Here is a 57,671-nt window from a genome sequence, read left to right as displayed (position 1 = left end):
CTGAAGCATGAAAGCAAAGGCAAGTGCATATTCACTAAGAGAGTTAAGAAGGAGCAAGTCATCCACATTCCAATTGCTCACGGAGAAGGCCGGTTTATGTTTGAGAGAAGCAAGCAAAATGAAAAACTAAATGAACTCATCGAAAATGACCAACTGGTTTTCCAATATTGCACCGAAGATGGCGAGACCGCCCAAGGCAGATTCCCAATAAACCCAAACGGCTCCTTCCACGATATAGCAGCGATATGCGACCAAACAGGCACAATATTCGGCTTAATGCCTCATCCAGAACGAGCCTACTTCACTTGGCAGCAACCAGACCGCACCAGATACGGCAGACTTAGCAAGTATGCTGATGGGAGACTTGTCTTCGAGTCAGTTGTCGACTACTTGGTCAAGAAGCTTTAGAAGCACCTGAGATCAGAGGCTCGCGGCAGTCCTGTTCGGGCGCCCACTTTAGCTATGCATTTTGAAGCTACAAAGTTTCCGAGTCGTCCACATGCGTACAAATCCTTGTTCTTGATTAGTCCGTAGAGGAAGCCTGCGCAAAAGGCATCTCCAGCACCCGTTGTGTCGACAACCTTGGTCTTGAACGGCGGAATCAAGTGGCTTTCGCTGCCGTTTGTGACGTAGCATCCCTTCTCGCCCAGTTTGACGGCCACTATTTTGGCGCCTTCTTTGAGCAGCGCCGCAGCGCCGTTTTTGAAGTCTTTTTCAGCTAGCATTCTCAACTCATTTTCGCTCGGCATAACAACTAAACTTCGTTTTATGATAGGTCTGAGTTTGGTCAACCCCTTTTTTGCGTAGATTTCCCCGGGGTCGAAGCTTACTTTCACGTTTAGTAGTTCTTCGACGAGTTTTTTCTGGGCTTGAAAGGGTTTGTTATCCATTGATGTTAGGTGCAAGAACTCAGTTTGTTCAGCGTACTTCAGATCTACGTCTTTGAATTCCAGTGTGTCGTTGACGCTGGGATGCACATAAAGCGCTCTTTCGCCTTTCTTGTCAACGAATGCTTCAACAGTGCCACTGCGTCCATGTTCAGCAATTACTACGCCCTCAACGTTGACGCCCTCGCTTCTAAAGTCGTGAAGAAGCAGCTCGCCTTCATGGTCGCTGGCGATTTTCCCAATGAATCCAGTTTTCGCGCCTAGTCTTGCCAAGCCAACAATAGTGTTAGCAGCTGAGCCGCCTGGCGCCTCGCTAATGCGCAGGATAAAGCTTTCTTCGCCTCCTCTGGCAATCTTGTTGACATGATAGAGTTTGTCCACGTTTAACGCGCCAAAACCGACTGCGTCGAACTTCATTTACAGCAGCTCATGAAGGTATATTTTGTATTTGCCTAGCTTGCCGTCATAGTTGCCCGCCGAGATTTTGACAACGCCCTGAATATCCTTAACCGCGTCTATCGCGGCTTTCATAGCCTCTTTGACGGCGTAGAGCGACACGCCATTGATCACGATCTCCGGAATGGAGTTCACGCCTTCGGGCACCTTTGAGTCGGAAATCTTCTCTCTCAGCGAAGGGGCATAGAGATGATTGGTTGTCGGTCCAATCTCCGGATACTTGGTTTCAGGCTTGGAACCCGCCGCGCACACATCAAACGGCGTAATTACCCCTTCTATTACATGCACAGCTTCGAGCGCTTTATCCCCCGCCTTCAGGGCCAAGTCTTCGTTTTGGCACATAAGCCAAAGATTGCCGCCGGACACGCCAACACCGTAGCCTAAGTAGCGTTCAATGCGGAAAGTGGGCATCATAATCGGAACATTGATGACTCGGCGTTCAGCATACACTTCTTCCCATTCAAAACCGTCGCCACAATGGCCCACGGTGTCCATGACATCGAATTTAGTTTGTGAGTCTGACGCGTCGAGAACGCAAGTAGTGGGCTCAACTAAGATTTCCTGACGGATTCGGTACGAAACCTCTCTTATGAACTTCTTAAGCGAAGCTTCAATTGGTTTGGACTCGTCGATGCCGCCCCAAAACTGAACTATCACGCCGACGCGTCCATCAGGAGTTTCGGCAGGTTTCAGCAATCTTTCCACGCCGCCCTCTGTTCTGCCGATTACAACCATTGGTAAAGCTGTTGACCCAAAAGCTGCTTTTTCGAGGCGAGTCTTATCCCTAGCCGTGATCAAAATGCGACAGAACAATCCATCGAACGCCTCTGCATAAGTATTCTCAACTTCCGCCAATTTCATCGCCACGCAATGGTTTCTATCCTAGTTTCCCCACCGCTTCGCCTCTCACTTTCTTGCGGAACAGTGTGCTCTCCTGCATCAATTTCGCCACGTTTCGTCCAGTTATTAACTTAATCGTTGGGAATTCGTCGCTACAGGTCTTGGTGAAGCATTCATTCAAAGGCTCATATAAACCGGCTTTTTCCATTGTTGATGGCTTCCATTCTCTAATGAATGTCACAAGTCGAGCTTTTCCAAAACGGCTGAAAATGCTTGCCAACACTGCTGTCACGATAGCGTTTCTTGAAAGCACCGCAACTTCCGCCTCCCTTACTGCAAAGTTATTTCCATTGAAGGAAACCGCTAAGCCTCCAGCGCCACGCACCAGTTGAAAAGCTGACGCATCTGTTATGCTGTCACCAACATACATCACGTTCTCAAGGCCCCTGTTTAGCTTGGTTACGATGTCTTTCACTTCAGCAGCTTTTTCTGACCCACCAACCGGGTTGACTTCGGCTACTAATCTGCCTATCTTCATGCTAGGGATTTCCTCCCAGAAGATTTCGTCCAGTCTCTGCACAGTGTCCTGCATTCTCTTAGGAAGATCCGCTAGAGACCCAGCGCCTCTGGGAATCTTTAGCATAGGAAGCCTGACTATCCTTTCTGCAAGGCGTTTAACTTCTGCTTCCTCACGGCTGACGACAACATAATTGTCTAAATCCACGCGTGTACAACGTACGTTCTCAAAAGGAAACTCTACTGCGACACACAGAGCGTGCATATACTGCGCATAGCTGGTGCTGACAATGTAAGATGGCATGAAACCGCGAACGAACTTAAGCATTTCCTTTGCGCCGGGCATCAGAATCAAGTTTTGCGATGAAAAGTCACGCATCTTCTCATCAGACGCGCCGTAGGCTTTCAAGAACGGTAGAATAAGCTTTAGTGTGTCTCCTGCCTTGTAGCCTACACGCTTCACAATGTCGGCGAGTATGTCGTCATATCGACTTATCAGAGTGAATAGACGATCGCCTTTTGGAATGAAATGGCTTGCGAGTTCGAAGGCATTGTCGTTCTTTGAAATTGGTCCTTCACAATCAGAGATGAAGATTTTCTGCGACGCCGATGTGCGGGCCGAAGTCATGCCCTTTGAAGCCTCAGGCGTTTCATATGTTCTACGCTTCTGGCAATGTGTTCCCTTGAGGCTATGTCGTTTCGATGCCAAAGCGCCCCACCCGTGATCGCCTTAACACCCTTCAGCGAGATCTCTCTCGCTTCCTCTATCGTACCACCAGTGCCAACCACGCATACAGCTCTGGACGTCAATGCGTAAGTTTTGCCATCCTCCCTTGTTTCCATTGATCCAGGATAAACGTGCATATCACCCTCATGTTTCATGCACAGCTTTTCGACTTCAGTCAGGTCGACCGGAGTGTTCACCTCGTTTTCGCTCATGTGGTTTGGAAACGTGGTTGAGTATCCACCATAGTTCGGTGGCGCCTTGTAGATTACTACTGTTGCTTTGCTTTCTATGTTGACTTTGGTTAGGTTGCCCTCTAGGATTCTGTAGCAGATGTCGACGAAATCGTCTTTCAGAAGCGGTAGTAGGCACTGAATTTCGGGGTCGCCGGGTCTGCTGTTATTCTCCAGAACTTTGGGTCCTCCCGCAGTGTGCATGAAGGCCTCGTAGAACGGTATGCCCCGCAGGTCCGTGCTGCTTGCTTTCTTCCGCAGTTCCCTGAAAAGCTTGTAAACCAATTCGATTTCTTTTTCTCTGTCTTCCGCTTCCATAAAAGGCAAAATGTTGCCTACGCTTTTGTAAGAGCCCATTCCACCTGTGTTCGGTCCTTCGTCACCGTCGAAGGCTCTCTTGTAGTCTCGGGTTTCAGGCAAGGGTACAATGTGTTTTCCGTCGCAAAAAGCTTGGAAACTGGACTCTTCGCCTTCAACCTTCTCTTCTATTACCACGGCGCCATGTTGATAGTTAGCCACCACATGGTCAAATAGTTCCTCGCGAGTGTTAAAATGATCACCCCACACACCTACACCTTTTCCAGCCGCGGGTCTGTCCGGCTTCACCACCGCCTCGTTCTTCAATGTCTCCAACCACGCATAGACATCCTTTCTCAGCGCCGCAGTACTCCCCTGGTCTTTAGGATTGAAGATCTTGAACTTCGGGTTTGCCTCGGGGGCAACTCTGTCCAGTAGCAAGCGTTGCGCAACCTTGCTTGCTTCGATGGCAAATTCCCTGGTCGGACAGATGATGGGTACATGGGTTTTGCCTTCGACCAGATCACGAACGCCTTCAACTATGGGTTTTTCTGGGCCAACAATTCCAAAGTCTATTTTGTCTTTGCGTTTCCTTACGAACTCGGTTATTGCCTCTATGTTGAGGTCTGATATCACGTTGTGTTCCTTGGCTTTCCTAATATTGTACGGGTTCCTCTGCTTGTCAATGATGTATAGTTCAGTCTTGTAGTTTGTACTTCGAGCGAAGGCGTCTACAAAGGCGGCTTCTCTCGAGCCGTATGAAATAACTAAGATGCCGACTTTTTCCATCAGATCACGCTTGCCACTTCGTAGACCCGCCCGGTCTCCTCGTGGCCTTTTTCAACATTCGCCTTCATTTCGTCTGCCATCTTCTGCGCAAGCGGAGTTGGATACTTGCCTGTTACGCAAGCCATGCAGAGTTCTTCCTCGCTCATTCCAATCGATTTGACAAATCCTTCTACTGACTGATAGTTGACCGAGTCGGCGCCTATTATGGTCGCGATTTCGTCTGGGGCGTGGCGGAAACCGATAAGCTCGCTGTAAGTCGCCATGTCGATTCCGTAGAAGCATGGACCGATTATGCGTGGGTAGGTAATAAATAAATGAATTTTCTTAGCTCCGAGCCGGCGGAGTTTTTCAACAACAACCTTGGTCGTGTCGCCTCGTACTATGCTGTCCTCCGTGACTAGGACTTTTTTGCCATCGATTTTTTGCGGGAGCACGTTTATTTTTCGGTCAATTGTGGCGTGGCGCTCATCAGCCAGCAGAATGAACGCTCTTTCTGTAACGTACCTATGTCTTCGTATTGATCGTTCCCATCTCAGACCTGTCGTCTCGTGCATGCCGTAAGCTACGTCATCGCCTGTTTCAGGCATGGAAACAATCAAGTCGGCATCCTTGGTCACTTCAGGATACTCCCGAGTAAGGTTTCTGCCGAACTCTTCGCGGACCTCATACACGTAACGGTTGCCAAGTCTTGAGTCAGGTCTTGCGAAATAGGCGAATTCGAAGGCGCACAAAGCCTTTCTTCGACGGGGCATAATTTGCGTGCGTGTAAAACCGTCTTTTGTAGCTACGACTAGTTCGCCCGGATTTACTTCGAAATCAAATTGGAAGCCATTAATGTCCAAGCCTACTGTTTCGGATGACAAAGCCCACACGCTCTTGGTGGGGTGACGACCGCAACAGAGAGGCTTTATACCGTATGGGTCTTTGAACCCGAATAATTCGCCCTCTTGGGTCACTCCCACAACTGAGAAGGCGCCCTCTACGTCCGTCATGCAGTCTCTAACGGCTGTGGACAAGTCCTTGTTTTCCAACAGGCTCATTAGTAGTTTGTTGCCCAAAAGCTCAACATCGCAATCATAACTGAAATCAAGAACTTTGTTCCTAATCTCCCATCTGAGTTGCACGGTGTTGACTATGTTGCCGTTGAACGCTATAGCCATTCCAATGTGATTGGTTTTCAAGAAAAAGGGTTGTGTGCCTTTGACAAGCGACTGTTCATCAGTTCCACCTGAGGTTGTGTAGCGCACATTGCCAATACCGACATGCCCGGGCAGATTGTCTAACAGTGATTGGAGTTCGCTTTTTTTCAGTTTTGGAACGAGGTCTAGCCCTTTGTAAGCGTGAAAACTACCGTCATAAGTGAGTATGCCGTGTGACTGGTGACCCCGATGGTTTTGCCCACGTAGTCCCCAGTAAACATATTGAAAAACCGAGTCACCTTTGAAATCTTTGGCAGCAAAGACTCCGCACTCTTCTTTTATGGCGTCTTCCATTGCTTCGACTTCCCGCATCACAAGAGACATCATACACGTATATATCAATTTTTATGACATAAACGAGTCAATTTAGACGCCAACATGTTTATATCATGGCATGGGCATCGGCGTTTTCCAAGAGAGCATCCTTTCTGTCGGCTGATACAGCAACGTTGGCTGCGTACTTGTGTCCGTCAGCGATGCCGAAGCCTTGCGAGGCTCGAACTACAAGGTCGACAGCATTACGCATTTTCCCCTTGTCTATTAGATCATGGAGAGCTTTCGGAACACGAACCGACACCTTGACCAAGGGGCCTGCCAGTTTTCCTTCCCATCCGGGCACCTCAGGCTGAACATTCATGAAACCAAAAATGTACTTGTCTGGCTTTATGAGGCGTGTCCGATACGAGAGGTAGGAGCAGAACTGTCCAATTACTTTGGTTCCCATACCCTTGTACATGTTGCCTGCGTCAAACCATTGAAGATGTCTCATCTCCTTCAGCCTTTCCCTATAGAGCCATCCAATTAGGCGTTTGTTCACATTCTTCCTTTTCTCTTCCCACTCGTCAACCTTCGCCTTGACTTCTGCAGTGATTCCATTAAGACAAGCTTGAATGCCCAGTTCAGGTCCACCCTCATAGTAGCCGACCGCGCCCAAGATTTGGAGTTTGGCGAAGATGTTGTCGACACTTGCACCTAGCTTAACTACTTTGATTCTCTTTCCATCAACCTTGACTAACTGTTTCTCAACAGCTTCGTCAAGAACCATTTTATTCAAGCCGACGATATCTCCCGGGATTTCGCGGCTAGCAACTAATGCCAAGTAGGAAAGGTTGATGTTCTCCCTGTCTAGGAGCCTAGCGAAAAGATAGTTGCACGTGGCGCCTGAAAACTCGGTGTCGCCCTCGAAACCGAACCGTTCTAGATTCAAGTCAAAAACCAATGCGTCCGTTGCTTCCGGTGGGTCATGATGATGATCAAGAATGATTGTGAGGTTTCTGCCTGAATTAGCCTTCGATATGAAGTCGACATGAGCTGAGCCAATGTCTGAATAAATTATTATCTTGTTGCTGCCCTTGTGCAAATCATCGACAACTTCCCCGTAGACCTTCTCTAGACAGAAGGCTCTAACTTTGAAACCCTCGCGCTCCATAGTTGCTTTCATAATAGCAGCCGAGCAAAGACCATCCGCGTCATCGTGATGTACAATTAGGATCTCTTTAGCTCCTGGTTTTCGAAGCTCCGCAATAGCCTCAGCTGCTTTCTTCTCAAATTCCCTAAAACCCATACAGCAGCCTCTCGACAATGCTAGGCTGCTAGTGACAAAAGAGCTTTTTGGGCTGGTCTTCATTTTAGCCCGAACGACCTCAATTCCAAAATGTTAAAGCGATTCCGCTATCACCCATAGTAAAGACATGACTAGCGTGAGAGAGCTTCACCAATGGTTGCTTTAGTTGCAGCGCTAAGCAGATGTGACGCGGATGTTGTTCCTTCAGTCATCACAATGCTCAAAGCTTTGTCTCATCGGGGAACTGGCACCTGCGAACTAGTCACCCCAACAGTGACAGTTTCGGCAAGATCTCACGAAGAGTTGAGAGAGCATGTAAATGAGCCCTCTAATGTGGCGATAGGGCATCATGGACCCAACGCGATCTTGAGCCGATGCGGCTTGTCTCGTTTGACGAACGACTGCGCCACTGTTGTTTTAGGGCAAGTCTTGCCTCGATCTTCGGCGAGCCGGCATGACAAAGATTTGACTGATGAAAAAGATAAGTGCGAAGGAGCGGCGGAGAGGCTGCTCACGAACTTCGAAGGAGCTTTTACCTTTGCTGTTGCTTCTCCTAGGCAGATGCTGATCGGAAGAGATCAACTTGGAGTAATGCCGCTTTACTATGGCTCGGACATGAAGATATGTGCTGTTGCCACTGAGCGCAAGGCGTTATGGAAAGTCGGGGTAGAACAGGCTTATTCATTTCCGCCTGGCAATTTAGCGAAAGCAAACCGAAGGGGATTCACTTTTGAAATAGCCAGCGCTATCACAAAGCCACCCCAAGAAAAGATAGAACTGAATGCTGCTGCAAGACGCTTGCAGAAGCTTCTTGAAGAATCAACATTGAAAAGAGTGTGCGATGTTACGAGAGTCGGAGTGGCTTTTTCAGGCGGCTTAGACAGCAGCGTAGTCGCTTGCTTGGCAAAGAAATGTGATGTTTCAGTCGATTTGATTTCCGTTGGGTTGGAGGGACAACCTGAGCTTGCACATGCTGAGAAAGCTGCTGAAGCGCTCGGCTTGCCGATCAAGCTTCACGCATTTGGGATTCGTGAGGTTGACGAGGCGCTTTCAAGAGTTCTTTGGTTAATTGAAGAACCTGATGTTATGAAGATAAGCGTGGCTATTCCGTTCTTCTGGACAGCTAAAATAGCTTCAAAACTAGGATGCCATGTTTTGTTGGCCGGTCAGGGCGCCGATGAGCTGTTTGGTGGCTACCGCAGATACTTAACGGTTTATGAAAGGAATGGTGCCGAAAAAGTGGCGGAAACGTTGTATCATGACATGATTTTTTCCTATGAGACAAATTTCCAAAGAGATGGGCCCGTCTGCGCCTTCCACAAGGTTGATCTGCGCCTGCCGTTCGTTGACACTGATGTGGTGCGTTTCGCTTTAAGTCTGCCAGTTGATCTGAGAATAGCGTCCGCGACCGACGGCTTGAGGAAGAGAGTCTTGCGTCAAGTCGCATATAACTTAGGCATCCCTGCGTTTATTGCGGAGAAGCCCAAGAAGGCGGTTCAGTTTGCCACTGGCGTGGACAAGGCGCTCAGAAGTGGAGCTAGAGACAAAGGTTTAACGGCGCGTGAGTATGTTGAAGAAGCCTTCAGAAGCGTTTACCCCAACTGGGGACGAAGCGAGTGAACACAGCAATATACTATAGTCCAAGATTCCTCGAGCACGACCCTGGGACTGATCATCCCGAAACGCCTCGCCGTTTGAGAGTTATTGTTGAGGAACTAAGCCGAAGCGGTTTATTGCAGTCTGAAAGATGCGCTTACATTGAGCCTAAGCGTTCGAGGCGTGAAGATGTTGAACTTGTCCATGAGGCAGAGTATGTTGAGCTTGTGGAGAAGACGTGTGCTGCAGGCGGCGGAGTCCTCGACTTGGGTGATACGGTTGTCAGTTCCAAGAGTTGTCAGGTAGCTATGCTTGCGGTTGGGGCTGTTGTGGACGCTGTGAACATGGTGTTTGAGTGCAGAGCAAACAACGCGTTTGCGTTGGTTCGTCCGCCCGGGCATCATGCCGGTCCTTACTACGCCTTGGGCTTCTGTCTTTTCAATAATGTCGCCGTGGCTGCTTCCTATCTGCTTAGTCACATGGGTCTGAATCGTGTTCTTATTCTTGATGTCGATACGCATCATGGAAATGGAACTCAGGAGATTTTCTATGGCACAGACAAAGTGCTCTACATAAGTCTGCATGAGGATTCAATCGGTTTCCCTGGCACAGGCTTCGTGGACGAACTTGGCGAAGGTGAAGGACTAGGCTTCACCGTTAACGTGCCCTTACCCTTTAAAATAGGCGATGCAGATTATCAACGAGCTTTTGACGAAATCGTTGTGCCCATTGCCCACCAGTATGAGCCTGAGTTTATTCTGGTTTCGGCGGGCTTCGATGGACACTACACCGATCCGGTGGGCGATCTCTCTTTATCTATGAAAGGTTATGAAGAAACTTTTGCCAAAATCGTGAACCTAGCGGCTAAAGTTTGCGCTGGGAAACTCGTAGCTTCGCTTGAGGGGGGTTACAGCCTCAATTTCTTGGGAAAAATGGTTACATCAGCCATATCGAAAATGGCAAAATCCTCTTACAGGGTTAGTGACAGTCGCCCAACTGGACATCCCCGAGTGCAGAGAAAGGCCGAACAAATCATAACTGACGTGAAGCGCGTTCAATCAGCTTTTTGGGAACTGTGATGCGTCTCGCGCTTACTCTATTATTTGGATGCATTGGTTCGGGCATTGAACTTCGCATGCTCGACAGGCGAGGCAGTCCTTGACATTGACTACTTGCGATTTTCCGTCAACTATCTCGAAAACGCTGACAGGGCACGTGTCTTTGCACGTGGCGCAACCGTCGCATTTGTCGAGATCTATCTTGACTTCAACCATCCTCAGCTCGTCCCTTTTTGAAGAATCCTTCACAGTAAAGATTGACAGATAAAAGCATTTACCTCTCTTCGAAAAAGCATCAATCAGTCTTAACGCACATATGCGCTAACTGATCTCTTCTCTCAGCCTCAGAAGGACGCCGTCAACAGTTGTCTGAGTCTTTTCTCTTCGTCTATAGGCAGTTTCAAGGACATTATGATATGCCTGGGCTGAAAGGTCTCCACGACGGTATCGAATCTCTGCCCTGTTGATCTCCGTTTCTGCTCCAGTCAACTCAGTCTCAGCCACTTCGAGCTGGCGCATCAGTTCAGCGTATCTTGGACTAGCCATGCGTAGCTTGTTCCTGGATGCCGACAAATCGCGGGAGACCGAGGCCATGCGACCATCTATTGTCGTTTTTCGAACTTTGTACTGCCTGCGAGGTATCTTGCCTTTGCGTGCCGCTGCCTCCAAAGATCCGCTTTCCTTGAGGAGTCGTAGCTTCTCATCGTAGAGGCTAACAAAGGACCTAAGGTCTTCGGCGCGGACACTGACGACGGCTGTTGGCAGTGGTGCCGAAGGTTGTGGTTGATAAACGTGCCACGCACCGACTAACGCGCCTGCGATCAAGACAAAGGTGCCCATCCAGACTGTGGGACGAAAAGAACTCCAGAAGATCGGTCGTTGATAGGTAAAATCAAGTGCAAAATCATGGAATGCAGTGGCGTTCTGAAAGATGAAAGTAAATTGACTCGAAAAGGCAGCGCTCTGAAGATCATGCAGGCTCCCTGAGTTTAGTGGAGAGCTCAGAGTTGCACCTTCGGGAAGCGCAACTCCCACCGTTAGCTTTCGTATTGCCAAATCAGGTTTCTCAAAGAGGAGCAGCGAGACGCGAAACTCGCCAAAGCTGCTCTGCGTGACGTGGTTCTTCCAAGGCAGGCTGTATCGGACAAGGAGATGAATCTCCTCGCCCTCTGCGTGTGGAAGCGTGAACGTTATCGTTGTATTTGTATATGTGCTTGCCTGTTGCGTCTTCACATTACTCTCTGAAACCAGTCCAAACTCGTCGAAAGCAGATATCTCAAATGCCTCTGCCGGCAGCTTAAGTTGAAATCCCGCGAGCTCCCCAGCCTTATTCGATGCTGTGTAGGAATCCGATACAACTATTCGATCATTGCCAAAGATGTCAATTTTGCGTTCAACTTCGTCAACGTCCAAGAATTGTGTGGTTCCGCCTGTTCTGGAAGCATAGAACCATGCAGGGTCTCGTGAAAACTCAGTCAAATCGATCTTAACATAGCTGAAGACGCTATTAAGACCCTCGGCGGTCCTAGTAAAGTTTATGCCTGCTTTTTCGTAGGAGCTCCTTGTATAGTTGAGTGTAGCAGGCATGATTATTCGAAGATCTACTTCTTTTGCAGCGTTAGGCAGGCTTGGATAAGCTGGAAAACTGACGTTATAGAATACCACCGTTGCCTCCTCAAGTGGGAAAACACTGAGCGCAATGCTGTTTGAAAACACGAAAACCACGGTGAACTTGTAAGAGCCACCGTTGCTTATGTCAATGGACATGGGGAAGTTCACTCTAACTGCGTAGAAGCCAGTTCTGCCAATCCCAGCATTCATGTCAACGGACAATTGTTTTGCTTGGCTTAGCGTTTCGTAAGCGAATACATAGGCCAAATCAGAGTGGTAGTCAAAGGGAAAGCCTATCACGTAATTTTGAAGTGGTTCAACGCTGTCGCCTGCACTAGTTGACAACGTCACTGTGTCGTTGATCACAAGCAGTCCGCTCTCTCGAATGTCAACAACATGCTCAGCCTTCACGTCGAACGAGGCTGAAGGAGAAGCCTTAACCGTGAATGGCGACGCCATCGTTATGAGTGAGACAACGAATAGTAGGCAGAGGGCAATTGCAGGCAACAGTTTCTTCAATGCATACACCACATGTCATTGTTGCGGGTTTTTCCATTTCGCTTTGCGGTATATTCTGCAGATTATGCTTATTTACTTTCCTTTAGAGAACGAACCGACAAGTGAGACTTACAGAACACCAATCGTATGGCCAGTTTGCTATTCAGCGCGAGAATAGTAGTCATCCTGCTTCTTCGGTCCGAAACTTCTGACGCCCTTCGTCTTGAGCTGCCTCCGCAGCTTCTGCGCGTGTTCAACTGTGATTTCGTGTCTCTTTTCAAGGTAGTCTATGATTTCCTCGGCTTGCTTTTGGTCGTCGCATCGGCGGATGTAATCTACTGCGTCTGGAATGAAGTTGTCGAATCTCTTTGCCGTGGCGCGTTCGGCAATACCGACATCGGAGCGGACCGATGAAATCTTCACGCGGTTTTCATCTGTCTCCATTTCGTCAGCTAAACTTGAAAACATTTTCCTGAACCGCTTTTTGTCGAACTCCATGTTTCCCATCTCTTTTAGATTCAGCTCTTCTCGCTTGAGTGACGGTGCCTTAGCCATCTATTTTTCTACAAGAAACATCCCGTATTTAACCTATTTGCACTATTTGTTCAACAAAACACCAAAGAACCAGAGAGGACAGATCTGCTTTTTTTCACTGGTCACCCATGTCAACCAACGCTTTATGGAAAGAACACTGGCTCTGCAGACTCAGTAAGTCTTGTCCTTGGAGATATGAAAAGGCAAAGATGAACACCCAATGCTCGCGCCACTTGTTGAAGTAACACGGGAAACGCCTGATCTAGCCACAAGGTGTGTTTGTAGCTACGTGGGCACGAACTTTTGCGTAGGGTTGATTAAAAGGATTCTTCGAAGTTGATGGATTCTTAGTCCTTTTATGGGATCCCCATAGGTCTCGCACATGTCAACCTCATCGATCTTTTCAGGATCACGGACAACTAGTTCAACTTCGTATTTGGGCGGCAAGGCTAGGTAAATGTGGAATGCTTTTTCGTTTTCGTTGCCTTTGGTGACTGATTGTAACTCCGCCTTTCGAACCAGAAAGCTGTTTTGTTTGAGTCTTCCAAGCACTTTTGCGTGCTCGGTTGTGAAAACTTCGATGTCTATGTCACTGTTCTTATGCGACGTGCCTCTCCACACGCTGCCAACTAGCCTAGGATGAAACTCGCCGAGCATGACCATTATTGACAGCGCACTCTTTCTCATCTGAGCAAGTCGTTCTTTCCTCGCCGGACCTTCCATGTCATCTGCTATTTTGTCTAGTTCTTGGGCTATATCTTTGTTGCTTGGCAGCATCCTAGATGCTAGTGTTTTGGCTGCTCGCCGCTTCGCTTGTTTGAACTCCTTCTCCTGTTGGGTGTAGAGCAGAAGAGCGGCTTCCATGGCAACTTTATCCTTGATAAAGTCCGAGGGTTTGCGATGCAAAACTCTGCCTTCGGCACCTATCCTGCTACGCTGGGCTGAACAACTTGCCCCGGTTGCGCAATTAGTTTGGACTTGCGTATGCCTACGTGGCGCATGGGTGCAACTTTCTTTGCTTCGTTGTAAATGTCTGAAGCTATTTTCCCGAGCACTACTTCCTGCACAAATTGGTCGAATGTGAGGGCTTTTCCCTTTTCATTCACAGTGTTCTTCATTATGGCTCGAATAGCTTGTTCTTGAGTGGTTCGTATGCGTGTAAGCGTGAAGGCACAGACAGCTAGGCGTAGTTGGTAGCCATCTTGTGTGGCTACATTCTGAAGCATGTCTATCCTCGTTGTCTTCCTTCTCACAAGACTGCGTAAGTAATCACGACTGTATTCGTGTCCTTTAAAGACTGTACGGGCTATTTTTCCGTCAATGTCAGACACTTGAAAATACATTTTCAAATACTGATGGGCGAAGTCATTGGTCAAATCGTACAACGTAGCGTCGACGACCCTTCCAACGAGCTTGGACGATTCATCAGCTGGAACTGAGCCAAGCTCGGTTGCGCCAAAGTATTGAGGCGCCACAACCGAGAACCAATCCTTGGTACGCCACTTGTCACGGACGCGCTTTTTTGCAGACACTTTTTTGCCCTCGTTGCGACTGAAAATGGTTGCGTGAAGTATTAAAACCTTTATTATTCGTTTATGCCTTCGTTATCTTCTCGGTTTCATTCATGTACGGTCTCAATGCCTTGGGTATGACAACTGAGTCGTCTTTTTGCTGGTATTGCTCCAATATTGCCATCATCGTTCGACTCGTTGCTAAGGCTGTGTTGTTTAGCGTGTGCACAAAGCCTGCTGGTGCCATCCCCTTTTTCTCTCGGTATCGGATATTGAGTCGCCTGGCTTGGTAATCAGTGCAGTTGGAGTTGGAGCCTATTTCCCGGTAAACGCCATCAGCCATCCACACCTCTATGTCGTATTTCTTGGCCGCCAAGTTTCCAATGTCGCCAGTGCAAACATTTGTCGTTCTGAAATGAAGCCCTAAACCCGCGTACAAGTCTTCGGCGTTCTTCTGGAGTTCCTCATGGAGTATCCAGGAGTCTTGTGGCAGACAAAAGATAAACTGCTCAACTTTATTGAACTGATGCATGCGGAATAAGCCTTTGGTGTACTTGCCGTGAGCTCCCACCTCCTTTCGGAAATTGGTGCTGAATCCAACGAGTTTTACGGGCAAGGCGCTCTGTTCGATTACGTCGTCCATGAAATACGCGGCTAACGGGTGTTCAGCTGTGGCTATCATGTACAGCTCTTCGCCTTCAATCTTGTAAAGCTGTTCTTCAAAGAATTCAAGGTCAGTGGCGCCCAGGTATGCTCTCTTACGGAGCATGGAAGGCGGTTCAACAAGCTGGTATCCTCGTTTTACCAAGAAATCCACGGCGTACCGCAGTATTGCCAAGTCCAAGAGCGCAAGCGCTCCTTTGAGGTAGTAGAACCCGTGCCCAGCGATCTTTGCCGCTCTTTCAGCGTCAACCAAGTCGAGATTCTGCGCGATTTCCATATGATTCTTTGGTGGAAAATCGAACTCGAGCGGCTTGCCTACGAGACGCACTATTTCGTTAGCCCCTTCGTTTTTGCCAAATGGAACGGAGTCGTGCAACAGGTTGGGCAAACGATAAAGCAGGTTGTTGACTTTTTCCCTGCGATTCTCAACTTCTTTCTCAAGTTTTTCGATTTGTTCTGGTATGCTTTTGGCTTCTCTCAGCTTTTGGGCAGCGTCCTCTCCCTCTTTCTTGAGCTTGGCAACCTCTTCTGTTACTATTCTTCTCTTGTGTCTTAGTTCGTTGACTTGGGTCAGGAGTTGCCTCCATTCCGCGTCGGACCGAATCAGGTCGTTCAACTGTTTCTGCAAGTCAGGGTCGCCTCGCTTCTCTAAGTTCTTTCGCACCATTTCCGGATTTTCACGTATCAGCTTAATGTCCAACATCTCTATGAATCACCGACCTTATCTGGGACTCGACAATCTGCGAATGTTCACTACTTATTTTCAGCTTTATAGTTAAGCTTTCGATAATGAGGTTGTTGACAATGAGGGAAGAGACGGCACGCGTTGAAGTAAATTGCGCCCGTTTTCAGTTGGTCTTTCCTTGCATTCGGTGACTATTTCTGCATGCTTCGATCAGGAGACTAGCTCACCGCTTCTTTACAGCTGAAACAGATCTTTCAGCCACAGAAACGGCGCTCAATAAATCATCCATTGTGGAAATGAAGGTTAGCATGGTTGCTCTGCATTTTAGAATCGTAAGGACTCTTGTTCCTTGTCTTGTGGTTCTGATGCTCAAGTCCTTGGGAACCCTTGCGTTGTCAGGAGACACAGCCCTAGCGACTGCTTCAGCTTCTCTGCTGGTCTTGTACGAAAGCGAGATTTCAGCTTCCAAGTTTTGAAGCTTCCAACTGATCTTTGACGAGTGCATTGACCGATTTGATGAACGAATCCAATTCATTGATGGGCACTTGCGCTCCAGCTGCAATGTTATGTCCTCCGCCTTTGCCCGCACTTTTTTCAGCTGCAACTCTTAGGATTTCACCGAGGTTTAGTCCCTTAGCGACAATCGTGTCTATAGCTCGAGCTGATATCTTTGCCAGATTCTCTTTGGGAACGGTCGCGTAGGCAATGATGGGTTTTTCAGGCTTGGCTAGATTGGTAGACAGGATGGAGGATATTGTGCCTATGATTTTATCGTCAATTACACCTTCGCCGCGCACCACGTAAATGCTGCCCAGCTCTTCAATGCGGTCCATATTGGGCTCCATAAGCCAGTTCAAATACTTCGTGATGGTTCGTCTGTAATCCTCAAGCACGGCGTTTGCTTCTTCTAACGCAGCCCCGCGATCTCCCATGCAAATAGCGATGCCCAAACTCGGCCTGTCCATACGCCCCGTCGCGTTCAACAGGACTGAAAACTCTCTGGCATCGCGTAACGGAGTCCAAGGCTCTTCATGAACCAGTGTGTAGACACTTCCCCGAAGGCTAAGCGCCGCGTCCCCGGGCAGACCGCGCGACACCATATAATCCGCTAATGCGTTGAAGAGTTTTTTCTTTTCATCTTCAGACAAATCTCGTAAAGCCCGCCATTTCTCGCCTTTCTTCGGCGCGATGCCGAGATTAGCCAGGAAAGCTAGACTCTTGTCTTCTTCGCCGCTCAGACCAGCGATGAAAGGCGTTGTGGTACAAGCCAAAGCCCTGTGAATTGGACGGGTTTCTCTGCCGAAAAACATCAGGTCAGTCTCAGTTCTGAGGCAGCCAACTTTTTGGGCGTCTTCCACAATAAGCGCGTTTGGTCCGCCCAACTTGCGCTGTTCATACTTATCTTGCATATCGCCAAGGGCGCCTACAATGGCTGTGCCCGACAAATCCGTGTTTCGAGGGTCTAGAGCTTTTGCTACGAAATACGTGATTCCTGCTGAACTCAGGTCTCGCGAACCATCGATTCCATGCAAATGGGGATTCACGTGAGCGAAAGCAGGGTCTGCGCTGCTCACTGGCTGATGATGGTCGAGGATTACAGTTTGTCTGTCTTTCAGTTTGGTATTTAAGAAGTCGAGGTCGCCGCTGCCGAAATCGCAGAAAACTATGAGCGTATGTTTGTCGGTAGCGATGCGTTCAATGACTTTTTCGTCCAGCCACCGTTCAATCCTTATGCGAAATGTGGCGTCAAATCTTGCCAGCGCTGCTCCGATTATGCCCGCTGCTGCCAGTCCATCTGCATCTAAGTGAGAAACGACGTGGATAAAGCCGCCATCGTTGATACATTTTTTCGCGACGTCTGCTGCTTGAGCCGCCGCACTAAAAAAAGACTCAAATTGACCGTTTTTTTCCAGAGCCAATGCACCTAAACCAAACTGGCGGTTTTCGCCTCATATTTCCAGTCGGCTGGCAAGAGACCTTCACGTTTGTAGTATCTGGCGAGCTTGTGAATCTTCGCCTCTATGTTCTGTCGCGCCCGCACATTGTACTTGTCTTTCTTGTTTCTCTCCAGATGAACCGATAGTCGGGAAACCTTCTTTAACAAGACCTCCATGTCCTCAGGAATGGATGGAACCAACCCCGACTGTTTCATTATATCCGTAACGGATTTCCCAGCAATTGGTTTGGTCAGAGGTATGCCGTACTGATCGCGCAAGACTATGCCTATCTTGCTGGAGCTTTGTCCATCTCTAGCCAGTTTGATAACGAGAGACTCGACCTCTTCGGGCGTGTATTTAGCCCAAGCTGGCGGTCGCTTCCCAACTGGTCGAGTGGACTGGGCTTTGCCTCGTTCGGTTTTTGGCATATCATTTCCACCGTGAACTCTAAGACAGCGATTCCATCGATATATTTAAGACTTCCCCAACAAGCATGGAGATTACCAGCTTCTCGTGAATGTTACGCCGTGAACATCCGATTTTCTTTGGTCAACCAAATCTGAAGCCTGAATCATTACGCTTGGTTCATAACCATTTAAAGGGCGACGAAGCCTACGGCTAGATGTTGATAGAGGATGGTTCACCCACAATACAACCCCACAGTGATCTTGCTGTGCATAAGCTGTCAGAAGCAGACGGCTCACTTGTTGGTAGATTTTTCCAATAATCCCCTATCCGCCTTGACGTTGGTCTACGAGTGCCAAGTATGTGGGCATTCTAAGAAGACGTACGATTTGAACACACTGCCTGAACTGAAAGCGGCGAGAGCACTCGCGTCGGAACCCATGGAAACTGGCAACGTGGCAACCACATCCGCCATCCCAGTAGAACGTGGACCGCAGATCGAACGTTAGCCGCCGTGTGCAACTGGAATAAATGTCACTTCGTCACCGTCGCTGACTTCTGTCTCCAAGCCATTGAGGGCACTGATCTCTCGCCCATTTACAAGGATGAGTGTGTTTGGGCGTGGGTCGTTTAGCTCGGGGTCGATTAGTAGTCTTCTAGCCTCAAGCGACATTGACTCAGCTAGGGCCTGAACAACGTCTCTGATGGTTGCTTTGCTAAGCTTCATTGCTATCTGGTCCTTTTCAATCAATTGTCGAAACACTCCTAGCGGTCTGATCTTAATATTCACTGTCACGATTTCATTCCTCGAAGACATACAGTTCTTCTTCGTATCTTCTACCGTCGACAACGCTTCCCGCAGGCAACCGTCGTAGTTTCCTTTCCTTCAGTAGGTGTCTCAGACCGTCGTTAACTTGGGATAAGGATTTATTTCTGTCTCTCAAGAGGATAAGAGGCGCATTCACGCTCAAGGGTCGGGCTGGAATGACGTGCCTTGTGGCTTTCCACGCGAAAATGCGCTTAGACAGGGCTGATTTGATGATTTCCTCCTTGCTAATCGTAGGAGTGCAGAGCACCGCGGAAGCTAATTTTCGCCTTAGGTTCTCAAGTGCATCCTGCTGAGCTTCGTACCTTACCTTGAACCCGGCACCCGTTAGCCGTTCTTCAATGCGTCCAATTACGTCGTAGGCTTCTTGCAGGTGTCTGAAAGGATGGTTAACAAGAAAGGTTTGGCTTCGAAACAGAAGCGCGGCAACCGTGGGAGAAACACCGATCAAATGTTCAGGTTTTTCTTCGGTACTTTCTAAGGTGCAGTCTGTTTTCTTAATTTGCCCGAGGATTTTGTCGGCATTTGAGGAGTTTGTTATGGTTCTGTACCAGCTCAGCACTTGAATCGCTGAGTTGCCGTAGTCGACAAGACACGCCGGGACCCGCCTGACTCCGATTTTGCCCAATGCCGCGACTCGATGAACTCCATCTAGGACCACCAGCGACTTTTGGTCCACGATGATCGGATGTTTGATGTATGCGTCAGCATTGATGGCGCGCGCTAGGTAGTTCATCAGTTCCGGAATAGTTTCCTCGTGCAGATGGAGCATGCTTATATCGAGTATTGCGATACTCAGGTCTAGTCTTCTGTCAGCGACAATGTAGGCAACTGGCGTGGGCAAAATAGCCGTCACCAAATATAGCATGATAGTCTTGTTAATCTGATTTTTCGCCAGTGAGCAGCTGTACAATGTCCGAGGCGACCTTGACGATATCATCTGCATGCTTCATTGCTTTCTCCATTTCAGACTCAGGTATCTGGGCTACCTCCTGCACTGTTCTCTCAATCTCAACCAAGGTGTGCAGGACAGGTTCTTTTACAAGCTGTTTCTTGAAGACAGCCTCTCTTACAATGGCTTCTATCGACGGTGGATCACCCAGACTGTAGTAGATAGCCGCCTGAGCCTTCCGTATGGCTTCCAGAATCAATCCAGGCGCCATGTAAGGTGTTTTCTGAGCTGCGGACAACTCAGCTTTGGCTTCGCGCAGGTATCGTAGCGCCCAGCCTTTTTGATAGTTGTTGATCAATGGCATCTTAAGTTGCCTCGCTTTTCACGAGCCAATGTGGTTTACGTCTGTGCAGCAGAATAAGTAATGCGAGTATTATAAACAGTATTATGAGGCTTGCTGCGCCAGTAAAGACATACATGATGAAAGACGTGCTTGTCGGAATGTCGATCTGCAATGGAAGAGATACTTGCATTACGTTCCACACGCTGTGAAGAGATATGGACGCCAGAATGTTGCCCGTGATTGCGTAAAGGTAGCCAGCTACCACGCCGAAGATTGCGGCGCCTGTAACATTGAACACAGTTGTCATTGCGCTGGAGTGATAGATGTAGAGATTTATGGGAACGTGGCCGACACCAAACAAAACTGCGGAAACTGCTATGCCTCCTCTTATGCTTGTTGCTCGCGAAAACACAGATTGCAGATACGCCCTGCTTTCGATTTCCTCGCCTATGCTGTTCAGTGTCAGGAGGTGGAAGAACTGGAAAAGCCAAGCAGGTGACTGCACGTATGTCCAGCCTCTGATTGTGATGACGTCGAAGCCGAAAATAGATAGCAAAGCTAGGTAGTTGAGGAAAAGCCACAGCAGGGCTGTGGAAGCCCCAATCGCCAAATGCTTGAAAGGCGTTTTGCCCGCTGCAATGCCAAATCGGTTCAGAGGTTCCCGGTGAATTAGCTTGATGAAAAGAATAGGAATCAAAACAAGACTGAGCTTGAGTGCAACTTCAACAATCGCGTCGATAGCTCCAACAGCCTCTGTTTGTGGCGTTTGGGTCGAGGATAGGTAGAGGCGAGCGCTGAAAGTTATGAGGAATCCTATGGTGAATATCACTAAGCCCGTCAATGAATATTGGGCTCTGGATAGACTCCTATAACCTAGCTTTTGCATGAGAAGTCTTCAACATCCAGGGGCGTTTCCAAGAATGAACCATGATAGGAAGTTAGTCTGTTTCTTCCTCAGAGCCTTCAGTTTCTTCTTCTGATTCGCCGGCTTCCGCTGCCTTTGCGATTACGAGAAGTCTTGTTACATAGCCGGCTATCAGGTTTCTGAGTTTAGTCGAGTAAATGGTCGCTTTTGATGCGAGCACTTTCTTATTGCTCTCGAAGTCTGTCGTGAATTGGCCTGGGAAACGTTTCACCAGTTCCCTAGCGACTTTCTTGACTTTCTCTGGACGAACCTTACCCAAATACCGGCTCAACCTCATTGTGTTGGCGAACTGTTGTGTTCTTGGCACCTTTTATGGCTTACTTAGTCATAAGCGTTTAGCTTTCACCAAACAACTTGACAGCCTTTTCTAAGAGTGGTTCGTTGATCGACAAGACTCTGTAGTTTTCCTTGATCTGAAGTTTTGCGCAACGGATTTCTGTGACATTTCGACTATCCCTTTGCTTTTCATTGCTGGTTTGTGGCTTTGCAACATTGGCACCCGCAATTCAAAGCTATTCAGAGGGCTATATTGAATAGATCTGTGAAGTTGCTCAGAATCTGCTCGATGACCTTTCTCTCTTCCACTTCCTTGACGCGCGCCATTGCCCTTATGACTTCTGGAATGAACGCCGGCGTGGTTGGCTTGTGCTCAAAGGGACCATAGTACCGAACTGGTCCATCAGTTTCCGTTAGAAGACGTTCCAATGGGACAGTTCGAACAATTTCTTGTATTCTTTCCGAAAATGCGGCTGGTGGTCCTTCGGAGACATAGTCTCCGCGTTCAACGATTTTTGGCAAGAGCTCGACTGGACCGCTGAACCAGTGCCACAGGACACCTTTTATTGTGTAAGAAGGCAGTGTGTCGAGAATTTTCTGGGCGCTCCATCTTGAGTGAACGATGACGGGAAGCTCTAGTCTTTCAGCGGCCTTTAGCATTTCGTGGAAGACTGTTGCCTGTGCATTCTTCTGCTCTCTTCGTTTGGCGTATTGGGGGTCTAAGCCTATCTCTCCTATTGCGGTTACTTTTTCTTTGTTTTGTTGAATGAGGTTTATGGTTTGTTCAAGTTCGTTTGGTGCTAGTTGGTTGGCGTTCCGCGGGTGAATGCCTAGAGCTGCGTTGACCATGCTTGGGTGTTCTTGGGCTAGTCTGAGGCTGGTTTTGCTGGTTTCTAAGTTCATGCTGTTTGAGACTAGGGCTACGATGCCTGTTTGTTTGGCGTCTTCGATAATCGCTGGGATTTTTCCGTTGTATTCTGGATCTGAGAGGTGGATGTGTGCGTCGACGAATTTCATGGTTGTTCTTCGCCCTTTTTAGAAAATGAAAATGGATTTTTGGTTAATAAAGGCTATACAAGGAGAGTGAGACATCAGTTTTCGTTGCAGTTCCATGGAGTCAAGAGGTTGAGGCTGCGTTTTCCGCCTGCGCTTGCGCTTTTCTTGTTGTCGCCAGCTATCGGTGAACTTCTTTCGGGTTCAGCACCGCCTGCCGAGTTTTTCACTCCCTTTGGCTTTCTAATGATTGTTTGTTTGTACGGCAGTGGCGCCGTGATTATTCGCGAGTTGACGGTGCGGTGGAAGAAAGGCGTTGGCTCAACTCTACTGCTGGGTGCAGCCTACGGTGTGCTTGAAGAGGGGTTGCTGGTTACGAGCTGGTTCAGCCCGTTCTGGGTTGATTTGGGTCCGATGGCTGTATACGGACGGTGGTTAGGCGTCAACTGGGTTTGGGCTGAAATGTTGACGATTTACCACGCTGTCTTCAGCATAACCATTCCGATTCTCTTGGTTGACTTGGCTTGTCCTCAGCGTCGTGATGAGAGCTGGGTTGGGAAAAAGGTGTTCGGTGCACTTCTCATAGTGTTGACTGCGGTTACCGTGTTCGGGGTGTTTCTCTTCTCGACTATGATGAATTATTGGACGCCGCTGCCTCAATACCTGTTCGGAATAGCCATAATGCTTGTATTTGTTTACCTAGCTAGAAGGCTTCCTGCCGATTGGGGAATGCACGGTCAGAAGGCTTTACCAAAGACCATTGTGCTTTGGATTGTGGCTGCTGTGGCTGGCTTTGCTTTCTTTCTCGGTTTCTATTCTTCGCCTTATCTTGTTCCTTGGCCTGTTGCAATGCTGTATGGTCCACTTCTCATCTTCTTGATGTTCATTTTTCTCAAACGTTTCAACTGGGGTGAAAAGGCAAGTGACATGCATGTTTTCGCCTTGTGCAGTGGAGCGTTAACGTTTTTCCTTGTGTTTGCTCCGTTGCAGGAGCTTGACAAGAGCCGAAAGGACGTCACGGCGGGCATGAGCCTCGTAGCCCTAGCCTTCGCAATCGGACTCATCTGGCTAGGACTAAAAATAAAACAACGAAACAAAGATACTCCTGACAAATGGACCACTGTTTGAAAATCCCGGCCAGGGCGCCATTTTTCGTGGAATCAGACTCCTGACGAGAAGTTGGAGCCGAAATGAGAATTGAAGCAAGTCTTCAGGTTTCTTGAATGGTTTGAAACATGGGACAAACCTTTTCAGAGAGTTCGTGGCTTTTTCTAATGGGTTATGGCATGTCTAGACTCCCTGCTGAGCCAGCACTGGTCGGTAGGGATCATGAAATTGAGCAACTTACGCAGCATCTTTATTCTGCTTTGAATGGAAAAGGAACTACGGTGTTTATTTCTGGAGAGGCTGGGGTCGGAAAGACTAGACTTGCCAACGAGTTTCTGACTCTTGCGAAGAAGAAGGGAACAGGGATTTTTGCAGGTTGGTGCTTAAGCGAGGCAAACATCCCTTATTTTCCTTTCAGAGAGGCCTTCAACAGTTACATATCCGCCATAAGCGATGGAAAAACGAAATCCGTTATATCGAAGCAGTTGAGAACCACTGGATGGTTTGAGGATTCGGAATTTGCGCAGGAACCTAAGAAACATGAACCATATTTGACTCCTCAAATCGAGAGAGATAGAACCTTTGAAGCAGCCGCAAGAGTTCTTCTTCAGCTATCTGCCCAAGAGCCTCTGATTTTGTTCTTGGATGATTTGCATTGGGCAGATCCATTAAGCCTAGCTTTGCTTCACTACTTGTCAAGAGAATGCAGAAACTCTCGGCTTCTCATCATTGGAACATACAGGCTGGAAGAACTTGCTCATGCTGAGGGAGAGAGACCTCATCCCCTAGAAGAAACTATGTTCTCAATGAGCCGAGAAGACCTTCTGACCGAAATGGAGTTGACCCGTTTAAGGCGAAATGATTTCCCGGAGCTTTTAAAGTCGATTTTTCGCTCATCGTTGAATGAGAAATTCGAGGAAAAGCTTTTTGAAGAAACCGAAGGCAACCCCTTGTTCGCAATTGAAATACTCAACATGCTTGCAGATGAAGGTCACCTTTCAAAGATAGATGAACGCTGGACACTCACTGGTTCAATGGAAAAAATGGGGATACCTTCCAAGGTCCACGAAGTTATCACTCGAAGATTTGTAAGACTAGATCGCGAAAAAAGGAAGCTTTTGGACGTCGCTGCCGTTTGTGGCCATTCTTTCACCCCCGACATTTTGAGTAGAGCATTGACAGTAGATGTAGCCGATGTTTTGCGAATGCTGGTTGAACTTGAGCAGAAACATCGATTAATACATTCAATCGATTCTGAATTTGAGTTCACGCATCACAAAATTAGAGAAGTCATCTACGGAAGTCTGCCCACCGAACTTAGGAGGATTTACCATCTCAAAATTGCGCATTGTATTGAACAAGCCCTCACTAAACAAATCACGGACGGTTACATGGCAGACATGGTTCTTCACTCTATCGAAGGGGGTGTTTCCGAAAAAGCGTTTGAATACCTCCTTAAACTTGGTGAAAAAGCTGCAAATATTCATGCAAATGCACAAGCGATAGATTATCTAAATGAAGCATTAGAGACCGCTCAAAAAACCCCAAGCCTTGGCACAAGCGAAAACCTTGCTAAAATCTACAAAAACAGAGGCATAGCTTGGCTGAACCAAGATGAAAAGACGAAAGCCAGATGCGATTTCAATTCCATGCTGCAAAATGCAACAAACGTCAAGGACGAATCAATGATCGCAGAAGCACACTATTGGTTAGGTAGCTCTTATGAGACATATTTCGGAGAAATGGAAGAAGCTATGCGGCATCTTACAACAGCGCTTGAAACGGCTAGAAGAACAGGCAACAAACCTCTAGAAGCTAGAAGTCTAGGAGCGATTGGCTATGCACTTGTGTGGGGGCTGGATACAATAGATGAAGCCCGCGTGCGGCTTGAAGAGTCTTCTAGGATATGCAAAGAAGTTGGTGACAGAATCACCGAGGCCGGCAATCTCCAGACGCTCGGATTCTACTATAACTGGAAAGGCGAATTCAATCAAGCTGAGGAAAACCTCAACAAAGCACTTGCGTTAGCAGAAGAAGTCGGTAGCATCCCTTTAACAATGTACAAATTATGGTTCTTGAGCATGGTTCTTGCGGGTAGAGGAGAATACAATGAAGCCATCTCAACTGGGCGGAGGTCTCTTCAACTCGCCCGGGATTATGGTGATGTGTCTCTATTTTGCATGATCCTCAACACTCTCGGTTGGATTTATCATGACTTATCAAACGTCGAACTTGCCTTGAAATACAATAACGAAGCAATAGAGAATGCTAGAGGACACCAAAAAAGCAGGGCAAGTGGTGCAGTGCCTATGTCCTTGTTAAACTTAGGAATGGATTATTTGTACAAGAATGACTACGAGAACGCAGAAAAATACTTCAGAGAAGTAATCACCCAGTATCAACAACATCGAGTGGGCTGGTGGCGCATCGAAACTCGCATACTCCTCGGTCGCGGAGTGATTGCACTGGCAAGAGGCGATTGCCATCAAGCACTAGAATTTGCCGAAGGTTCCCTAGCCATATCTAAGAAGGCTGGCGCAAAGAAGTACGTAGCCCAGGGCCTTAGGTTAAAGGCTGAAGTGCTCGCGAAAATGGGCAACATAGAGGAAGCAGTCAAGTTGATAGAGGAGGCTTTGAATTTGGCGCAGCAGATGGGCAGCCCAACCCAGCTCTGGCAAATCCATTATTTTTTTGGTCTCTTGGAGGAGAAACACGGGAACGCACGAAAAGCCAACGAGCATTATGTCAAGGCAATAGCTCTTATAGAAGCGGTAGCGTCACAACTCAACGACCCAGTCGTCAAGAGCACTCTATTGACATCTCAAGAGACAAGAGCCGTACGTGACGCGATCAATCGATCGACGCCGGATTTGACAGGGAGGGCGGCAGGGTTGAATGGTTTTGAGTCTGTAAATATAAGGGCTAGTTTTTCTGTTCCAAAGGAATTTGTCCCGAGTGAAGAGTTTGAGGTCAAGCTTGACTTGGTCAACGTTGGCAAAAGACCCGGCTTGTTAGTTAGGATAGACGATCTTGTGCCTCCTAGATGTAAAGTTCTGAGGGTGCCTTCTTATTGCGCATTGGAGGGTGCTTCGTTGAACATGAGGGGTAAAAGACTGGATCCTCTTTCTGTGGAGTCGGTTAGCATCTGGGTTCAGATCGCAGACATCGTCGGCGTCAGCTTGTCCCCTCAAGTGGTTTACGTTGATGAACTGGGAAATTTCAAGACGATTACAGTTGAAGAGGCTAAGATTCTTCCCGTTGTTAAGTTTGAGTCTAAGGTGTCTCAGGTTGTTTTCAACTATCTTGTTGACGCCTTTGTCGAGGATTGTGTGAAGCAGAGATTAAGCGTTGAGAAGTCTGGTTGGAGGAGTTTTCCTCAGATCATTAAGGGAGCTGGGGTGTCTAAGAGGAGTTTGTACGGAGCTGGTGGTCGTTTGGGTCATGGTTTGTCTGAGTTGCAGAGGAAGGGGCTGGTGGACTTGGAGACTTTTCTTGGGGAGAGGGGCAGAGGGGGACATATTTTGAGGGCTAGAATTCATTACGAGAAAGAGTTGGTTAGAAGGTATGTTAAAGAAAAGGCGCCAGATCTTCTGACATAGCTGAGATTCCTTCTTTTTCTGTAAAAGAAATACTGTTCGGCAACGAAATGGTAAATTCCCGTGTTTTTCTATGTCTTATGGTCGTTTTTCCCCTCGTGGGAAAAATGCTTAGGTATTTTTCCACAGCCTAGTTTCCCAGTGCAATCCTTATGGTTGGATTGCGCTTTCAGAACCTCTTGGGCAGCCGGTGCTTCCTGGGAGGCGCTGATATAAAATTGAAAGGAGAAATGGAAAAATGCATTTGAAAAAGCTGTTGAAGAGAACGTTTGTCTTAGCGCAGTTGGTGAGAAATTGAAAGATTTCAAAAATTTCGAAGTGTCAGCGGAAGCTATCGATTCATCTGTTTCAGGACTTCAGAATGGTTTCTTGGGCATAACACTGGCTCTTTCTTCGTTTGCTGTGTTGGGCAGCTTTGCCCTGCAGGCTTTCGTTGCTCAACCGTGTGTTTTCTGTTGGATTCTGAGAGGTCTCGCAGTGACCGTTCTGATCGCTTCGTTGGTCGGCTTGAAGCTTAAGATGAAGGGCACGGTGATCAAGGCGGTTGCCGCGTTTTCGATGCTTGGAGTACTGGTCTCTGGCTACCTGATCTACATTGAATCTTTCGCCTCTGACTCTCTGCTGTGCGCTGCAACAAGCGCAACGTGCAGTGGACCGCCAACGATTCTCGGTTTCACGCCATCTGTATATGCTCTCGGCATGTTCGCAGTGATTCTTGGTTCGTCAATGCTTGGCTCGATGTCCAGTAAGCTTGCTGGAATGAAGCGCATGGCTAGAGTTAAGTGGTGGACAACGGTACTGGTTGTTGTTTCGCTTGGTCTGCTGGTTGCCTATGTTGTGTTTCACTCTACTGTGCCTACGATGCGGTTTGTGAGTTCTGAAGGCCCTTACATGTCCAGCGTGTATTCTTTGAGTCCAAAGATTGATCCAGTGTTGAATTCGGGCAAGATGGCGTTTGTGTATTTCTACACAGACTGGTGTCATTACTGTGCCAAACAGACGCCGATTGTCAACGAGTTCGAGACTTTGTACAAGGATGAAGTTGTTTTCATTCGCGTCAACGGTGACGAGAACACACAGGTGTTAGGAGAGTTTGGCGTAAACGGATTTCCAACGATGCTCTTGATTTTTGAAAAGAGTGCAAAAGGGTATTTGTATCGTGATTTCAGAGGCTTCAACACTGAGTCAACGTTGAAAGCGAGCATTGACAAAGTGCTTGCAGCTCCATTGCAGAGCGTCGAATCGGTTCCAGTCATCGCAGAAAGGAGATATCCTGTTGAGTTGACTTTGGCTTTCTCTGGTCTCGCTGCTACCATTGTTTGCGCGAAGAAAAGGTCAGGCGTGCGAGGATTCTTGCCGATGCGTAGACTCGTCAATCAAGGGTCGGTGGTGGTTCTTGCCATTGTTCTCGCAGCGTCCTTTCTGTCGGTCTTTTCGTTCAGGATTGAACCTGTGAAAGCTCAGCTTTCCAGGCCGAGCAACTTCTATGAGCGTTGTGAGCCGCTCATAGACTGGTGGGAGAAGTACATTACAGAGATGCCGTGGGGTGACACATGGATGCCCGTGTATGACGGTGACAACATGCCAAAGCAGGCAACTGGCGAGGTTAGATATGCTAGGGTGTCCTCGATGGACCATCCTTTCAACCACGAGTCTCAAGACTTTGTCTTCAACGTAAGGCTTGACCCCGAATATTACCATCTGCTATCAGGTGTAAGCCCAGACTACGGGCAAGTAGAAAATCTGGGTGACCATGAAATGCACATGGAGTGGGAAACAGACTACTTCCACCAGTTCGCTTGGCCAAGCGTAGGTGATCGAGTTTGGCTTACGGGACTGTGGATTTGGGATTGCGGACACGAACCCAAGACCGAGTTCCATCCTGTAGTCGGCATTGCAACCCAGCGGCAAGTGCCTATGCGATGGTCCTCAGACAGCAGCCTATGGGGAACATACACTCCCGGAGTACGAACTGACATCTGGTTCAATACGCGAGGCGGAGGAGCCACGCACGAATATCTGTGCAACGATATTCATCATCCTGGACATGGAGACGCTTGTATCACGGCAGAAGATGCACAATACCAGCCGTGGTCCAACTTGATGGGCAGCGTTGAGGTTTGGCAAGACTGGGAGTTTGATGTTCAAATGCCTCCACGTCCTCCTGAAATCTATCCAGGGTATTATCCAGAGATTCAATATCGCATACTTTCTGGCCCTGTCGGCGGAGGACATAATCCAATAGTCACTCCCTTGCCAAATGAAAGCAAAATTCACGTCAAATTGCCCTTGGACACCTACGTTGGCCAGACTTATTCGCGCTCTATTGAGGCTCGCTGGGACTACGTGCCTTTACAACCAGCTCGGGAATTCTACATTGAATTTGATAGCATCAGTATAAGGGACAAACTAGAAGGCTGGGGCGATCAGGGAGAATATCGTCTGGCAGCAAACGTTAATGATAAATGGTTTTGGCTATCTCTTCCAGGCGATGTGACAGACGACAGATACTACCTGGATCAGTCCCAATATGTTGCCGTATTTCCATCCGACAACATTCACTTGTGGGTCTCAGGATATGAAGATGACAAGGATTTAGTTCACGGTTACGTGGACGATAACCCTGGAGTAGCCGAACAGAGGTATTACTCGTGGCACGACTTCGGGGTGATCTCAGAGAGCACATCAGGCGAATACTGGATGGAAGCACCTTATCGTTGGGACGAATCATGGCATTCCCACGATCCTCAGCTTTATGACCGAGTGAAAAAGGAAGGCGACGGACCGTGGTATCACAACCTATTCGCAAGGGAAGGATACAGTAATGAGGGGAATCACGATGGTTGCTACGAAGACTGGAAAGCACCCCAAGGAAGCTGTTTCTCTCTTAGATACCGCATATACGAAGTTGGTCATCCATATGTCACGCCGTCGAGTCGTCTAACCTTTGGAAGCCCTAGTTACATCTCAAGTGATGGAAAAGCGGTCATCACATCTGACACGTCTTTGACATTGACTGCCAGTGGACTCGACTACAACCGCCTACAATATCGTTACTGGAAGGTAGGCGATCCCATGCCTTCATGGAGCCGAGGCAGGTTCGAAGCAAACTCCGCCACAGTCTCAATTAAGCTTGAGGGTGTCGAATGCCACTTTACAGATGACATGCTAATATGCTCGCCTTTTCCTATTCCTCTTGAGGATGGGGTATACATTCTCGAATACGCTGCACAAGGCTACCAAACCCAGGAACCGTACGGCGACGGAACAGAACAGAGACACGTACAGATCTTGCACCTAAACAACGGCCCACCACAGACAACACTGGAGGTCGACGAACCTCGATTCACTGACGCGTTGGGAAACACCTACGTGACGTCGGACACAGTCATGGAATTCAACGTGGACGACGTTTCGGGCGCACCTGAAACCTACTACAAGGTCGACGACGGCGAGTGGAAAAACTACATGAGTCCAAGACCAGCAATGAGATGCTTTAGGCATCCCACATTGGACCTGTTATGCACGGGAGAGCCAATAGTACTAGGCGACGAATTCAACCCTCTCACAAGGGCGTACAGTGACGGCCCGCACAACATAAGCTACTACAGCATCGATAGACTAGGACACGTAGAAACAACAAAACAGACCACGCTAATCCTAGACAACGCGCTACAATACATTACACTCAACGCGAACCCGCGTGTCACTATCTCTCCGCCGGAAAAGCGCAGTCAATACGGTGAGCCAGGGCAGACAGTAAGATGGAGAGTGGCAATCTACAACCCTAACGCTGTCACGGAAACTTACAGGATAACAACCAACTGGTACGTAAAATTACACGGTCTGGATTTTGAGTTCGACAACCCTTACGAAAAGCTGTCCAAACTTCCAGTTACGTTGGGACCAGGCGGAGCTACGAACAGAACGTTGAGTGTTTCCCTGCCGCTTGTGGATCCCCCCTTTTGGGACCTGGTCAAACCTCCAATATGGACATACTTCAGAGTGAATGTTGAAAGCGTAAGCAATCCCGAGCTTTCCAGTTTTGCCCGCGGGAGACTTGCAATAGTGGACGATGACGACACAGATGCGCCAGCAGGATCAGCTCTCAATCCGCCTGACGGACAAATATACACACATGAATATCCATCAGACATTCGACTATCAGTGCGATGGACAGACGACAGTGATATTTCTTGGGTGTACTTCTACTACAGATACGAATCCCCCGACGGGTTTTCACACTGGAATTGGATGCTCCCACAAGGCTCTTCCCAAGGAGTTTACTGGTACGACATATTAAGGAGCGAATGGACCGCGCACCTCAACCAAAGAATTCAATGGTTTTCAACAGCTTTTGACAACGACACCGACAGATCTGACGACAGCCTAATGGGAGTTTTCCCAACCACGCCAGCAACCATCTCAGTTGTTATTCCAAGTTATGGAGTTGACATCTCGATTGACCCGCAAGTAGCGGGCAACGAACTCAAAACCACAAAATACACCGTAAGTATCCACAACACTGGAAACGTGCCCGACACCTACGACCCAACTTTGCAGGGACTAGACCCGACATGGTTCTACTTCTCTCAGGCATCGATCACAGTCAACCCAAGCGAAACAGCCACAGTAGACTTGTTCGTCACGCCACCGTCGGAAACTGCCTTCATACTAAAAGACTACAACTTCAGGGTGACCGCAGCCTCACAAAACTCACCGAGCGCAACAGACAGCGCAGACGCTACACTAACACTTGACTTCACACCCATGTTGCCAACCACGCCAGAGGGCAGCTTGACCGTTGCCGTCATACCAGAAGCCTCGACCCTGACGATGCCAGCCATGACCACACAGACGCAGTTCCCTGTTGACCTCAACGTTGAAGTCTACAACAACGAAAACTTCGACGACGCAATAACAATAGCGCTGACCAACACCGGAATACCGCTCCAAAATCAAGCCCACCTACAATGGTTTTCATGGACGACACAAAAAGTCTTCATCCCAGAAGGAGGCTCCATCACCATCCCGGTGACAGCAACCATCCCAAGATACGCGACACCTGGCTTCAAATACTTCAACGCAAGCGCCACATCAGTTGGATGGGCGCAGTCAAAAGCGACAACACAAGCAAGCATATTCGTATTAGACTACCACCTGACAAACGCACTTGAGAGAATCAGAATTCTGCGAGAACACGTGTCAACTCTCTATGAAGACAGAAACATTGATCAGTACAAGCACGACCGGATAATAGGCGACCTTGCAAGAACAGAAACCGACATCACAAACGCAATAAACTATCTTGACACAGTCAAACACGGCTTCGACGACAAACCAGAAGGCTTGATCGCCCTCAAATTCGCAGTAAGCAGACTTGAATACCTGAAGAACGACCTGAAGAACTGGGTCAAATACGGCTACATGCCAAGCAACACCGCAGACCAAATCATCCAGCAGCTCGATGCAATAAACACGGTGATGTCAAGCAAAGCCAAGTTCGAGGCACAATCAGAAAGAGCCCTATCCGTCGACGCAGTTGAAGACTCAGAATCGCGACTGGGCTACAGTCGAGCTTGGCTCTGGAACGAAATCACCTACGCAGACAACTCCATCGTCCAAGGCGACTACTGGCTTGCCCAAGGATGGCTCTCAAAAGCCGTCGACTACTACAAAACCGCTTTCGGATACTCCCAACGCACAATCAAAAACGCCTACTCATGGTCATGGAGCATTCCTGCCGAAGACTGGATAGACCAACTCGAACAAAACCTGTAGACTCCTTTAAACCCAAACCTCCCCCTCTTTTTTCTGACTCACTCAACTTAGCTGTGGCTCACTCGGCAAGAAGAAAGTTAAATCCTCTCTTTTTTCCTGTGTCTTATCGTTGTTTTTCCCTTCTCGGGAAAAAAGCCTATGTATTTTCCCCATAGCGTAGTTTTCTAGACAATCCTTATGGTTGAATTGTGCTTTCGGAGCCTCTCGGGTAGCCGGTTCTTCCTGAGGCGCTGTTGAATAATTGAAAAAAGAATGGAAAAATGCGATGAAAGAAAATGAATGGAGAAAGGAGGTGAAAGAGAAATGAGAAAGATGCTATTAACGCCCCTCATGCTGTGTTTCGTTGCGCTTCTGTCCGCGCTGTCGATGCCCGCAGTTTCAGCACAGCCCAACGAGCCTCTTAGATGCGACGTGTCTTTTCAGCTCAATTGGGATTGGGTTGGCTTTGGGGGCTCGTCGCCATACACGTGGATTGGAACCATTTCAGGAGACATCGAAGGAACTGTCACACTCAGCCTGATCAGTGCTAGTTTTCCCGGCATCACAGAACATTATTCCGAAACATGGATCATCACGACAACCTACGGATCAATCACAATGTATCAAGAAGGCGTATGGAGCTTCAAGAGCTTTGAATTCAAGTCAAACGGCTGGATAACCGCTGCCACAGGAGCATGGGCATACCTGCTTGAAAGCGACGCCCACGTCCGCGGCGTGACAACGCCATTCCCAGTTCCTCCACCCACCCCAGTAACTGCCGCAGGCATAATGTGGATAGGTGGATTCGGTCCAGAGTGAAAAGATCAAGTCTCTCCACACGATTCCCTCTTTTTTGTCCATTTTTGTAGATCTGTCATAACTAGATTACAAGGAGCGATGCAAACAAGAAGGGATCAACTGGCACGCGCTCATAATTAATCAACTTAGTAGTGTTCAAGCATTCGATTATCCAACATGGCAGCCAACAAGAAATGAGGATTTAGCAGGAGACATCGCCAGCCGAATGACAGTGCAAGCTAAACTACGATCCCATAGCCCACGACTCAAATGTCACAGTTCAAAGCTGTGGGATAAGTCGTTCTCAGCTTCCCAAAAAGAGCTACAGCCTTCAACTACACGCAAGCCGAATGTTGAACCATCCAAAACAGACAGCAAACCATTATTCATTCAACCTAAACAGTGATGAAACTCGTCACAAGACAGCAGCAAATAAGCCAGAAACATCACCCTGAAACCAAAACAGACCGCAAGAAACAACGCCATGACTCGTTGATGTCACTAGGAACAACTTGACGACGACACTCACACAGCCTTCAACTCGCATCGCAGCACCAGCATAGAAGTAGTAGTCCATCAAACACGCGGCGCATACTACTACTTCTGAAGCCACTTGCCTAGACATCCAAAGAGTTGTTGTGGCAAACCCTTCAACGTCAACAACAACTTCACACAGCCACACGCGCACACACGCACAGAACCTCGGTATTATTACGGTTTCTAAGCCGAAGGTAACGACACATGAAAAACTCAGACCCCACACAAACAGCCTACGCCTGCATGTTCAACTACAACTGTCCAAGCAGTCCCAACACTACATGATAGAAGAAGGTATAAGGGGCATAGCGCCTTCTTCTTCTGAAATTTCTCTTTCCGCAGAGCCTCGGCAACATACCTAAACACCACGCAAACCAACATTAAACGTCACGCATGCCAACATAGAACGTCACGCTAGAACACCGGTCATCAGCGCCCAAAACACCATACAGAAACAACAACAGAACCCAAGACGCAAACTGAAAAGCTCAACTTTCACCCTGAAAAAATTTTTCCAAACTCATACTAACCATACTAAGCCCACTGCTCACAAGTCTTAAATACTGCCTAAAATAGAAAAAGAAGCCTACGGGATGGTTAAAATGGCAGGTCCAGAACTAGCCGTGGCTCCTATGCACAGAATATGCAAAAAAGCAGGCGCAGACAGAGTAAGCGAAAGCGCAGCAAAAACCCTAGCCAAAGTCCTCGACGAAATCGGCGTAAAAATCGCACGCGAAGCAATGGACTACGCCATGCACGCCGGACGAAAAACAATAAAATCCGAAGACATAGAAATAGCATCCAGAAAAGTCATGAGCAAATAGACGCTTCTCGCTCATCCTCCAGTTTTGAAACAAGCTAACAAACCTCCAAAACTCTCCAGGCAAGAACATAACCAGAGACTTTCCTTCTCCAAGCTAGTCACCGAGAAGAGAGTTAAGTTTATATTTCCGAGAAAAATGCAGTAGTGAGAGGTTTAAAAGAAAACTAGGTAAATCGGAGGAAATTAGAAACATGGCTTACCTAACAACACAGGGCGGACAACCTGTGCTCATACTGAAAGAAGGAACAGCGCGGAGAAGAGGCAAAGAAGCGCAGCGAAACAACATCATGGCAGCGCGCGTGATCTCAGAGGTTCTGCGAACTACTCTAGGACCTCGCGGTATGGACAAAATGCTGATCGACAGCCTCGGTGACATAACAATCACAAACGACGGAGCAGCAATCCTCGACGAAGTGGAAGTTGAACATCCAGCGGCCAAAATGATTGTCGAAGTAGCCAAGACGCAGGACGACATGGTCGGCGACGGCACCACAACAGCCGTTGTGCTGGCGGGGGAACTCCTACGAAGAGCTGAGGAACTACTCGATCAAAACATTCATCCAACGGTGATTGTCAGCGGCTACCGCAAAGCAACTCAAATGGCCGTTGAAACATTGGACAAACTCGGCACCAAAGTTGACATCAATGACAGAGAAACCCTCAAGAAAGTGGCTTTAACGTCAATGGCAAGTAAGGCTGTTGGAGCGGCAAAAGAGCATTTCGCGGAAATTGCCATTGATGCAGTCAAACAGATCGCCGAGCAACGCGGAGACAGAATGATCGCCGACATCGATCAAATTCAAATCGTGAAGAAGGAAGGCAAAAGCCTATTCGACTCACAGCTAGTGAAGGGCATCATAGTCGACAAAGAAGTGGTCCACCCCGGCATGCCAAAACGCGTCGAAAACGCAAAAATAGCTCTCCTAGACGTGGCTCTAGAAGTGGAAAAAACAGAATTCAGCGCCGAAATCAGGATCCGAGACCCAACTCAAATCAAGGCATTTTTGGACCAAGAAACACGCATGCTAAAAGAGATGGTGGACAAGATCAAAGCCTCAAACGCAGACGTCGTCTTCTGCCAAAAAGGCATCGATGACATGGCGCAACACTTTCTGGCCAAAGAGGGCATTCTAGCGGCGCGCCGAGTGAAACAGTCAGACATGGAAAAACTTGCAAGAGCCACAGGAGGCAAAATGGCCAGCAATCTCAAAGACCTCAAGGCACAAGACTTGGGCAAAGCAGGGCTTGTTGAAGAACGCAAGGTCGGAGAAGACAAGATGGTGTTTGTCGAAAACTGCAAACATCCCAAATCAGTGGCAATCCTCATCCGAGCTGGACTTGAACGAATGGTGGACGAAGCAGAACGGGCCATGAAAGATGCCTTATCAGTCGTCTCTGATGTCATCGAGTACAACAAAATCGTACCTGGCGGAGGAGCCATCGAATCTGCGGTTGCCAGAAAACTCAGAGGCTATGCCACTGAAGTCGGTGGAAGAGAACAGCTAGCCATTGAAGCGTTTGCTGAATCCATGGAAGTAATACCCAAGACCTTAGCTGAAAACGCAGGGTTAGAACCCATAGACATCTTGGTTGGGTTGAGGTCAGCCCATGAGAAAGCTCGCGGCGAAGCCAAAGGCGTCAATGTTTTCACAGGCAAGATCATGGACATGCATGGCGAAGGCGTAATCGAACCTTCGAGAGTCAAGGAACAGGCCATCAAATCGGCTGGAGAGGCTGCATGCATGATACTGCGCATCGACGACGTGATTGCTGCCACAAGGCCCAAGGAAGAGAAAGGTCCAGGCAGACCAGGCGAAGGCATGGACGAAGAGTATTAGCCTCTTCCCAACCACTTTTTCTCACTTTATCTGATTTTTCCGTCCAAGTAGATTACGTCACTCTTTCAGTCTCTAGTTCATAAGCAGTAATCTAAATCATGAGTTCATAATGGATTTATTCAATGTAACGCAGATGTCTCTAGACTCACGAGACTCCATTCCGAGGAAAACCCATTGTACCAACGCGACTTCGAAAAGCTACTGCTAGAAGCGGTTGACGAGCAATTGAATTCGCTGGGGGAATCCTCGAAACAAGCCCTTTACTTCCACCTTGAAAGAGGTTTCAACATCAAAAGGCAGGAAATTCCTTACAAAACTGAGGCTTTTGTGACGGCAATGGAGAAAATCTTCGGGTTGGGTGCACAATACTTAGAAATATTGATTATGAAAAGTCTTCATGAAAAAATCGATTACCGCGTCAATCTGAACGCACCAAATTTGACTTTCGTAAAGTACGTTGAAGCAGCAAAGCAAGGCTATTGTCAGAGGAAGGCGAGCAAAAAGGAGGAGCTAAGTCAGTGCCATCGAATCAAAGCGAAGTGCTAGTTGAGTCCATTGCGTCTCAAGGCAAGACGCTGGCAGAACGGCTTTCGGCTTTGAACTATTATGGGGGAAAGCTAAACTCTGCGAGCGACCTCTTACAAGTTTACGAGCTCACTTTAGATGCTATGCAGCAAATATTGGGCTTCGAGCAAGCAGCGTTTTTGATAAAGAACAAAGGTTACATCCGGGTTGCATGCCAACGAGGCTATTCTAATCCTCTGGATTTCCAGCTGCCTTTGGACGGCAGCAAGAAAGGCATCACCGTGATGGCTGCCAACAATCGTAAGCCTGTTATCGTGTACGACGTGACTGAAGCACCTGATTACGTGCTAGGTTCACTCGACATCAAGTCAGAGCTGGCAGTTCCAGTCGAAATCGAAGGCAGAGTTGTAGGCGTCATAAACGTGGAGAGCAAACGGCTGGGAGCATTCGACGAAAAGGACGCAACGTTGCTTCAAATTCTAGCTTCACACGCTGCGACCGCAATCAGCAATCTTGAGAAGCGCGAAGAGATTGAGAAACGCTCCAACCAACTCACCTCACTAATGAAGAGTTCGGCTGAACTGATTCGCTCAACGGATCTACGCCAAAGGCTGCAAAAAATAGCTGAGGCAATCACCGAACTCGGATGGCGAAGAGTGGTCATCTCTGTAAGAAACGAGGACCTAGAAATCGAACGCCCTGACGACTTGGTCACCGTTGGGTTGACAGACGAGGAAAAGCAGTTCCTATGGGATAAAAGGCCCCCTGGACATGTCTGGCGCGAACGATTCGGACAAGAATTCCAACGCTTCAAACTAGGTGAATTCTACCACCTCCCATGGAATGATCCCTGGGTCAAAGAAAGATTCTCCAACACAACCATTGACAGCCACCTTTCACCTGAGGAAATGGTTGACTGGGACCCTCAGGACCTGCTCTACGCACCACTCAGATTAGCAGAGGGACGCATAGTCGGCGTGTTGAGCATAGACGATCCATTAGATGGCAGGCGCCCGACTAAGGAGTCTCTTGCACCACTGGAACTCTTCATCCATCAAGCTGCTGTTGCCATTGAGAATGCTAAACTATTCCACCAGCTTGACGACGCAAAAAACCAGATCAAAGAATACGCTGAACACTTGGAGGAGAAAGTGAAAGAAAGAACACGTGACCTAAAGGAAAGCGAAGAGAGACTGAAGAGCATACTAGCGGCATCGCCAGATGCCATCACAGTCACTGATCTGGAAGCAAACGTCACGATGTGCACGGAACAATCTTGGAAAATGTATGGTGGCTCGTCAGAGGATGACTTGATCGGAAGGAGAGCAATTGAACTCATTGCCGAGAAAGATCGCCAAAAAGCATTGGAAAATATGAAGGAAACGTTTGAGAAAGGTTTAGTGAGAAATGTGGAGCTCACTCTGCTGACCAAAGAGGGTCGCGAGTATCCGGCTGAGCTTTCAACGAGTGTTGTTCGTGATGCTTCCGAAAAGCCCGTTGGCTTTGTCGCAGTTACGAAGGATATCTCTGAACGTAGACGAATGCAGCAGCAACTTCTGAAAGCGGAGAGATTCGCAGCGATCGGCGAAGTAGCCGCCATGGTAGGACACGACTTGCGCAATCCTTTGACTGGCATTGCAGGCGCTGCCTACTATCTGAAATCAAAACTTGGTGCAAACCCCAACAAAAAGTCAAAGGAGATGCTTGAGCTTATTGAGAATGACATTCGGTACTCCGATAAAATCATAACTGATCTCCTGGATTATTCGAGAGAGATCAGACTGGAACTCGGAGATAGCACACCTAAGGAGATGCTTCGAAAAGCTCTGGTCCTTTCAAAGGTCCCCGATAACGTCTACTTGCAGGACAGGACATCCAGCAGACCACGGGTGAGGGTCGATGTTGAAGCGTTAGAAAGAGCCTTCGTTAACATCATCAAGAACGCGATCGATGCAATGCCTCAAGGCGGTACACTCACCATCTCAAGCAAGCTGTTGGATGGCAACTTGGAAATTGTGTTCAGCGACACTGGCACGGGCATGTCAGACGATGTGTCCTCCAAAATATGGACGCCCTTCTTTACGACGAAGGCCAAGGGAATGGGCCTGGGTTTGTCCATCTGCAGGCGAATCGTGGAAGCTCACAACGGAAGAATTTCCATGAAAAGCACCGAGGGCAAAGGAACCACATTCACAGTGACTCTTCCACTTGAACGTGAAGCCTTCGGAGGTGAGCGGCTTGGATGAAAGGGCACGGATTCTTGTCGTCGACGACGATGAAAGCATAAGAAAAGCCTTGTCAGCGGTTCTAGAAGAAAAAGGGTACTATGTTGACACGGCTGAGAGCGGAAATGAAGCCATACAGAAATCTAACGCCAATTTCTACAACCTTGCGTTGATAGACATCCGACTACCTGATATGGAAGGCACGATGCTGCTAAAGGCTATGAAAGACAGTATTCCACCAATGGTCAAGATCATTGTCACGGGTTACCCTTCGTTGGGAAATGCTATGGAAGCAGTGAACAAAGGAGCCGACGCGTACCTACTGAAGCCGGTTGTTATGGAGAATGTTCTGAAAACTATCAGAGAGTACTTGAAAAAGCAGGAAGAAGCTAGAAAATACAGTGAGGACAAAGTCGCCGAGTTCATCGAGACCCGAGCAAGAGAGCTAGAAACAGAAACAAACATCACTCAAGGATCGCGGTAAATTCGCATTTTCTATAACTCAAATTTTCCCGTGTTCTCATTATATTCTGCACACGGTTCAGGGTGCACTTTTCGGGTTAATAGTTTCGCTTTTCTCCCTCTGCAATCCTGCTTTCTGTCCTGACGCTATGGTTTAAGAAGCTCTCAGAGTCATTGGCTTCATTTCCACTTAATCGCGAAATTGTTGGAATGCGGGAAAGGTTTGGTGGAATTGAAAAAAGGTTTTTTCACTCTTAACATGCTACGTGGATGGATACTTGACGTATACCCTTCAGCTTTTGGCGAAGTTACTGTTTGGATCATTACTGAAGGTGGAGAGCGTGTTAAGTTCGTTGACGCATTTCAGCCCAAGATCTACGTATCGGGCAGCGTCGCTGATTTATCTAAACTAATCATCGAGTTGAGGAGTAACGAATCTGTTGCCAAGTGGCGTTTTACAGAAAAATTTGCAGATTTGATGCATGATAAGAAAGCCAAAGTATTGGAAATTACATTAGTGGATTGCCGCGTAAGACCTCATTTTGCACGTAAAATCCTGAGGTTAGGCAGGCATGAGAAGTATAAACTTTACAATGTTGATGTGCCTGATGTTCAGGCGTATTTGTATGAGAAGAGCATTTTTCCACTGGCTTACGTTGGAGTTGCTGTTCAGGGCAAGCGTCTGGCTTATCATTTAATGGACTCAGTTGAAAGCGTTGATTACAGGCTACAGCCACTTCGCCTACTCAACTTGCGGGTTCAAATTGCAAAGAAGAAAGCTTTTCCATCTCTAGGTGACACAATTGATAACATCGTTCTTGAATCCAGCGGTAGAGAAATCTTCATCAGTGAAGGCGATGAAAGGCAGAAGCTTCTTGACATGGTTAAGGCTGTGCAGAAAGAAGATCCGGACATTATTTTTACTGAAGGCGGCGATTCCTTTTTGTTTCCGTATCTGGCTCACCGTGCGCTTGCTAATGGCATTTTTCACAGTCTCATTTTAGACAGAGCTGGCGTCCCGTTGAGAACGGAAAGGAGAAGCGGAACAACTTTCTTTTCCTATGGTCGAGTCTACTTCAAAGCGCCTGCGCACAGGCTGTATGGACGCATACATGTTGACGTGCAAAACACGTTTGTTTTTTCCGCGTGTGGTTTGCAGGGTCTAATCGAGGTATCAAGAACTTGCGGGGTTCCGTTGCACAGGGCAGCGAGAGCTTCCATAGGTACAATAATGTCTTCACTGCAGCTATTTCAAGCAATCAAAGACGATATTCTTATCCCTTGGAAGAAAAGCGAGCCCGAATCATACAAGTCAGGCTGGGAGCTACTTGTAGCAGACCGAGGCGGATTCATCTTCGAGCCTAAGCTTGGGATACATGACAATGTGGTTGAAGTTGACTTTACCTCTATGTTTCCAGTGCTGATGGCCACCCGAAACATTTCGGCAGAAACAATCCTCTGCAAATGTTGTCCCGACTCGTCAATCAGGGTGCCTGAACTGGGCTACAACGTTTGCCGTAAACGAGAGGGTATAATTCCTAAGACATTGTGGCTTATTCTCGGAAAAAGAAGACTATACAAGGAGCTTAGAAACGAAACTGAAGACTTGGAGCTCAGAGAAATCTATGATCAGAGACAGAGTGCATTAAAGTGGATTCTTGTTACCTGTTTTGGGTACCTAGGCTACAAAAATTCTCGATTCGGCAAAGTTGATGCGCATATAGCGGTCTGTGCCTTTGCCCGTGATGCACTGCTAAGGACTATGCGAATCGCTGAGCAACGCGGGTTTGAAGTTATCCACGGGATCGTTGACTCTTTGTGGCTGAAGAAGGAAGGCGCCGATCCCAGAGACTACGCAGAACTATGCGGTTCGGTTAGCCGAGAAATTGGAGTGCCGTTGAACGTTGAAGGGCGATACAGGTGGATTGTCTTTTTACCCTCAAAAACTCACGCAGGTTTTCCAGTTCTGAATAGGTACTACGGGGCTTTTGACTCCCGAAAGATCAAGTTACGAGGAATCGAAGCCAGAAGAGCTGACACGCCCAAGTTCATTCATGATGCGCAGGTGGACATGATTAAGATTCTTGCCAAAGCGCGTAACTCAGAAGAGTTCATGCAAAGAATACCTGAAGCAATTGATGTGCTGCGAAGTTACGCTAAAAAGCTTGCTGAAAAAAGAGTTGAAGCTAAAGATTTATTGATAGCAAAGCGGCTTTCGCTGCATCCGTCTGAATATTCCCATGATGTTCTTCAAGCAATAGCAGCTAAGCAACTGATAAAGGCAGGTGCAAAAATAACAGCGGGACAAACAGTGCAATACCTGATAACCAATTCAGCAAACAAAAGAGCAAATCGACGAGTTAAGCTAGCTCAACTTATAGACGCCAACACTCACTACGACCTACAGAAATTCATGAACCTCTTGTTCTCATCTGCCGCAAACATTCTCGGTCCTTTTGGTTACACCACAAATGATCTTTATGACCTCGCTGTTAACTGTGAAGGACAAAAACCGCTTGCGTGAACTCAGTGCTACGCAACTCAACCTGTTAGAGGAAAGCAAATTAACCGAGGGAGGTCTTGATTATGTACGCTTCAGTGACAAGGATTATCGTGGCCATCGACGAAGACGAAAATGACCACAGTACAGTCCCGGGGCTCCGGTAGTATAGTCCGGTCAAGTATAGTGGCCTCTCGAGCCACCGACCCGGGTTCAAATCCCGGCCGGAGCACCAACTATCAGTGAACATCTAAAGGACAGCTTGCATCTCATTTTCGGGGTTTCCTGAGCAGGTAAAGAATGTCAAGAAACGAGCGACACGGGTTATCTTCGCAGTCTCCAGTGCTGTGTCATCGTTTCAGTTTTGTGACCTGCCCGAAACCTGCGAAAGAGAATTCGATAAGGAAGTACAGTTCCATTTTCCATTAAGATTATATCTATGATAAGATTATGCGGTACCCACCCGATAGTGTCAGGCTTGTTGGAGCCAGAGCCAATGCATGCGCAACATAGCCTTGGTTGCCAGGAACGTCTTAAGAAGAAAAAAGTATGGTGGTAACAAGGCTTGACTGGGCTTCTTGGGACTCGGGCTTCCCTGTTTTCGGACATAGGCCTGATTCTGGAGGTAATGACTACGTTGTTTTTCACAATCGGGTATTTCTATGAAAGGAGGAGAAGAAAACACTGCGTTGTAATGGGCACGGCTGTGACAACAAACACTCTTTTTGTGATCAGTTACATGATAAGCAGACTAATCAGAGAGCAAGTTCCTGCCCCACCGGTACAGTTCGCCTCGATTTATCGGATGATTGTAATTCCTCACGGCATACTTTCAGTACTAGTTCTCGTCCTTGCAGTTTCTCAGGTGTTTCTGGCTTATAGATGGCGACAGAAGACGGGAGATGTTGTTGGGTTAGGGAAGAGAAAGAATGTGCACAGAAATATCGGTCTTGCAACCCTCGCACTTTGGTATGTTAGCTTTCTGAGCGGAGTGATAATATATGGAATCTTGTACGCCCTCTAAGTAATGTGGAATCGAGCTAGTATGACATCTTAACTGCTGAAAACCTAAGCACACGGTTGCCGGCGAATTCGAGTTGGGCTAGGCAGGAGCGCCATTTGGTAATATGGCGCTGATCTGAGGCTAGTCGAAAAGCCGGGGCTAGGCTTCGGCTTCTACTTTTTGTTCGTGTGACAAGCAGTCAACTATAGATGGACACCATAAGCATTCGTCTGGAATAGGCATGTTCTTTGGGAGTGTTTTCACGTATCCAAAAAAATGGGAGCATTTCTTCGGGTTTTCGTTCGGGTCCTTCTCGGTGCTCTTCTTCGGTGCCTCGGGCTGCATCTGAAATGGATCGTTTCGAATGTGTGGAAATTTAAAAATGGGTCTAGTTGCCTGCCAGCCTTCGGGCTTTGTGCTTTGCGATGGGCTTGCTTGAAGAACAGGTCTAGGTGATTCATCGACGGGACGCATTTTGGCGGTGGAAGCTTCGTCTTTCGAGGAACGCGGATTATCAACTTGGCTTTGGCCTTGGCGTGGAAAAGACGCTGGCTTAGCTGAGACTTCAGGTACGGGCTTCGCTTGAAGGCTAGCGGAATTGAATGTCTGGATGCTCACGCCGCAATGGGGACAGGCCTGATAAGACTCCGGCGGTGTCTTCGATAGGTCGGTAAGCCACACGGGTTTTTTGAAGACTCTTCTACACTTTTGGCTGGGGCACAGATAGTATGCTTGGTCTTCTCTTGATTCTCTTCTGAGCCAGCCTTTTTTGTAGACGACTATTACGTAGACTGTGAGGATTCCCAGTATGATCGATATCGTCAGTCCTGTCAACATGTCAAAGGAAAGAGCCATTGAAAATCACTCTTATCCGTTGACCGTTGCTTTGACTCTGTAGCTTCCGTCGCTTGTTGTAAGCCCGCCCCAGTTGTAGTTGCCCGTGAACACACCAGTTGCAGTTGCATAGATCGTGTTGTCACCTGCTGACAGCGTTATAGTTGTATTCACTGGTGTAGAGACCGGTACCCATGAACCCGTGTTCTGCTCCAGGGTCCAATTGACTGTCACGTCCTGAGCCGCCGCGTTTGTGATGTTGATTCTGGCATACCACTCAGTGCCGGTGTTTATGGATGGGAGGCTACCGACCCACGAGCTATTGCTTGCGTTGTCAAGGTTGTATTCCACTGAACCACCTTCTTGGATGACGGTCACAGTTGTACCTGTCAGCGTTAGTAGCACGGCGGCGTAGACCACGAAAACCGTTGTCACGGCCATCACAGTAAGTAAAGTCACTGTTAGGAATGTTCTCTGACTCTTCTTCGTTGCGCTCATTTCTTTTTGTTCACCTCCAATCAACCTCTATGTTGCGGAAGGAGACCCTGCTCGATGCTCCTTGCGTATATGGGAAGTGTATCGTATATATTAAGTCTGTTGTCGTCTGATATGGATTTTCGGTCCAACGTCGCATACTCAATGCAATGGAGAATGTTTGAAACCCACACGGCTGCACGTTGAGGCGCCTTCAATTTCGTGAACCGAGAAGAGGTAGCCCTGTCGAGCAGTAGTTGATGATTATCTTCAACTCTTTGTTGTCGAAAATGGAGTGAACTCAACTGGTTCTGGATTGAGGAGTCCTAAGGAGGGTGCATGGTGACACCGAGATTTGACCCCATCGCACAGGATTAGCCACAATCTACATCAGAAGAGAGTGTGTAGATGCCTCAAGCTGATTCGTGCTTCCATTCAGGTTTGCCAGATCAACCTCGCACATTACCCTTAACATCATTTGCACGACACAGAAAATACGGTCAGAACATTCAGATTTGAATGAGTTTTCTAATCACCTTAGCAGTGTCCTGCACTTTCTCAATAATCCCAAAGCCTGGTTGAGAAGGTGCAAACAACTGCGACATCTTATCAGGTGAAAGGAAAGCCAACGAGACTAGAAATACAATGCTTAGAAGGTAAAGAATTTTCGCCGACTCTACAGTCTCATCTTCGGATCCTAAAACTCCCACTAGTGTCTTGATCTGACACACGCCTTCAGCAAGCCATTGCCCCGACTTGAACACGAATCTGGATGCAGTTTTCCTAAGCATTTTGCCCAAACTAAACGCCAACCCGCAACCTTCTCCGCTCAGGTGTGAACTATGTCCAATGAGCACTATAATCATTATGCACACAAAATTCTGATTCAGAAGATTTCTACCTCGCGTCACGCTGAGATAATTCCTTTTTCATGGTTTCTTTTGAACGGACCACAACCGCTTTCGTGGACATTAAATGTATCCGCTTGTCGTTGTGTGGCGCAGTCACACTGCTTCAAGAACTGCGATGATATCGTGTCAGGCTGAGGAGTATGCCTTTCACGCGACTAATCCGGGCAACCTTGCCTGCACAGTTGAACGAAGGCGAGCTGACATGAGTAGAGGGTTTGCAGAAAATTGCACCGCAAAGTTTAAGTGAGTCTGTCATGACCTAGTCGTCATATGAAATTTACATCATAACATAAAGAAACAGAAAGACGCGAGGTCGGGAGAGAGGATTTGGATATGATGAACCGTGGACGAATCGAAATCATGGCGCATATACTGTCGTTCTGTGTTCAAGCTAGATTAAAAACACAAGTCATGTACAATACCAACATCACCTTTCGACAGTTTGAAACTTATGAGATATTGCTCTCATCCCAAGGCCTGCTTGCTCGAGAGGGAGGCAGATTCATGACAACTGAAAAGGGCCACAGGTTTGTCCATGCCTTTAATCAGCTTCAAAGCACGCTTGAAGACGTCCCGGGTCGAATTGCTGGCAACGGTTTACTTGTCTCAGCTAGACAAAGCACGCCTGCAACTAGTGTACTGGCAGTCAGATAGCTGAAGTTTCTCAAGAGTGAATGGGTTTGCGAAGGTTTGCGAGAGCAGAAGGTTATCGCGCCAGTACCTTTCTCTTTACATCCGGCTGAAGGACGCTCTTCCGGACCCAAAACTCCCTAAATCCCGTGGCTAGAGAAGACCCTTCATGACACCGCCGTCCACTTGGATGGCAGTTCCAGTTATGTAACTTGCTCGCGTGGATGCTGAGAAGACAACCAGATCTGCTATTTCGCTCGGCTGAGCCAGACGTTTCAGCGGAACCTGGTCTTTCCAGCCATTGATAATTTCCTTGGAAGTTGTGCCTTCCGCCTTCGCGCGGTTTTTGGCCAATTCTTCCACCCGTCTTGTCAATGTCCATCCTGGGCAGACGGCGTTGACCAGTATGCCATAGAGTGCCAACTCGTTTGCCAATGATTTTGACAGGCCGAATATGCCGGCTCGAATTGCATTGAGAGTATTAGTCTTTCCGCTGGTTGCTTCGCCACAAATGAGAACATGTTTATTATTCTTCCCCAATTTGCTTTCTGCCTATGTGGAATGACCGCTCGGCACGCTTGGACTACACTTATGAATAGCGAGTTGGAGATGTCTTGCCACTGCTGATCTGAAGACTCCACGAAGGTTGTCGGGGCGGTCCTCCAGTGTTGTTTATGAGGATGTCAATTTTGTTGAAGTGTTTGGCAGCGTTGTTAACCAGTACCTTGATTTCCTCTGGCTTCATTAGATCGGCTTTAACTGGCAAGATCTCATTTCCCGCTTGAGCCTCAATTTCCTTTGCAGCCCTTTTGAGTGCATTCTGGTTTCTGGCGCAGATTACAACTTTCGCGCCTTCTTGTGACAAGCCGAGGGCAATTGCTTTCCCAATCCCTGGCTTGACCCAGTTACGATTGCGGCTCGTCCTTTGAGCCCTAGATCCATCTATCTCCCACCCTACCAGAACCGTATTTTTTCAGGTTTGACTTGTCTTGAAATCCTTATAAGCACATAGCTCATTGTCCTACGATCGGACGGTGCCGGGCTCGATTAAGAGGGTTAGTCTTTGCCTCGACAATTGCTGACGATCTTGCAGTGAGCTTTTTAGCGAAGACAACATACAATCATGAGGAGCTGATGCTGTAGTTGTCGATCAGGCTCTATAATACGTTGACCCGAAAGCGCGAGATCTTCAAACCTTTGAAAGACAAAGAAGTGAAAATGTTTGTCTGTGGCTTAACTGTCTACGACTATTTGCACCTGGGTCACGCTCGAACCTACTCATTCTATGACACGCTTGCCAGACTCCTTAGATACGCGGGTTACAAAGTCACCTATCTGCAGAACGTAACCGACATAGGTCACCTACTCGACTCGGGTGAAGACAGAATGATCAAGAAAGCCCGAGAAGAAAAGAAGCACCCGCTCCAGATCGCAGACTTCTACTACAAACACGAATTGGAGATGTTTGAGAAGCTGAGAATCCAGAGGCCAGACCTTATGCCACGCGCCACTGAACACACTGAAGAGATCATAGAACAAGTCAAAACAATCTTGAGAAATGGCTACGCCTACGTCGTCGATGGCTCGGTCTACTACGATGTCTCAAAATTCGAAGACTACGGAAAACTGTCTAGGAGAAAAACAGAAGAACTCATCCCTGGCGCCCGAGTTGATGTTAGAGAAGAGAAACAAAGCCCCGCTGACTTCGCACTGTGGATAAAGGCTCCACCAGAACATATAATGAAATGGCCTTCACCATGGTCTCAAGGCTACCCTGGATGGCATATCGAAGACACAGCCATAGCCATGAAGTACTTTGGTCCTCAGTACGATATACACGGCGGCGCTATAGAGCTGGCCTTTCCACACCACGAAGCCGAGATTGCTCAGGCTGAGGCTACAACTGGAATCAAGCCTTACGTGAAATACTGGGTGCATGCGGGTTTGTTAACTATCAATGGGCAGAGGATGGGCAGATCTATGGGCAATATGGTCACAGTTATGGATGCTCTTACCAAGCACACGGCTGAAACCTTGAGGATGTGGATAGCATCGACTCATTATAGGAAACCCCTGGACTACAACGAGAAAGACTTGGATGTAGCCAAGGCTAAAGTTGACAGAATCATCTCGACATTGCAGAGAATAGAAGGAAACATTGAAAAGGCAAAAACAGGCGAAGCTAAGTTCTCCCGACAAATAGTCATATTAGAAAGACAATTTCTCAAAGCCTTGAAAGACGACGTGAATACGCCTCTTGCCCTGACTCGCTTATTCGAGATAATAACACTGACCAACAAACAAATAGACAAGAGGGAGTTCTCAAAAGCAGACCTCGAAAAAGCAGAGAAAACGATCCAAAAACTCGGAGAATTCTTTCAGATCATCCCAGAAGTGAAAGAGGAAAAAGCGTCAAGCGAAGTCTCAGATCTGGTTGAGAAAAGAGAGGAAGCTCGAAGAAGGAAAAACTGGACGCAAGCCGACGCGATAAGAGACCAAGTCAGGAAACTGGGCTACATAGTTGAAGACACTGCTGAAGGATCAAGAGTCAGAAGAGTTAAAGGTTAGGCATCTGCGCTGTTCTCAAGGCTCATTGAGCCGGTGAAACGATTACTTGTTTTTCCCTGGCGATCTCAAAAGGCTTCTTGGTCTCTGAGGTTTTAGGGAGGATCTCGAGGCCTGAGAATGCTCGGAAACACGCCAAGCTGCAAAACAGCATATCCATTTTGTCTAAAGTGCGGTGTTTTATCCATCCCTTGGGCTTGAAGAAAACGAGGAAGGCTTTGTCTTCCTTTTTGCACCAGTCGCAGGTTTTCGTGACCAAGATATGGTTCACTCATTAAGCAGCTCAATGGTAGGTAATCCTTAACGATTATGAAACAGGAATAATGATTGAAAAAGTCAAAGATCTCTCAGGGGTTTTCTGTTGGCTGCAGTTGGGGACCCTGCTTTTCCGTTCTTTCCGACAGGAAGTTGACCGCCTGCATTACGCTTCTGGCCAGCCCTAACAAGTCAATGGCAATTAGCATCAGCAGGTAAACTCTCAAGTCTGCTACAATGCGTAGGCGCGCCAACTCCATAACATCAAGATCCAGCTTCAAGATGCCTCCGTTTAGTGCGAGAACGAAGAATATTATCAGAATTAGGGCTTTCCCAATGTTTAGGGCGTGCTGAAATATGGTGCCAGAGGTCAGTTCACTGGCCACGACAAAGAAGATTATGATGGCTGCAAAAACCGTCACAGTCTGCCTATACTCGCCAAACAATTGCGGCGCGAATTCAGACATTTGCGAAACGAAAAGCATAGGCAATAAGTAAAAAATGGCGAAATAAAGTATGCCCTTGATCACAGCCTTGATGACCCGAGGTAACATCCTCTTCAGAAACGATTTGCCCGATTCGTTTTCAAACAAGAGGAAACACCACTGGGCCGTAGTTGAAGAAAGGCGTTTGGAAATAAAGGCGGGCTTCTCTAATGCTTGCTGGGTTCCCTGTTACGAAGATTTCAACATTTCTGTCAAATCGGCTTCCAGGAGGCGCATCAAAATCTATCGCATTTCCTCCAACCACGTTGCCTGCATTGTCCACGATCTCGATGCGGGCTGTTCCGCTCATTTCAAGAAAAGAATGGTTTTCAAAGCTGAAGGGTATGGACGCCCTGACGTGTGTCAGATTGAATCCGGTTATCGTCATGTCTCCCAGAGTTAGATTGGCTAATGGTGCACCCCATGGGGTGGTGAAGTTCGCTGAGATTTCGATTGGAAATGCGTTGGCGTAGGTGAGTCCCACGATGGCTTCGACGTTTAGTTCGCTGTCGTTGAATAGCAAGTGTGTTAGGTTGCTGCTTGCTGCTTGCGCAATGCTTAGAGATATTCGATGGTCGATTGTGGTGTTCTCGCCTTTTGGTACCATTGGTACAAAGGTTGATGATCGAGCTATGGGTGAGCCTCGGTTGTCTTGGACCTGTGTCGTTATGTTGAACTTCGATATGTCGTAAAACCCCCCATTGTAGATGCTAATTGGCAAGGACACGACAAAGGTTCCCCCAATGTTAGTTACTGAAGGCCCTTTACCGAACCCTGGTCTAATTTGGAATGCCGAATACACGGCGGTAACAGTGAAAAGCAACAAGATTATCCAAAATATTATATTTGCCCAACCGAGCGCCCTAATCGTTTGCTTCATCAGGAACCACTTATGAGCGATGAGAACTGGGGAACAACGGACTACGGCTTTTCAGGTTTCTGCTCCTCTAATGCCTGCTTTTGAGGTTCCGTGGGCTGTTGCACAGCCAAACTAGTCGACTGAGTCTCTGTTTTCTTGGTGTCTTTCGTCTCTTTCTGGGCTTCAGGTTTCGGTTGGGTTGGCTGGGCTTGTGAGCCTACGTTTGGCTTTGTATCCGCTTTGGGTTGGGGCGAGATTGTTGTCGTCTCCTTTTCTTTTTTCAGCAGCTGCACAGCTCTTATTGTCAAGATAGAACCGATCCATCCCATGACGCCTAGGTACAATATGTGAATGACAGCTTCTATCAACGGTGCAAGCGCATTGCCAAAGAGTTCTGAGAGATCAACTGAGGTCAGAATGGTTACGTCTGCTACAAGAAAGACGTAGGCGCTATAGAAAGTTGCAGCCAAGAGAACCACGCCGATAAACAACACTATCAATCCTGAAACTTCAATCTTCTCAAATCTCAATGTTTTACCTCCATTTACGTTCCTTGTTTCAAACCAAGCGCTATAAAAAACAAGTGAATCAAGACTCCATATTTAAAAGAATTATGCTGATCAACTAACAATGGTGTCACTCACTCTTCTGCTTCAACGTTCGAAGCAATTCTGATGCTTCCCTTGCGGTTGCTGCAGAGGCCACTAACCTCACCCGTTCAGTGTTGATCCGTGCCTCACAGTGTGGGCACCGTCTCGACCTCTGACTTTTTTTCGCCAAGATTAAGCGTCCGCACTTATGGCATACGATTATGCTGTACATCAGGTGCGCCTCAGTTCTAACACAAGTCTTTTCTTTCCAATGCGCAGAACTGTTCTGAAAGAGGTTGCTAATTAAATGAGCACCACGTCGCTGATGGACAACGTAGTGACCTATTTCCGCCAGAAAGGCTACAAAATAGAACGTGACACCCTTTGGGAAGGCAAGAAATCTGGGCTTTCCCACAAGTTCGACCTCATAATTCGAAAAAGCAACGAACAACGTCTTGTTTGGATCAGAGCCTGGAAGCGCACAGTAGGGGTGAACATGGTGATAAACATGGACAAAGCGGCTGAAGACGTGGGCATCCCGGGACCTATCATGATTTCACCGCAGTTCAGCGGTCACGCCAAGGCTTACGCAAACAGACGCGGCATCACGCTCTTAACCAAAAGAGAGATTCTTCAACGCCTAGGTTAAAACTCCTGCAAATACTGGCCCAAACTCTTTTCCATTTCAAGCTGGCCCAGCCAATCCACGATTCCAAGCGCGCAATGCCTTTTTTTCTTCAAGATCGATATGATCTCGCTGACAACCGCATCTGACGTCTTGTCGGTGGTGTTCAGCTCGCAGACTTTGTTCGGCCCAACATTCGTTATTGCACTAGTTAGGCAGACATCGAGTATCTCTGCGGCGAGGTTTTCCTTCAGTTTTGAGCCCTGAAACCCCTTTTCCTGCATTCTTTTTTTGAGTTGCTCTGGGTGACATCGCAGGACGAATACTTTGGTCACTTGGTCTTTGGGCACCAACTCCGTGCCATAATGTCCATCAATAATTATTGTCTTTCGAGTCTTTGCCATTGTCTCATTGACTCTCCCTGCAAGTCTTGCCGGGTCTGAGATGAGAGTTTGTCTTTTGGCGTCATATCCGCTGGTTAGTCTTTCTTTTTTGACCAGTTCCCCAATGTCAATATGTAAAGCCTCAAGTCTAGCTGCCAACTTTTCCGAGATGGTCGTTTTGCCGATTCCGGGCGTTCCAGTGACCAAAATTATGTGTCTGAATTCGCTTTGCTCCTATCGTTGTACGAGTCCCTTTGCTTCCAATTCTCGTGGCGAGGCTGGTTATATGTTTTAATGTTGCAGGGGCCGAGCCGACAAGATGTTTAGAAGGCCTCGATCTTGATTATGCGTCTTCTTTCCAAGCGCTTTATGGCGTCGAAGAACTCGCTTTTCTGTTTGCCTTTGAGCTTGAAGTGTTGAAGCATCTCCTTGACAGGAGTACGCGCCCGTCCAAACCTGTGCACTTGATCTCGGAGGTAGTTGACAACTAGGCGTTCTACGCGGCCGCACTTCCAAGTCGTGTTGCGAAGCAGCACAGCGAGCGCGGAGATCATGCTCTGGGCTTCAACCTTGGAGTTTTTCCCCATGACTCATATCATCCTTCGCTCATTCAACATTTACATCACTGCAACCGCAACATTTAGAGTTTACCCCGATCAAAAGACACTGACACCTAGAACTTCGAATTCCCGTGGGATGCCAAAATGAACGATGTCGTCGCTGAAATCACGATCGATCCGAAGGTCAGACGAGTTGTAAATGTTAGGCGTTCTGACATCCCGGTGACGTTCAAATGCCAGAGATGCGCAGTTTTCTGCTGTAGACTTGGCGCTCCGAAACTTCTACGAAAAGATATCGAACGGCTTGAACAGGCAGGGCATCGTGCGGGTGATTTCCTTGACCGTGAACGTGGATCAATCAAGAGCAAAGAGGACGGCTCATGCATCTTTTTGTCTGCAGAGGAAACATCCAGATTCTACAAATGTGCTGTACATGACTTCAGACCGATTCTGTGCCAACTGTACCCTTTTCGGTTTGAGAATTCGACCGGGAACCTCTGCGTGCTTAGGGTGATTCCATGCTGCAACGGTTTGAACGTCAGAAACGGGGAAATCGTTGGTGCGAAGTTCGCAGCTATGATTGCTGACTCTGCCCTTTTTGAGATGATTGACGCAGGAATGATCTGACAACCCATCTCCATTCAACCACAATTTTGAAATGTGAACTTGAACGTAACTCACTAAGAGGGGAGGTACACAAACATGCGGTTCATATCTCGGAAAGCGCGCGTAAAAGGCATCCTCGAAGGAGAAAGCGTTATTCTCGGTCCTTGCTCAATAGGAAACAAGTCCTTAATTGGTTTGAACGTGATAGTTGGCTATCCGGTTAGAAAAAAGGTTCAGGCTTTTCCTTTCTCAGAGAACTTCGCGTTAGACAAGTTTGACAGAATAAGCGCTGGCGCCAAGATCGGTGACAACTGCATTATAAGGTCTGGCACAATAATTTACGAAGACGTGGTCATAGGCAACTGGGTTGAGACTGGGCACAATGTGCTAATCCGAGAGGGAAGCACAATAGGCGACAAGACACGTATCGGCACCTCTGTCAAACTTGACGGCGTGGTCAAGGTGGGTAAGAACGTGAGCGTACAATCAAATGTGTACCTTCCGCACTTGACTGAAATTGAGAACGACGTATTCCTTGGTCCTAACGTTGTCTTGACAAACGATCCCTATCCTCCAAGTCGTCGCCGTATGGGTATTCTTGTCGAGAAAGGTGCAGTGATAGGAGCAAATGCATGCATCGTAGTGCCAGCGAAGATCGGGGCAAGATCAGTTGTGTGCGCGGGCGCTTTGGTAACCAAGGATGTGCCATCGGGCATGGTTGTGCTCGGCGCTCCAGCAAAGCCGTACATCACAAGAGATGAGTACGACCGAAAGACGGACAAATGGGAAGAAGGAGCCAGATGAATAATGGAGTACGTTGAATCAAAGGTTGGAAAGATGGTTTTCGCTCGACTATCTGAGAATGAAGACCTGTTGGGGACGATAATTCAGGTTGCGGTGAAAGCAGGAGTTACGTCAGGTTTCTTCATGCTCATAGGAACCTTGAAAACTGCAAGGCTTGGATTTTTCCGCAAGGGCAAATACGAGACAGTTGAATTTCGACAGCCCTTGGAGATTGTCTCTTGCCTCGGCAATGTTTCAGCAAAAGAGGGCAAAGTGTTCGCGCATGGACACGCTACTGTTTCCGATGAGAAAAGCAGAGTTTTCGGCGGTCATGTGATGCCTGGCTGCCACATTGGCGTTACAGGCGAACTCGTCTTGGTTGCGGCCAGTGGCATCGAGTTGTTCAGAAAGCTTGATGAAAGAACAAAGCTCTCCTTCCTGTCTTTTTCCAAGTCGGCTTCTGAGGCTAAGAAAAGGTGCTCCGCTTAGGTCAAAGCTGTTTAACCATTCTTAGTCCGTGAACTCCAGCTGAGTAATAGTGTTTCAACGACTTGGTTCTTACGTAGCCTTGCTTGTGATAGAGCTTCAAAGCTGCTTGGTTGTCAACGCGAACTTCTAGGTAAATGGTTTTGACACCCCTTTTCTTGAGCACGTTCTCCATTTCTTTAAGGAGAGTCAGACCTAATCCTTTTCTTCGGTATGCAACTGCTACATCAATTGTCACAATGTGGCCTGCTTTGACGTCTTCTCCACTGTCGACAAGTCCTGTCACGAACCCCGCTGCGTCACCGTTGACTCTTGCTATTTGCGTGAAAGCATTCCGGTTGTTCAGCAAATCTAATACGTGTTCTCTGGTGTAGGCTTCAGCTTCAAAGCATTCACGCTCTATTTTCAACAGCTCTTCCAGATTCCGTGGCGTTGCGGTCTCAATCGTTACGTGCATCTCTTCACACTTTCAATTGGGGTTGCGGCGAGGATGCCACAAGCGTTCGGACATCCGTGAATATGCTCTTGTACACGTCGGCGACTGCTTCTGGCTTTATGTCTTTTTCGAAGTACATCAAGTGGCTTCGGCATCTTCCTTTGCAGTCAGATGCTCCGAAACCCGTGATTGGAACAGTCGCTCCCTCCAAGCGTTGGAGAAGGCTGGCGATTTCACACTCCTTGTTCATTTCGCTCGCTGCGGCTACAACTGCTATCACTTTTGATCTCTTGCTTGCAAGAAGATGGTCAATGTGCCAGTGTTGATTCTTTTTCTTTCGAAGGTGTCTGGCAACTCTTTTTCTGAGGCTTGTCGCGCCGCTGCCCAAAGCCGAACCAGTATATGAATAGTAGCCTTTCTTCAGGCTGACATAACGGCGCCCTGCCATCTTTATATCGGTTGAAGCCTTCAAGAATATTATCAGAGTGTAGTTTCCCTTGGCGGGTAGCGCTTCAAGCCTTGGGACGCTGATGCTCATTCTTTTTGCTCTTTGAACAGTTTGTTGAAGTTCTCGAAGTACGCTTTTCTCTTGGCTTTGTTTGAGATTTCTGCTGCCTCGATGATTGCTGCTTGTGTTGGAAATCGGTAGTATGGGATGTCGGAGCCGAATAGCACTCGGTTCTCGTCTACATCTGTTGCCATTTCAACGAATTCAGGTAGCGTTCCAGAAGTTTCCACATGGATGTTGTGAGAGTCCTTCAACGCGCTGACACAGCCTTCTCTCAGATGTGCAAGAATCATGACCATGTGTGGATGTTTCTTCGCCACTTTTGCAGCTAAGCCTGCGGCGGAGAAGCCATCGCCAGTATGAATGAGGACTGGCAGCCTCAGCTCCTCGGCTTGTTTGAAGAACTTTGCAAAGAATGGGTGGTCTGGGCGGAAGCATTCAACCATGGGATGTAGTTTTATTCCAGATAGCTTGAGCTTGCTTTTGATCCTCTCTAGCTCCTTGACCGCATCGGCGCCTCTTCTTGGGTCGATGCGTCCAAAGCCCACGAGCCTTTTTGAGTATTTCCTAACGCATTGCGCAATATAGTCGTTGGTTTCGGGATATTTGTCGCCCACGTTTGGATTTGGGAAAACTAGTGCTCTAGCGATCTTGTGTTTATCGAGGATAGGCATCAAGCTCTCGATGTAGATTGTTGGGTCTCCGTATGGCTGCCAGGGTCCAGATTCGCCCAAGTGCACATGGGCATCACAGACTTTCATGATCTAGCCCCCGCCTCGCGTTTCGGCTGTAGCAGTGGTTAATTTCCTGCACGCACAATTGATAACAACTCCTTGAAGTCAAGTCTTGGCCCCAGCGTTTCATGTGTTCCTACCAGTGTTCATAGCGGACTATTGTGTCGAGAGGTTTTCGATCCGTCACTGGATCCTTTTGTTCAGCGGGGTAACCAAGCGGCGTCATCGCAATAACACGAACACTGTCTGGGATACCTAGCACGTTTTTGACTTCTTGCTCTTTGAATGCTGCTATCCAGCATGTTCCTAGGCCCAGCTCCCAAGCCGTGAGTATAAGGTGTTCCATGGCTATTGAGACATCCACCTTACTGTATTCCTCGCCCTCTTTAGACCAAGCCATGCCTGGAGCCACGCATGCAACTATAATAACTGGCGCGGTTACAAACCAGTCACGATTGTATGCCGCTCTCAGTTTTTCCCTCATTTCTGGTTCGGTGACAACTATGAAGCTCCATGGTTGACGATTTGATGCCGACGGCGCCAATCTTGCGGCTTCAAGAACTCTCGTAAGCCTATCCTTTTCAACTGTTCGGTTTTCATAGCGTCTTATGCTTCGTCGAGTTCTAATGGCTTCAAACACATCCATTTTGTTTAACTTCCTGTGTCTATTGCTAACGACGTGGAGCCTAAATGCCTTTGCGGATTGGTGTTCGGAAAACCATAAAAACGCTTGTGCAACTATCATACTGAAACAACGTTGGTGAAGGGTGAAATGAGTCAGCCAGTCAAAGAGGATCCACTTAAGATTCATCGTGAAGGACTAGCACTGTACGACAGCACGAAATACAAGGAAGCGATCGACAAGTTTCTGCTGGCTTCGCAGCTGTATGAAAAGCTGGGGAACTTCTTTGATGGTTCTTACATGTTGTTCAAGGCGGCTGAGTGCAGCTTCCTGCTCAAAGATTACGAAACAGCGATTGAACGCTTCTTGAAGTCGGCGGATATTGCTTTAGGTAAAGGGTTTGATCGCTTCGGGTTGGGCGGGTTGGAGTATGCACGCGATTGCTACAAGGCTGTGGGCAAAGAGAAAAGCAAAGAGTTCGCAGACCTACAGAAACGAATAGGCGAAGTTAAGAAGAAACTCGAAGCTCAAGCGTTCTGACTGGATAACGGCGAAGTCTCTAATCTATCTCGACGATTAGCCTTTTCAACGACTCCTCTACGCGTTGAATGTGCCTGAGCGTTTCTTCTGAACCTTGAAATGTCTTCATTATCTTGTGGCATTGCAGCAGAACGTCTTCAAGACCCTTCTTATTGCTCACTCGTTCCAACCACTCACCATTTGGCATGCTTTTCGGACTAAGTTTAAAAGATAAGCGAAGCAGCAAACAACGAATGCTCAGACAGACTTGGCTGAAAGTGAAAATCTGTTTTGGCAAAGGGGATTCATCGTCCCTTTGTTCAGTATATTCTTCAAGCTTAAACTAGCCGTCACACCTGAACAGATCGGCACAA

At 47.8% G+C, this 57,671-nt stretch carries 60 protein-coding genes and 1 tRNA gene (2 of these 61 only partly in view); 24 read left to right on the top strand and 37 right to left on the bottom strand.

Features of this window, described 5'->3' with window-relative positions:
- On the top strand, positions 1–408 hold the final stretch of the coding sequence (purQ, locus tag VJ249_07545; GenBank protein ID HKZ94416.1) for a phosphoribosylformylglycinamidine synthase subunit PurQ. Its footprint begins 411 nt before the window's first position; 408 of the gene's 819 nt are visible here — the last part of the coding sequence; its start codon lies beyond the left edge, outside the window; its stop codon occupies positions 406–408.
- Here the strand turns inward: purQ and VJ249_07540 are convergent.
- The 6 genes from VJ249_07540 to VJ249_07515 are packed head-to-tail and all read right to left on the bottom strand — an operon-like array spanning position 405 to position 7,505.
- Entirely contained in the window at positions 405–1,304 is a 900-nt protein-coding gene (locus VJ249_07540; GenBank protein ID HKZ94415.1) for a carbohydrate kinase family protein, read from the bottom strand. The genes purQ and VJ249_07540 overlap by 4 nt on opposite strands.
- Entirely contained in the window at positions 1,305–2,204 is a 900-nt protein-coding gene (locus tag VJ249_07535) for a formylmethanofuran--tetrahydromethanopterin N-formyltransferase (protein HKZ94414.1), read from the bottom strand.
- Positions 2,205–2,220: 16 nt separating this feature from the next.
- Complete coding sequence (locus VJ249_07530) at positions 2,221–3,327, bottom strand: hypothetical protein (protein HKZ94413.1); 1,107 nt, start codon at positions 3,325–3,327, stop codon at positions 2,221–2,223.
- Positions 3,324–4,742, bottom strand: coding sequence for a hypothetical protein (locus VJ249_07525; GenBank protein HKZ94412.1), 1,419 nt, complete (start codon positions 4,740–4,742; stop codon positions 3,324–3,326). The genes VJ249_07530 and VJ249_07525 overlap by 4 nt, the downstream gene beginning before the upstream one ends.
- Positions 4,742–6,268, bottom strand: coding sequence for an amidophosphoribosyltransferase (locus VJ249_07520; protein HKZ94411.1), 1,527 nt, complete (start codon positions 6,266–6,268; stop codon positions 4,742–4,744). Before VJ249_07520 ends, VJ249_07525 begins: the two co-directional genes overlap by 1 nt.
- A gap of 55 nt (positions 6,269–6,323) precedes the next feature.
- A complete protein-coding gene (locus VJ249_07515; protein ID HKZ94410.1) occupies positions 6,324–7,505 on the bottom strand; it encodes a DHH family phosphoesterase in 1,182 nt (393 codons plus the stop codon).
- 153 nt (positions 7,506–7,658) lie between these two features.
- Between VJ249_07515 and VJ249_07510 the strand changes: the two genes are divergently transcribed.
- Together VJ249_07510 and VJ249_07505 are read left to right on the top strand one after the other, a co-directional pair.
- The gene (locus VJ249_07510) at positions 7,659–9,125 is read left to right on the top strand and encodes an asparagine synthase (protein HKZ94409.1); all 1,467 of its coding nucleotides are present in this window, start codon (positions 7,659–7,661) and stop codon (positions 9,123–9,125) included.
- Complete coding sequence (locus tag VJ249_07505; GenBank protein HKZ94408.1) at positions 9,122–10,180, top strand: histone deacetylase; 1,059 nt, start codon at positions 9,122–9,124, stop codon at positions 10,178–10,180. The genes VJ249_07510 and VJ249_07505 overlap by 4 nt, the downstream gene beginning before the upstream one ends.
- 12 nt (positions 10,181–10,192) lie before the next feature.
- Here VJ249_07505 and VJ249_07500 read toward each other — a convergent pair whose 3' ends face one another.
- The 9 genes from VJ249_07500 to VJ249_07460 all read right to left on the bottom strand — a co-directional run bounded on the left by VJ249_07500 (position 10,193) and on the right by VJ249_07460 (position 18,026).
- Positions 10,193–10,375 (bottom strand): 4Fe-4S dicluster domain-containing protein, encoded by a 183-nt coding sequence (locus tag VJ249_07500; GenBank protein HKZ94407.1) that lies wholly within the window; start codon positions 10,373–10,375, stop codon positions 10,193–10,195.
- 105 nt (positions 10,376–10,480) lie between these two features.
- Positions 10,481–12,289 carry a hypothetical protein gene (locus tag VJ249_07495; protein HKZ94406.1) on the bottom strand — a complete coding sequence of 603 codons (1,809 nt, stop codon included), beginning with the start codon at positions 12,287–12,289 and terminating at the stop codon, positions 10,481–10,483.
- A gap of 138 nt (positions 12,290–12,427) precedes the next feature.
- Entirely contained in the window at positions 12,428–12,823 is a 396-nt protein-coding gene (locus VJ249_07490) for a DUF2095 family protein (protein ID HKZ94405.1), read from the bottom strand.
- Between the two features lie 264 nt (positions 12,824–13,087).
- Positions 13,088–13,666 (bottom strand): nucleotidyltransferase domain-containing protein, encoded by a 579-nt coding sequence (locus VJ249_07485; GenBank protein HKZ94404.1) that lies wholly within the window; start codon positions 13,664–13,666, stop codon positions 13,088–13,090.
- Between the two features lie 59 nt (positions 13,667–13,725).
- Complete coding sequence (locus VJ249_07480; protein ID HKZ94403.1) at positions 13,726–14,334, bottom strand: 30S ribosomal protein S3ae; 609 nt, start codon at positions 14,332–14,334, stop codon at positions 13,726–13,728.
- A gap of 61 nt (positions 14,335–14,395) precedes the next feature.
- A complete protein-coding gene (serS, locus tag VJ249_07475) occupies positions 14,396–15,679 on the bottom strand; it encodes a serine--tRNA ligase (protein ID HKZ94402.1) in 1,284 nt (427 codons plus the stop codon).
- A 205-nt stretch (positions 15,680–15,884) separates the two neighbouring features.
- Entirely contained in the window at positions 15,885–16,130 is a 246-nt protein-coding gene (locus tag VJ249_07470; protein HKZ94401.1) for a KEOPS complex subunit Pcc1, read from the bottom strand.
- Positions 16,120–17,580, bottom strand: coding sequence for a DHH family phosphoesterase (locus VJ249_07465; GenBank protein HKZ94400.1), 1,461 nt, complete (start codon positions 17,578–17,580; stop codon positions 16,120–16,122). The genes VJ249_07470 and VJ249_07465 overlap by 11 nt, the downstream gene beginning before the upstream one ends.
- A gap of 5 nt (positions 17,581–17,585) precedes the next feature.
- Entirely contained in the window at positions 17,586–18,026 is a 441-nt protein-coding gene (locus VJ249_07460; GenBank protein ID HKZ94399.1) for a 30S ribosomal protein S15, read from the bottom strand.
- 207 nt (positions 18,027–18,233) lie between these two features.
- Here VJ249_07460 and VJ249_07455 point away from each other — a divergent pair, with 207 nt between their 5' ends.
- The gene (locus tag VJ249_07455) at positions 18,234–18,512 is read left to right on the top strand and encodes a hypothetical protein (protein HKZ94398.1); all 279 of its coding nucleotides are present in this window, start codon (positions 18,234–18,236) and stop codon (positions 18,510–18,512) included.
- On the opposite strand, the gene VJ249_07450 is transcribed toward VJ249_07455, so the two are convergent.
- The 6 genes from VJ249_07450 to VJ249_07425 all read right to left on the bottom strand — a co-directional run bounded on the left by VJ249_07450 (position 18,509) and on the right by VJ249_07425 (position 22,282).
- Complete coding sequence (locus VJ249_07450; protein HKZ94397.1) at positions 18,509–18,754, bottom strand: MoaD/ThiS family protein; 246 nt, start codon at positions 18,752–18,754, stop codon at positions 18,509–18,511. The genes VJ249_07455 and VJ249_07450 overlap by 4 nt on opposite strands.
- 49 nt (positions 18,755–18,803) lie before the next feature.
- Positions 18,804–19,673 (bottom strand): ParB N-terminal domain-containing protein, encoded by an 870-nt coding sequence (locus VJ249_07445; protein ID HKZ94396.1) that lies wholly within the window; start codon positions 19,671–19,673, stop codon positions 18,804–18,806.
- Positions 19,674–19,707: 34 nt separating this feature from the next.
- Entirely contained in the window at positions 19,708–20,085 is a 378-nt protein-coding gene (locus tag VJ249_07440) for a hypothetical protein (protein ID HKZ94395.1), read from the bottom strand.
- A gap of 1 nt (position 20,086) precedes the next feature.
- Positions 20,087–20,950, bottom strand: coding sequence for a CPBP family intramembrane glutamic endopeptidase (locus VJ249_07435; GenBank protein HKZ94394.1), 864 nt, complete (start codon positions 20,948–20,950; stop codon positions 20,087–20,089).
- Positions 20,951–21,002: 52 nt separating this feature from the next.
- The gene (locus tag VJ249_07430; GenBank protein HKZ94393.1) at positions 21,003–21,296 is read right to left on the bottom strand and encodes a 30S ribosomal protein S17e; all 294 of its coding nucleotides are present in this window, start codon (positions 21,294–21,296) and stop codon (positions 21,003–21,005) included.
- A gap of 209 nt (positions 21,297–21,505) precedes the next feature.
- Positions 21,506–22,282 carry a TatD family hydrolase gene (locus VJ249_07425; GenBank protein HKZ94392.1) on the bottom strand — a complete coding sequence of 259 codons (777 nt, stop codon included), beginning with the start codon at positions 22,280–22,282 and terminating at the stop codon, positions 21,506–21,508.
- A 66-nt stretch (positions 22,283–22,348) separates the two neighbouring features.
- Here VJ249_07425 and VJ249_07420 point away from each other — a divergent pair, with 66 nt between their 5' ends.
- The 4 genes from VJ249_07420 (at position 22,349) to VJ249_07405 (ending at position 33,540) form a co-directional block, all read left to right on the top strand.
- Positions 22,349–23,386 carry a hypothetical protein gene (locus tag VJ249_07420; protein ID HKZ94391.1) on the top strand — a complete coding sequence of 346 codons (1,038 nt, stop codon included), beginning with the start codon at positions 22,349–22,351 and terminating at the stop codon, positions 23,384–23,386.
- Between the two features lie 158 nt (positions 23,387–23,544).
- Entirely contained in the window at positions 23,545–26,964 is a 3,420-nt protein-coding gene (locus VJ249_07415; GenBank protein HKZ94390.1) for an AAA family ATPase, read from the top strand.
- 291 nt (positions 26,965–27,255) lie between these two features.
- Positions 27,256–32,742: a thioredoxin domain-containing protein gene (locus tag VJ249_07410; GenBank protein HKZ94389.1), complete on the top strand. Its 5,487-nt coding sequence runs from the start codon at positions 27,256–27,258 to the stop codon at positions 32,740–32,742.
- A gap of 303 nt (positions 32,743–33,045) precedes the next feature.
- Positions 33,046–33,540: a hypothetical protein gene (locus tag VJ249_07405; GenBank protein HKZ94388.1), complete on the top strand. Its 495-nt coding sequence runs from the start codon at positions 33,046–33,048 to the stop codon at positions 33,538–33,540.
- Positions 33,541–33,934: 394 nt separating this feature from the next.
- On the opposite strand, the gene VJ249_07400 is transcribed toward VJ249_07405, so the two are convergent.
- Positions 33,935–34,207 (bottom strand): hypothetical protein, encoded by a 273-nt coding sequence (locus VJ249_07400; GenBank protein HKZ94387.1) that lies wholly within the window; start codon positions 34,205–34,207, stop codon positions 33,935–33,937.
- 421 nt (positions 34,208–34,628) lie between these two features.
- Here VJ249_07400 and VJ249_07395 point away from each other — a divergent pair, with 421 nt between their 5' ends.
- The 8 genes from VJ249_07395 (at position 34,629) to VJ249_07360 (ending at position 43,453) form a co-directional block, all read left to right on the top strand.
- A complete protein-coding gene (locus VJ249_07395; protein HKZ94386.1) occupies positions 34,629–34,880 on the top strand; it encodes a histone family protein in 252 nt (83 codons plus the stop codon).
- A gap of 190 nt (positions 34,881–35,070) precedes the next feature.
- Positions 35,071–36,717, top strand: coding sequence for a thermosome subunit beta (thsB, locus tag VJ249_07390; GenBank protein HKZ94385.1), 1,647 nt, complete (start codon positions 35,071–35,073; stop codon positions 36,715–36,717).
- 174 nt (positions 36,718–36,891) lie between these two features.
- Positions 36,892–37,263 (top strand): hypothetical protein, encoded by a 372-nt coding sequence (locus tag VJ249_07385; protein HKZ94384.1) that lies wholly within the window; start codon positions 36,892–36,894, stop codon positions 37,261–37,263.
- Positions 37,236–39,488 (top strand): GAF domain-containing protein, encoded by a 2,253-nt coding sequence (locus VJ249_07380; GenBank protein ID HKZ94383.1) that lies wholly within the window; start codon positions 37,236–37,238, stop codon positions 39,486–39,488. Before VJ249_07385 ends, VJ249_07380 begins: the two co-directional genes overlap by 28 nt.
- Positions 39,481–39,951, top strand: a complete 471-nt coding sequence (locus tag VJ249_07375) for a response regulator (protein HKZ94382.1) — start codon at positions 39,481–39,483, stop codon at positions 39,949–39,951. The genes VJ249_07380 and VJ249_07375 overlap by 8 nt, the downstream gene beginning before the upstream one ends.
- Positions 39,952–40,161: 210 nt before the next feature.
- On the top strand, positions 40,162–42,453 hold the full coding sequence (locus VJ249_07370; protein ID HKZ94381.1) for a DNA polymerase domain-containing protein: 2,292 nt from the start codon (positions 40,162–40,164) through the stop codon (positions 42,451–42,453).
- A 133-nt stretch (positions 42,454–42,586) separates the two neighbouring features.
- A tRNA-Glu gene (locus VJ249_07365) sits at positions 42,587–42,664 on the top strand.
- A 330-nt stretch (positions 42,665–42,994) separates the two neighbouring features.
- Positions 42,995–43,453, top strand: a complete 459-nt coding sequence (locus VJ249_07360) for a DUF420 domain-containing protein (GenBank protein ID HKZ94380.1) — start codon at positions 42,995–42,997, stop codon at positions 43,451–43,453.
- 138 nt (positions 43,454–43,591) lie between these two features.
- On the opposite strand, the gene VJ249_07355 is transcribed toward VJ249_07360, so the two are convergent.
- From VJ249_07355 to VJ249_07345, 3 genes are all read right to left on the bottom strand, one after another.
- On the bottom strand, positions 43,592–44,287 hold the full coding sequence (locus VJ249_07355) for a hypothetical protein (protein HKZ94379.1): 696 nt from the start codon (positions 44,285–44,287) through the stop codon (positions 43,592–43,594).
- Between the two features lie 12 nt (positions 44,288–44,299).
- Positions 44,300–44,764 carry a hypothetical protein gene (locus tag VJ249_07350; GenBank protein HKZ94378.1) on the bottom strand — a complete coding sequence of 155 codons (465 nt, stop codon included), beginning with the start codon at positions 44,762–44,764 and terminating at the stop codon, positions 44,300–44,302.
- Between the two features lie 485 nt (positions 44,765–45,249).
- Positions 45,250–45,552: a hypothetical protein gene (locus tag VJ249_07345; protein HKZ94377.1), complete on the bottom strand. Its 303-nt coding sequence runs from the start codon at positions 45,550–45,552 to the stop codon at positions 45,250–45,252.
- A 432-nt stretch (positions 45,553–45,984) separates the two neighbouring features.
- On the opposite strand from VJ249_07345, the gene VJ249_07340 reads away from it, so the two are divergent.
- A complete protein-coding gene (locus tag VJ249_07340) occupies positions 45,985–46,305 on the top strand; it encodes a winged helix-turn-helix domain-containing protein (protein HKZ94376.1) in 321 nt (106 codons plus the stop codon).
- A 129-nt stretch (positions 46,306–46,434) separates the two neighbouring features.
- On the opposite strand, the gene VJ249_07335 is transcribed toward VJ249_07340, so the two are convergent.
- Both VJ249_07335 and VJ249_07330 read right to left on the bottom strand, forming a co-directional pair.
- Positions 46,435–46,821, bottom strand: coding sequence for an SDR family oxidoreductase (locus VJ249_07335; protein HKZ94375.1), 387 nt, complete (start codon positions 46,819–46,821; stop codon positions 46,435–46,437).
- Positions 46,822–46,870: 49 nt separating this feature from the next.
- Entirely contained in the window at positions 46,871–47,146 is a 276-nt protein-coding gene (locus VJ249_07330) for an SDR family NAD(P)-dependent oxidoreductase (protein HKZ94374.1), read from the bottom strand.
- 278 nt (positions 47,147–47,424) lie between these two features.
- On the opposite strand from VJ249_07330, the gene cysS reads away from it, so the two are divergent.
- Positions 47,425–48,849 (top strand): cysteine--tRNA ligase, encoded by a 1,425-nt coding sequence (gene cysS, locus VJ249_07325; GenBank protein ID HKZ94373.1) that lies wholly within the window; start codon positions 47,425–47,427, stop codon positions 48,847–48,849.
- Between the two features lie 344 nt (positions 48,850–49,193).
- On the opposite strand, the gene VJ249_07320 is transcribed toward cysS, so the two are convergent.
- From VJ249_07320 to VJ249_07310, 3 genes are read right to left on the bottom strand one after another with little or no spacing between them, the layout of a single operon-like run.
- A complete protein-coding gene (locus tag VJ249_07320; GenBank protein HKZ94372.1) occupies positions 49,194–49,694 on the bottom strand; it encodes a hypothetical protein in 501 nt (166 codons plus the stop codon).
- Entirely contained in the window at positions 49,687–50,466 is a 780-nt protein-coding gene (locus VJ249_07315; protein ID HKZ94371.1) for a hypothetical protein, read from the bottom strand. The genes VJ249_07320 and VJ249_07315 overlap by 8 nt, the downstream gene beginning before the upstream one ends.
- Before the next feature lie 41 nt (positions 50,467–50,507).
- Positions 50,508–50,975, bottom strand: coding sequence for a hypothetical protein (locus tag VJ249_07310; protein ID HKZ94370.1), 468 nt, complete (start codon positions 50,973–50,975; stop codon positions 50,508–50,510).
- Positions 50,976–51,342: 367 nt separating this feature from the next.
- On the opposite strand from VJ249_07310, the gene VJ249_07305 reads away from it, so the two are divergent.
- Positions 51,343–51,684: a restriction endonuclease gene (locus tag VJ249_07305; GenBank protein ID HKZ94369.1), complete on the top strand. Its 342-nt coding sequence runs from the start codon at positions 51,343–51,345 to the stop codon at positions 51,682–51,684.
- On the opposite strand, the gene VJ249_07300 is transcribed toward VJ249_07305, so the two are convergent.
- On the bottom strand, positions 51,681–52,250 hold the full coding sequence (locus tag VJ249_07300; GenBank protein HKZ94368.1) for an adenylate kinase family protein: 570 nt from the start codon (positions 52,248–52,250) through the stop codon (positions 51,681–51,683). The two genes, VJ249_07305 and VJ249_07300, sit on opposite strands and share 4 nt — an antisense overlap.
- Positions 52,251–52,366: 116 nt before the next feature.
- A complete protein-coding gene (locus VJ249_07295; protein ID HKZ94367.1) occupies positions 52,367–52,630 on the bottom strand; it encodes a hypothetical protein in 264 nt (87 codons plus the stop codon).
- A gap of 117 nt (positions 52,631–52,747) precedes the next feature.
- On the opposite strand from VJ249_07295, the gene VJ249_07290 reads away from it, so the two are divergent.
- The 3 genes from VJ249_07290 (at position 52,748) to VJ249_07280 (ending at position 54,481) form a co-directional block, all read left to right on the top strand.
- Positions 52,748–53,230: a YkgJ family cysteine cluster protein gene (locus VJ249_07290; GenBank protein ID HKZ94366.1), complete on the top strand. Its 483-nt coding sequence runs from the start codon at positions 52,748–52,750 to the stop codon at positions 53,228–53,230.
- Between the two features lie 75 nt (positions 53,231–53,305).
- A complete protein-coding gene (locus VJ249_07285; protein HKZ94365.1) occupies positions 53,306–54,013 on the top strand; it encodes a DapH/DapD/GlmU-related protein in 708 nt (235 codons plus the stop codon).
- Between the two features lie 3 nt (positions 54,014–54,016).
- Positions 54,017–54,481, top strand: coding sequence for a DUF296 domain-containing protein (locus VJ249_07280; protein ID HKZ94364.1), 465 nt, complete (start codon positions 54,017–54,019; stop codon positions 54,479–54,481).
- Position 54,482: 1 nt separating this feature from the next.
- On the opposite strand, the gene rimI is transcribed toward VJ249_07280, so the two are convergent.
- From rimI to VJ249_07260, 4 genes are all read right to left on the bottom strand, one after another.
- Positions 54,483–54,935 carry a ribosomal protein S18-alanine N-acetyltransferase gene (gene rimI / locus VJ249_07275; GenBank protein ID HKZ94363.1) on the bottom strand — a complete coding sequence of 151 codons (453 nt, stop codon included), beginning with the start codon at positions 54,933–54,935 and terminating at the stop codon, positions 54,483–54,485.
- Between the two features lie 4 nt (positions 54,936–54,939).
- Positions 54,940–55,452 (bottom strand): GIY-YIG nuclease family protein, encoded by a 513-nt coding sequence (locus tag VJ249_07270; GenBank protein ID HKZ94362.1) that lies wholly within the window; start codon positions 55,450–55,452, stop codon positions 54,940–54,942.
- Positions 55,449–56,183 (bottom strand): amidohydrolase family protein, encoded by a 735-nt coding sequence (locus VJ249_07265; GenBank protein ID HKZ94361.1) that lies wholly within the window; start codon positions 56,181–56,183, stop codon positions 55,449–55,451. Before VJ249_07265 ends, VJ249_07270 begins: the two co-directional genes overlap by 4 nt.
- Before the next feature lie 109 nt (positions 56,184–56,292).
- On the bottom strand, positions 56,293–56,802 hold the full coding sequence (locus VJ249_07260; GenBank protein HKZ94360.1) for a nitroreductase family protein: 510 nt from the start codon (positions 56,800–56,802) through the stop codon (positions 56,293–56,295).
- Between the two features lie 126 nt (positions 56,803–56,928).
- Between VJ249_07260 and VJ249_07255 the strand changes: the two genes are divergently transcribed.
- Complete coding sequence (locus tag VJ249_07255; protein ID HKZ94359.1) at positions 56,929–57,318, top strand: hypothetical protein; 390 nt, start codon at positions 56,929–56,931, stop codon at positions 57,316–57,318.
- Positions 57,319–57,337: 19 nt separating this feature from the next.
- On the opposite strand, the gene VJ249_07250 is transcribed toward VJ249_07255, so the two are convergent.
- The gene (locus VJ249_07250; GenBank protein ID HKZ94358.1) at positions 57,338–57,478 is read right to left on the bottom strand and encodes a hypothetical protein; all 141 of its coding nucleotides are present in this window, start codon (positions 57,476–57,478) and stop codon (positions 57,338–57,340) included.
- An 87-nt stretch (positions 57,479–57,565) separates the two neighbouring features.
- Between VJ249_07250 and VJ249_07245 the strand changes: the two genes are divergently transcribed.
- Positions 57,566–57,671, top strand: the beginning of a protein-coding gene (locus tag VJ249_07245; GenBank protein ID HKZ94357.1) for an MFS transporter. It continues 542 nt past the right edge of the window; 106 of the gene's 648 nt are visible here — the first part of the coding sequence; it begins with the start codon at positions 57,566–57,568; its stop codon lies off the right edge, out of view.

Source organism: Candidatus Bathyarchaeia archaeon, assembly GCA_035283685.1.
GTDB lineage: Archaea > Thermoproteota > Bathyarchaeia > Bathyarchaeales > Bathyarchaeaceae > DATETJ01.
This window is presented reverse-complemented; position numbering and strand designations above follow the sequence as displayed.

Coding starts and splice junctions, on each gene's coding strand:
- VJ249_07525 (HKZ94412.1), bottom strand. CDS start 4,742: ATGGAAAAAGTCGGCATCTTAGTTATTTCATACGGCTCGAGAGAAGCC.
- VJ249_07460 (HKZ94399.1), bottom strand. CDS start 18,026: ATGCCAAAAACCGAACGAGGCAAAGCCCAGTCCACTCGACCAGTTGGG.
- VJ249_07405 (HKZ94388.1), top strand. CDS start 33,046: ATGAGAAAGATGCTATTAACGCCCCTCATGCTGTGTTTCGTTGCGCTT.
- VJ249_07415 (HKZ94390.1), top strand. CDS start 23,545: ATGTCTAGACTCCCTGCTGAGCCAGCACTGGTCGGTAGGGATCATGAA.
- VJ249_07535 (HKZ94414.1), bottom strand. CDS start 2,204: ATGAAATTGGCGGAAGTTGAGAATACTTATGCAGAGGCGTTCGATGGA.
- VJ249_07355 (HKZ94379.1), bottom strand. CDS start 44,287: ATGGCTCTTTCCTTTGACATGTTGACAGGACTGACGATATCGATCATA.
- VJ249_07455 (HKZ94398.1), top strand. CDS start 18,234: ATGGTTCACCCACAATACAACCCCACAGTGATCTTGCTGTGCATAAGC.
- VJ249_07515 (HKZ94410.1), bottom strand. CDS start 7,505: ATGGGTTTTAGGGAATTTGAGAAGAAAGCAGCTGAGGCTATTGCGGAG.
- VJ249_07340 (HKZ94376.1), top strand. CDS start 45,985: ATGATGAACCGTGGACGAATCGAAATCATGGCGCATATACTGTCGTTC.
- VJ249_07280 (HKZ94364.1), top strand. CDS start 54,017: ATGGAGTACGTTGAATCAAAGGTTGGAAAGATGGTTTTCGCTCGACTA.
- VJ249_07490 (HKZ94405.1), bottom strand. CDS start 12,823: ATGGCTAAGGCACCGTCACTCAAGCGAGAAGAGCTGAATCTAAAAGAG.
- VJ249_07270 (HKZ94362.1), bottom strand. CDS start 55,452: ATGAGCATCAGCGTCCCAAGGCTTGAAGCGCTACCCGCCAAGGGAAAC.
- VJ249_07295 (HKZ94367.1), bottom strand. CDS start 52,630: ATGGGGAAAAACTCCAAGGTTGAAGCCCAGAGCATGATCTCCGCGCTC.
- VJ249_07265 (HKZ94361.1), bottom strand. CDS start 56,183: ATGAAAGTCTGTGATGCCCATGTGCACTTGGGCGAATCTGGACCCTGG.
- thsB (HKZ94385.1), top strand. CDS start 35,071: ATGGCTTACCTAACAACACAGGGCGGACAACCTGTGCTCATACTGAAA.
- VJ249_07520 (HKZ94411.1), bottom strand. CDS start 6,268: ATGATGTCTCTTGTGATGCGGGAAGTCGAAGCAATGGAAGACGCCATA.
- VJ249_07435 (HKZ94394.1), bottom strand. CDS start 20,950: ATGCAAAAGCTAGGTTATAGGAGTCTATCCAGAGCCCAATATTCATTG.
- VJ249_07500 (HKZ94407.1), bottom strand. CDS start 10,375: ATGGTTGAAGTCAAGATAGATCTCGACAAATGCGACGGTTGCGCCACG.
- VJ249_07425 (HKZ94392.1), bottom strand. CDS start 22,282: ATGAAATTCGTCGACGCACACATCCACCTCTCAGATCCAGAATACAAC.
- VJ249_07440 (HKZ94395.1), bottom strand. CDS start 20,085: ATGCCATTGATCAACAACTATCAAAAAGGCTGGGCGCTACGATACCTG.
- VJ249_07315 (HKZ94371.1), bottom strand. CDS start 50,466: ATGAAGCAAACGATTAGGGCGCTCGGTTGGGCAAATATAATATTTTGG.
- VJ249_07485 (HKZ94404.1), bottom strand. CDS start 13,666: ATGGAAGCCGCTCTTCTGCTCTACACCCAACAGGAGAAGGAGTTCAAA.
- rimI (HKZ94363.1), bottom strand. CDS start 54,935: ATGCACGTAACGATTGAGACCGCAACGCCACGGAATCTGGAAGAGCTG.
- VJ249_07285 (HKZ94365.1), top strand. CDS start 53,306: ATGCGGTTCATATCTCGGAAAGCGCGCGTAAAAGGCATCCTCGAAGGA.
- serS (HKZ94402.1), bottom strand. CDS start 15,679: ATGTTGGACATTAAGCTGATACGTGAAAATCCGGAAATGGTGCGAAAG.
- VJ249_07350 (HKZ94378.1), bottom strand. CDS start 44,764: ATGAGCGCAACGAAGAAGAGTCAGAGAACATTCCTAACAGTGACTTTA.
- VJ249_07260 (HKZ94360.1), bottom strand. CDS start 56,802: ATGGATGTGTTTGAAGCCATTAGAACTCGACGAAGCATAAGACGCTAT.
- VJ249_07305 (HKZ94369.1), top strand. CDS start 51,343: ATGAGCACCACGTCGCTGATGGACAACGTAGTGACCTATTTCCGCCAG.
- VJ249_07510 (HKZ94409.1), top strand. CDS start 7,659: ATGGTTGCTTTAGTTGCAGCGCTAAGCAGATGTGACGCGGATGTTGTT.
- VJ249_07530 (HKZ94413.1), bottom strand. CDS start 3,327: ATGACTTCGGCCCGCACATCGGCGTCGCAGAAAATCTTCATCTCTGAT.
- VJ249_07255 (HKZ94359.1), top strand. CDS start 56,929: ATGAGTCAGCCAGTCAAAGAGGATCCACTTAAGATTCATCGTGAAGGA.
- VJ249_07290 (HKZ94366.1), top strand. CDS start 52,748: ATGAACGATGTCGTCGCTGAAATCACGATCGATCCGAAGGTCAGACGA.
- VJ249_07540 (HKZ94415.1), bottom strand. CDS start 1,304: ATGAAGTTCGACGCAGTCGGTTTTGGCGCGTTAAACGTGGACAAACTC.